Source organism: Erythrobacter neustonensis (genome assembly GCF_001663175.1).
In the GTDB taxonomy this organism is placed as follows: domain Bacteria; phylum Pseudomonadota; class Alphaproteobacteria; order Sphingomonadales; family Sphingomonadaceae; genus Erythrobacter; species Erythrobacter neustonensis.
The window spans coordinates 621,997-678,877 of sequence record NZ_CP016033.1 but is presented as its reverse complement, the minus strand read 5'-3'; the positions used below and the strand labels follow the sequence as shown (position 1 = coordinate 678,877).

Sequence of the window (56,881 nt, the reverse complement as noted above, 5' to 3'; positions counted from 1 at the left end):
CCCCGATCGAGGAGATGGGCCTGCCCCTCCGCGTCGAAACGCGTAGCGGCGATACCCCGTCCGATCGCAAGAAGCGGCAGCGTGAACGCCCCCCGCATGTCCTGCTGACCACGCCCGAAAGCCTGTCGCTGCTGCTGTCCTATCCCGAAAGCGCGGACCTGTTTGCGGGGCTGAAACGCGTCGTGATCGACGAGGTGCACGCCTTTGCCACCGACAAGCGCGGCGATCTGCTCGCGCTCAGCCTCGCCCGGCTGCACGCGCTCGCCCCGCAGGCGCAGCGGGCCGCGCTGTCGGCGACGCTCGCCAACCCGCGCGACTTTCAGGAATGGCTCGCCCCGCAAAGCGGCGAGGACGGCGAGATTTCGGCCGCCGCGCTGGTGCTGGGCGAAGAGGGTGCGGAGCCCGAGGTCGAGATCCTGCTGCCCAAGGAAGAGCGCATTCCCTGGGGCGGGCACGCGGGGCGCTGGGCGGTGCCGCAGCTGATGGAGGCTATCAAGGCGAACCGCACCACGCTGGTCTTCACCAACACGCGGTTTCTGGCCGAATTCATCTTCCAGTGCCTGTGGGAAGCCAATGACGACAATCTGCCGATCGGCATCCACCACGGCAGCCTCTCGACCGAAGCACGCCGAAAGGTCGAAGAAGCGATGGCGCGCGGCGAGTTGCGCGCGCTGGTGTGCACCGCCAGCCTCGACTTGGGGATCGACTGGGGCGATATCGACCTCGTCGTCCAGATGGGCGCGCCCAAGGGCTCATCGCGGCTGTTGCAACGCATCGGGCGCGCGGGCCACCGGCTCGATGTGTCCAGCCGTGCGGTGCTGGTGCCCGGCAACCGCTTCGAATTTCTGGAGGCGATGGCCGCCAAGGACGCGGTCGACGAGGGCCAGCGCGACGGCGAAGCGTTTCGTCCCGGCAGTCTCGATGTGCTCGCGCAGCACGTGATGGCCTGCGCCTGCGCCGCGCCCTTCCACGAGGACGCGCTGCTCGCCGAGGTGCGCAGCGCGCTGGCCTATAGCTGGGTCGACGCCGAAACCTTCGGCCGCGTGCTGAGCTTCGTGTCGAATGGCGGCTATGCGCTCAAGGCCTATGACCGGTTCCAGCGGATCGTGCGGGGGAAGGACGGCGTATGGCGCCTGTCACACCCCAATCAGGCGCAGCGCCACCGGATGAATGCGGGCATCATCATCGATGCCGAAATGCTCAATGTGCGCTTCAAGAACGGGCGCAGCCTCGGCAAGGTCGAGGAACGTTTTGCCGCGCAGCTTTCGCCGGGCGACACCTTCTTCTTTGCCGGGCTCAGCCTCGAGGTCGAAGGTGTCAAGGACATGGACCTCACCGTGCGCGCCGCGAAATCATCGGCGAGCATCCCGACCTATGGCGGGCTGCGCATGCCGCTGACCACGCATCTGTCGACCCGCGTGCAGGAAATGCTGTCCGACCGCGCGGGCTGGAGCCGCTTTCCCGACGATGTGCGCGAATGGCTGGAAATGCAGGACTATCGCAGCCGCCTGCCCGCGCCGGGCGAATTGCTGGTCGAAAGCTTCCCCCACGGCGGCAAGCATTACACCACCTATTACACCTTTGAAGGCTGGAACGCGAACCAGAGCCTCGGCATGCTGATCACGCGGCGGATGGAGGATCGTGGGCTGCTCCCCGGTGGGTTCGTCGCCAATGATTATTGCCTCGCGGTATGGGGCCTGAAACCGGTCACCAACCCTGCGCCGCTGCTGTCACCCGATATCCTCACCGGCGAATTCGTCGAATGGGTCACCGAAAGCCACCTTTTGCGCCGCGCATTCCGCGAAGTCGCGGTGATCTCGGGCCTCGTCGAACGCCAGCATCCCGGGCAGAAGAAGACCGGCAAGCAGGTCACCTTCTCGACCGACCTGATCTACGACGTGTTGCGGAAATACGAGCCCGACCATGTCCTGATCGAGGCCGCCTGGGCCGATGCGCGCGCGCGGATGACCGATGTGGGGCGGCTGGCCGATCTGCTCGAACGCTCGACCCGCGAACTGGTCCATGTCGAGCTCGAACGCGTTTCCCCGCTCGCCGTCCCGGTGATGACCATGATCGGCCGCGAGGCGGTGCCGCAGGGCGCGATGGACGACGAACTGCTGCTCGAGGCCGAGGGTCTGATCGCCGCCGCGATGCGGCCTGACGAGCCGCCTGAGGGAGACTGACGCCTCTCTCAGGGCCGCGCAAGATCAGTCGAAGTCGCGGAATTTCTCATTGCCGACGAACCGGAAACTGTCGGCGCCTTCCTCGCGGATCAGCGCGATCGTGCGGGCTGCAGTTTCGTAGCTTGCGCGCGCATCGGCTTCGAAGCGGAGCAGGGGCTGGACGCGAAGGGCGCTTGCCGCGGCGATCTGGGCGCGCAGTTCGGAGGTCGACACACGCTGCCCATTCCACGCGATCCGGTCGTTGCCATCAATCGTCAATGCGTTGGTTTCAAGCACGGGGTAGCGCGGCGTGCTGGTCCCGCCGATGTCGACTTCGGTGACGTTTACCGGCGCGGGGATGGCAAGGATCAGCATGATTAGCAGCACGAGCAGGACATCGATGAACGGGGTCACGTTGATCGTGCCGATCGGCTGCGGGCGGCGGGCGTAGAGATTGGGGCGGCGCACGGCATAGGGCATCGGCTCTCTCCTCTTGCAGCAGCGCGGCCCTCACCCGAACAGGCCCGATGGTGGCCGCTCTGACGGGGTAAAGAATATCAGGAAAAGAAGAGGTTGCCTAACGCGTACCGGTATTGTCGCTGAAACCGATTGGGGGGGGCCTTGCCGGGCCCACGAAAAAGGGCGCCGCGATTGCTCGCAGCGCCCCTTTTTGCGTTAGCCGTCTGATCGACAGCTTACTTGCTGAAGTCGCGGTACTTGTCGTTGCCGACGAAGCCGAAGCGCGTGACGCCCGAGTTCTTGATGATCTGCAGAACCTTGGCCGAGAGATCGTAGCTGGCCTGAGCCTCGGGCTCGAACTGCAGTTCGGGCTCGGGGTTCATCTGCGTCGATGCCTGAAGGGCAGCAACCAGCTGGCCTTCGTCGATCGGATTGCCGTTCCACAGGATCTGGTCCTGCGGGGTCAGCACCAGCTTGTTCTTGGTCGGTTCGACCAGCGGCGGCGGCGCATTGGTCGGCTGCGGCAGGTCGATATCGACCGAGTGCGTGGCAACCGGGATGGTGATGATGAACATGATCAGCAGAACGAGCAGAACGTCGATCAGCGGAGTCATGTTCATGTCCATCATCGGCTCGCCGTCAAGCTTGCCTCCAGACATACCCATCGTGTTTTCTCCTTAAGTTAGCTTGGAGCGATCAGGCGCCCGGATCGACCGGGTTCGAGATGAACCCGACAATCGGATAGCCTGCCAGCTGGACACGGAAGATCGCGCCGGCCACGCACTTCCACGGCGCATTGACGTCGCCGCGAATGTGGACCTGCGGGATCTCGTCGGGGTTTTCCATCAGGGCTTCGGCACCGCCGGCACGCTTGACGATGGCGTCAAGCCGCTCGAACGCCTGGTCCTGAAGTTCCTGCGAATCGACCGGGGTGAGGTTGTTGAAGTAGATCCGGCATTCGCCATTGCGCGAGGCACCGGCATAGCCGGGCTCGCCCGCTGCACGGCCGGCATCGTCGGTCGCGCTGACGGTCAGCAGCAGGTTTTCAACCTTGTCCTTCGATTCGACCGATTCGAAGACCGGAATTTCCAGCTTTTCGATGGTCTGGATCGCCACCGGAACCGCGATGAGGAAGATGATCAGGAGCACCAGCATCACGTCCACCAGCGGCGTGGTGTTGATGTCGGACATGGGGGTATCGACCCCGCCTCCCGTAGAAATCGCCATTGTGAATTCCTAGCCTGTCAAAACTTTGACGTGAAATACCTGCCCTTGGTGCCATTCCCGAAAGATGGCCTGCCGGGCAGTTGGCAGGAGCGGGACAGCCCGCTCCTGCCATCATGCGGCAATGACGATCAGACCTTCGGGGCCGGAGCGGCCGGGGTCGCAACCGGCTTGGCAGCGGGCTTGGCTGCAACCGGAGCACCGGTGGTCACTGCGGGCTTCACTGCGCCGTTCGAGTTCATGTAGGCGAGCAGATCGGTCGAGAAGGTGTTGAGCATCGCGGCGATCTTGCGGTTGCGGCCCTGGAGCCAGTTGAACGCGAACACCGCAGGCACAGCGACGAGCAGACCGATCGCGGTCATGATCAGCGCTTCACCGACGGGGCCGGCGACCTTGTCGATCGAGGCGTTGCCGGCGATGCCGATGTTGATCAGCGCGCGGTAGATCCCGATCACGGTGCCGAGCAGACCCACGAACGGTGCGGTCGCACCGACGGTGGCGAGGAACGGCAGACCGCCCGCGAGCACGGCGTTGATCGAATCTTCCGAACGCTGCAGCGAACCGTGCATGTAGTCATGCGATTCGAGGCTGTCGGTCATCTTGCCGTGGTCTTCCTGCGCCTTGACCGCGTCGTCGGCGAGCTGGCGCCACGGGCTGTCCTTGTCGAGCTTGGTCGCGCCTTCACGCAGGCTCGAGGTGCGCCAGAACTGGGTCTGCACGGTCTTGTACTGCTTCATGACCTTGTTCTGTTCGAACAGCTTGGTGAACATGATGTAGAACGAACCGACCGACATGATGATCATGATGGCAAGGATCGACCAGGCGACGGGGCCGCCTTCTTTCATGGCCTGCACAAAGCCGAACTGGCTTTCGGGCGCTGCTTCACCAGCGGCTGCGGCGAGAAGATAGAGGTTCATTGCGTGTAGTCCTTTTGAAAAGTTGTTCCGTGACAGGGCGGTACGCCGGCTGCCCGCTAGATCAGTTCAGCTTGTAGGTAATGCGGGTCGACCAGCTGGCGCTGATGGGTTCACCAGCATCGTTCAGCGCGGGGTCGAAACGGGCATACCGTTCGACGGCCTTGGTGGCGGCATCATCGAGAATGCCCGAACCGCTGGAGGCGGTGACCGAACAACCCGTGGCGCGGCCATCGGCGGTGACGGTGCAGCGAACGCCCACGGTCCCTTCGATTTCTTCCTGCGCGGCGCGGCGGGGGTAATCCTCCTGAATGCGCGCAGACCAGCTACGTTCGTTCTTGGTCTTGACACCGCGGGCCCTCGACGGAGGCTTCGGCGCAGGCGGCGTCGGCGGTCCGGGGTTGGCGGTCGGAACGGTCGTCGGACGCGTATCCGTCGGCACGGCCGGCGGAATGTCCTGACGGGTCTCGACCGGCGGAGGGTTGGGCGCGATGTTGAGCTGCTGCGGCGGCGTGACGGGCGGCGGAGGCGAGGTGGTCTCCGGCACTTCTTCAGGCGGCGGCGGCGGCTCTTCCGGCGGCGGCGGCGGTTCTGTGACGTCGACGGTCGTCACACGTTCGACCATCTCCTTCACGGCATCGACTGTAAGGAACAGCACCATGCCCGTGCCCACGAGGCCGACGATCGACATGGCGATGATCAGCGACACGAGCTTGGGCCCGGTTAGTCCTTGTTGTTGGCTAGCGTAGGACATCCAGCGCTTTCTCTCCAAATACTCGCCGATCGCAAAGGATCGGCACACTCCCCACTCGCTGACTTAGGGTGCCAGCGGGCAGATCCCGGTCATTTCACGTTCCTCCCAACCCGGAACAAAATTTCGGGCCCGCGCAACACGCAAGGCCCAATCTTTCCCCGGATGGCAGGTGCTGCGTAACAAACGTTGTCCGCATGCAGCCTTCACTGAATTTGCGGCAATGTCCCCAATCCCGCGCAATCAGTCGTTAGGGCTTTAACGGCCAACCCCTGGCCGATCAAACGCTTTTGCGGTTCAGCGCGGATTCACTGCGAGTCATGTGCAATTAAGGGTGCTAGAAGGGCCATCGGCCGCATCGCTGAAAAAGTCCGGTGATCGTCAAAGGTAAAGGGAATATTAATGGCGTTTTTCAAGAGTCTGGCCCTTTCCGGCGCAGCGCTTGCCGGGGTTGCGGCAGGCACCATCGGCGCGCAGGCGCAGACGCCTGCGGCAGCCCCGGTCACCGCCAGCGCGGCGGCAAATGATCCGACGTATGCCGATCTTGCGACGCTTTCGGACGCCGCAGATGCGGTCGTGCATGTGCGGATTCGAAAGGCAACCGCCCTCAAACCCGACCGCGCGCCGGGGGTGGCACCGGGATTCGTGCGCTTTTACGTTGAGGCCAATACGCTGTCGGTGATTGCCGGACGCAGCGCCGTGGCGCCTGCGGTGACCTATCTGGTCGACATGCCGCTCGACGCGCGCGGCAAGGCGCCCAAGCTGAAAAAGCGCGAATTTCTGCTGTTTGCGCGGCCGGTGCCCAGCCGTCCGGGCGAATTGCAACTGGTCGCACCCGCTGCGCAACTGGCCTATAGCCCGATGCTCGAAGAACGCGTGCGCCCGGTCCTCACCGAGCTTTACGCTGCCGATGTCAAGCCGCGGATTACCGGGGTAAGCGATGCGCTGGCGGTGCCCGGCACATTGACGGGCGAATCCGAAACGCAGATCTTCCTGGCAACCGAAAAGCGCAGCCCGGCGTCGATCACGGTGCTGCGCCGACCCGGACGCGCGCCCGAATGGGGCGTGTCGTGGGGGGAAATCATCGATTCTTCGGCCCGCCCGCCGGCGCGCGACACGCTGGCATGGTACAGGCTGGCCTGCGGATTGCCCGCACAGCTGCCCACCAACGCCAACCTTTCGCGCGATTCCGAGGAGCGGCGTCTGGCGGCGAGCGATTATGCCTTCGTGCGTCAGGCGATCGGCACCTGCGAACGGCGCATTACCGCGCGCTGACAGGGCACGGGGCCGGATATTTTCCCCGCTTGACCGCAGGCCTGCGCCGGTTAAGCGCGGGCCTGCCGTTTCAAGGGAGGCCCGCTTGACCACCACCGCACCCGAACCATCGCGGACCGCCCCGCTGCGCATCGCCATCGCCGGGCTTGGCACGGTGGGGGCGGGCGTGATCCGCCTGCTCGACACCAACGCGCAGCTGATCGCGATGCGCGCGGGGCGGCCGATCGAAGTCGTCGCGGTCAGCGCGCGCGACCGCGGCAAGGATCGCGGGGTCGATATCGCCCGCTTCGCATGGGAAGACGACATGACCGCGCTGGCCAGGCGCGATGATGTGGATGTGGTGGTCGAACTGGTCGGCGGCTCGGACGGCCCTGCGCTGGCGTTGTCGCGCGCGTCGCTGGGGGCGGGCAAGGGGCTGGTCACCGCGAACAAGGCGATGATTGCGCATCACGGGCTGGAACTGGCAAAGCTGGCCGAAGCGGCCAATGCCGCGCTCAAGTTCGAAGCCGCGGTCGGCGGCGGTATCCCGGTCATCAAGGGCCTGCGCGAAGGCACCAGCGCCAACGCGCTGACCAAGGTTTACGGCATCCTCAACGGCACCTGCAATTACATCCTCTCGACGATGGAGCGCACCGGCGCCGATTTCGCCGATGTCCTCGCCGAAGCGCAGCGCCTGGGCTTTGCCGAGGCTGACCCTGCCTTCGACATCGAGGGCGTGGACGCCGCGCACAAGCTCGCGATCCTTGCCGCGATCGGGTTCGGCACGCAGGTCGATTTCGCCAATGTCCGCGTGTCGGGGATCACCGAGGTGCGCAGCGCCGACATCGCGCAGGCCGCTGCGCTGGGCTTCGTGATCCGGCTGATCGGGGAGGCCGATGTCGAGGACACCCCCGAAGGCCCGCGCCTGCTCCAGCGCGTGCGCCCCTGCCTGGTCGCGCGCGGCCACCCCTTGAGCGCGGTCGAAGGCGCAACCAACGCGGTCGTGGCCGAAGGTAATTTCTCAGGCCGCCTGCTGTTCCAGGGCGCGGGCGCGGGCGATGGCCCCACCGCCAGCGCGGTCGCGGCCGATCTGATCGACATCGCGCGCGATGAAGTCGGCGCGCCGTTCTCGATCCCCGGCGACCATCTCTCCGCGCTGCCGCCCGCCGAACCCGGCCACCGCCCGGCGCGCACCTATATCCGCTTCATGGTCAAGGATCGTCCCGGCGTGCTTGCCGAATTGACTGCGGCGCTGCGCGACGGAGACGTGTCGATCGAAAGCCTGATCCAGCAGGGCCGCTCGCAAAGCGGGGGCGAGGTAATGGTGGCGATGGTCACGCACGAAGGGCCCGAACGCTGCGTCACGCAGGCGCTGGCGCTGCTCGAAGGGTCGGACAGCCTGATGGCCAAGCCGCTGGTGCTGCCGATCCTGCCGCTTTAGGCGCTATTGCCGCGTCGCCGGCGGCAGACCCAGCTCTGCCTCGATCCGGCGGCGATCCGCGTCCGACAGCGGTGCGTCGTCCGTTTGCGTGGGGGCAAGGCCCTGCGCCACGCGCGCCGCGTCCGAGCCTGCGGGTGGCGGCGGGATCGCTTCGACATCGACGATCAGCGCCTTGTCCTTGGGACAAGGGCCGATCACACACAGCCCGCTGACCGTTGGCGCTCCGCGGAAGATGCCCGGTCCCGCGACATCGGGCGGCGGCAGCGTGCCCTTGTTCTGCGTGCGCTGCGCATAATCCTTCTGCCAGGCCTCGTGCGTGCCCGAATAGATCTGCGAGGTATCGGCGGGCAGTTGGCGGCAGACCACGATTTCGCCCGCGACCACGCCGCGCTCGGCCTCGTCGGTGCATTCCTTCAATTCGGCGGCGGTGGCGGCCGCGGATGTGGGCTGCGGCGCAAGGATATCGATTTGCTGCGGCTTTTCGGCGACCGGCGCATCGGGGCCGAGATCGATCGGCACGCGGGCGGGATCGGGTTTGACCGGCTTTTCGGGCGCGCCCGCAACACTGGCTTGCGGAAATTGCAGGATCGGCGGGGGAAATTCGACCTGCGGCCCGACCTGTGCGGAGGCGGCCACCAAGGCGGTGCCGGCAAGGATGAGGGGAAGCACCGGGCCGGCCCCTACCCGCCCTTCTTTCGCGGTCGTTCGGGCACGGTGGTCCTGATCCCCGCCGCCTCGCGCCGCGCGCGTTCCTGTTCCTCGGTCAGCTCGCCATCCTGCCCCAAAGGGGCGAGCCCGCGTCCAACGCGGTCTGCGTCCGAACCTGCGGGGGCGGGCGGCAACGCGGCGAAATCGACTTCGATCGCAACCGGCGGCGGCTTGCCGAAACCGATGCCCTTGCCATTGTCGGGAATGCCGAAAGCCTCGGGCGCGCGCGGGGCGCCTTTCAATGCGGTTTCCTCGGCATAGCGTTTGCGCGCAGCCTCGCGGTCGGCGCTGTAGGCATTGGCGCCATTATCGCCCACTTCGCGGCAGACCACGATCTCGCCGCTGATCGTGCCCGCATCGGCATCATCGCGGCATTCTTGCAATTGTGCTTCGTTGACATCCCCGCGCGGCACGGTGACCATCAGGTTCATCCGCGGCGGCACCCCGCCTTCGTCGGCGGTCGCGCCGGGGGGAGGGGTGGGGGCCGCGGCCTGGGCCGGGGGCGGTGTCGCCGCGGTGTCATCCTGCGCGGCCAGAGGCATCGCGGGCAGGATCGCAAGGACAAGCGCAGCGCCCGTCAGGCGTCTGCAAAAACCGGGCAGGGCAGGCGTTGCATTGCTCGACAAACCCATCTCCATCCGCCTATGCGCCGATGGGATACCCGGCGCGCCGGCACACAAGCGAAGAAGGGCTGAATTGCACATGAACTCCGCCAACAATACCGACCTTGCCCAGACCTCGCAAGCTCATGGGCAAGGCACAGGGGACAATGCAATCCAGCGCGTGCTGGTGCTCGAAATGGTGCGCGTGACCGAAGCGGCCGCGGTGGCGGCAGCGCAATTGATCGGCCGCGGCGATGAAAAGGCCGCTGATGCCGCCGCCGTCGAAGCGATGCGGCGCGCGTTCGACACGCTCTACATGGATGGCACCGTGGTGATCGGCGAGGGTGAGCGCGACGAGGCGCCGATGCTGTTCATCGGCGAAAAGGTCGGCATCGGCAAAGGCCCCAAGATCGACATCGCCCTGGACCCGCTCGAAGGCACCACGATCACCGCCAAGGCGGGGCCCAACGCGCTTGCCGTGCTGGCCGCAGCCGAAGAAGGCTGCCTGCTCAACGCGCCCGATGTCTATATGGACAAGCTCGCGGTCGGCCCGGGCTATCCCGAAGGTATCATCGATCTGGCGAAAAGCGCATCGGACAATGTCCGCGCGGTCGCCGAAGCCAAGGGGGTCAAGCCGTCGGACATCAACGTCTGCGTGCTCGACCGCCCGCGCCATGCCGACCTGATCGCCGAACTGCGTGCGCTCGGCTGCGGGGTGGTGCTGATCGGCGATGGCGATGTCGCGGGCGTGATCGCGGTGACCGACGAAGAAACCACGGTCGACATGTACATGGGCCAGGGCGGCGCGCCCGAGGGCGTGCTGGCGGCGGCTGCGCTGCGGTGTGTCGGCGGGCAGTTCAATGGTCGCCTCGTGTTCCGCAACGACGATGAAAAGGCCCGCGCGCGCAAGTGGGGGATCGAGGATCTGAACCGGATCTACAAGCTCGAAGACCTCGCCAAGGGCGACTGCATCTTCGCGGCAACCGGCGTGACCGACGGCTCGCTGCTGCGCGGGGTGAAGCGCCGCCGCAAGCCGACCGGCGAAACGATCCTGACCACCGAAAGCGTGGTGATGCGCGCTTCGAGTGGCACGGTGCGGTGGATCAGGGGTGAACACCGGATCGGTTGAGAAGTTAAAACGAACAAGGGCCGCCCCAAACGCGGCGGTCCTCCGCACCGTCCGCAACACACACGCGGTGGATCAGGGGTGAGCACCGGATCGGTTGAGAAGTTAAAACGAACAACGGCTGCCGCAAACGCGGCGGTCCTCCGCACTGTCAGAAAAGAATGCGTGCGGTGGATCAGGGGCGAGCATCGCATCTGCCGAAGCCGCCATCCCGCTAGGCCGCGACCTTGCTCCCGCGCGAGGTCGCAAACAGCGCCGCGATGGCCTGCGCGTCGAGCGGGCGGCTGAACCGGTAGCCCTGCATGTGCGAACACCCGTGGTCGACGATGAACTGGCGCTGCGGCTCGGTCTCGATCCCCTCGGCAGCGATCTTGAGGCCCAAGCTGGTACCCAGATCGCAGATTGCGCGCACGATCGAGGCGCTGCCCGTGTCGTGCGGCAGGCGGGTGACGAAGCTGCGGTCGATCTTGATGCAGTCGATTGGGAAGCGGTGCAGGTAACTCAGCGACGAGTAGCCGGTACCGAAATCGTCGAGCGCGATGCTCAGCCCGCTGGCCCGCAGCGCTTCGAGCGTCTGCAGCACCAGCGTATCATCGGCCAGCAGCGCGCTTTCGGTGATTTCGATCTGCAGGCGGTGCGGGGCAAGGCCGGTGCGCTGCAGCGTCGAGGCGATCGTCGCGAGCAGCGTGCCGCCGCCGAATTGCAGCGGCGAGACATTGATCGAGACGCCCAGATGATCGGGCCATGATGCGGCCGCCGCACAAGCGCGTTCCAGCACCATTTCGCCGATGGTGCCGATCAGGCCCAGTTCCTCGATAACCGGGACGAAGACATTGGGCGGCACCTCGCCGCGGGTCTCGCAGGTCCAGCGCAGCAGCGCCTCGGCCCCCGTGAAACGGCCGGTGCGCGCATCAAGGATCGGTTGATAGGCAACCTCGATCGCCTGATTGGCGCAGGCGCGGCGCAGATCGGTTTCGAGCGCGATGCGATCGAGCAGCGTTGCCGCAAGCTCGGGATTGAACAGGCACGTGCGACCGCGCCCGTCGTGCTTGGCGCGGTAGAGCGCAAGGTCGGCCTGCTGGGTCAGGGTTTCGGGATCGTCGCTGAAATGCGGTGCCAGTGTCGCGCCCACACTGCCGCCGATTTCGGCCAAGTGGCCGTCGAGCATGAAGGGTTCCGACAACACCGAGACGATGCGTTCTGCCAACGCCTGCGCACTTGCCTCGTCCACCGCGCTCAGCGCGATCACGGCAAATTCGTCCCCGCCGATCCGCGCGATGAAATCCCGGCCGCGCACCGCCTCGCGCAACCGTTCGGCCACCGCCACCAGCAACAGGTCGCCGACCGGATGGCCCAAGGTGTCGTTGATCGCCTTGAAGCGGTCGAGATCGACCATCAGCAGCGCAAAGGGCTTGCCGCGCGTGTGCAGCCGCAGACAGTTGTTGGCCATCCGCGTGACAAAGCTCAACCGGTTACCAAGCCCGGTCAGCGCATCGGTCATCGCCATCTTGCGCAGTTCTTCCTGCGATTGCGCGCGGGTTTCCTCGAACAGGTGGGTCGAGATCCCCGTCCCCACGATCAGCACCGCAGCCAGCGCGATTGCGCCCGCCATCGCGGTAAAGACATCACTGTCCGCCCCGCGCGATACCCCCGCAATCGGGGCGACTTCGAAGCCCGCCATGCCGAGGAAGTGCAAGGTGATGATCGCAAGCATCGTCATCACCGTGGGAAGCAGCGTGCGATCGCCGCCCGGATTGGCGCGGATCAGGGCGATCGCGCCCGCCGCCAGACAGATCGCGAAACCGATCGAGGCGGCGATGAATTCGGGCCGCCAGCTGACGATGCCATCGGGGCGATAGGCAAACATGCCGACATAATGCATCGCGCTGATGGTAAGGCCGATCGTGCCGCCGCCGCACAGTGCCGCCAGCGTGCGATGCCTGAGGCGGCACAAGGTTAGCCCGATCGCGGTGCCGCCGATCGCGATCAGCGCCGAGACGATCGTCAGGGTGGCATCGAATTCGACCGGAACACCGGGCCGATATCCCAGCATCGCAATGAAATGCGTCGCCCAGATCGAGGATCCCGCCGAAACCGATGCCAGAAACCACCAGTGCAGCCACGTGCGCCCGCGCGCGTGGATCGTGCGATGCGCGAGCTGCACCGTGACGAACGAACCCAGCAGGCACAATAGCGCCGCCAGTGCGACCAGCATCGCGTTATGATCGTTCACAAGGCAGGTCAGGACGCGCACGGAAGACCCTCTGCTGCTACGAATGCTCCCCAGGTCTTGGTATGTGGCCAAGGCTTAGGAATAATTGTTCGTAACTGGGGCCGATTACCTAGGGCCTGCGATGGCGTTGGCCGGGGCAGGGCAGGCGCGGGGCACGCAAAAAACCCCGGCGGATCGCTCCGCCGGGGTGTTCTTGTTGCTTGTGGCTGGGTCGACCCGGGCGAAGCCCGGGTCGTCAGACGGGGCGCGGGCGCCCCGCCGGCCGGCCTGCGGCGTGGACGGGTCAGCTTGCGCTGGCCCGCCCGCCTTAGGCTTAGAAGCCCATGCCGCCCATGTCGGGCATCGCGGGTGCGGCGGGCTTGTCGTCCGGGCGTTCCACGATCGCAGCTTCGGTGGTGATCAGCAGGCCGGCCACCGAGGCAGCGTCCTGCAGCGCGGTGCGCACGACCTTGGTCGGGTCGATCACGCCGGCCTTGACCAGGTTTTCATAGGTGTCGGTCGACGCGTTGAAGCCCTGCGTTTCGTCATTCTCGCGCAGCAGGTTGCCTGCAACGACCGCGCCATCGTGGCCGGCGTTCTGGGCGATCTGCTTGATCGGGGCGGTGATCGCCTTGCGGATGATGTCGATGCCGCGGGTCTGGTCTTCGTTCGCGCCCTTGAGGCCGTCGAGAGCCTTGGTGGCGTAGAGCAGCGCCGTGCCGCCGCCGGGGACGATGCCTTCTTCGACAGCCGCGCGGGTTGCGTGAAGCGCGTCGTCGACGCGGTCCTTGCGCTCCTTCACTTCGACTTCGGTCGCGCCGCCGACCTTGATCACGGCAACCCCGCCGGCGAGCTTCGCCAGACGTTCCTGCAGCTTTTCACGGTCGTAATCCGACGAGGTGTTGTCGATCTGCGTGCGGATTTCGGCCACGCGCGCCTTGATGTCGTCGGCCGAACCGGCGCCATCGACGATCGTGGTGTTGTCCTTGTCGATCGAGACCTTCTTGGCCTGGCCGAGCATGCCCACGGTGACGTTTTCGAGCTTGATGCCGAGGTCTTCGGAAATCATCTCGCCCTGCGTCAGGATCGCGATGTCCTGCAGCATCGCCTTGCGGCGATCGCCGAAGCCCGGTGCCTTGACCGCTGCAACCTTGAGGCCGCCGCGCAGCTTGTTGACCACGAGGGTCGCCAGCGCTTCGCCTTCGATGTCTTCGGCGATGATGAGGAGCGGACGGCCCGACTGCACCACGGCTTCGAGGATCGGCAGCATCGCCTGCAGGTTCGACAGCTTCTTCTCGTGGATCAGGATATAGGGGTTATCCAGTTCCACGGTCATCTTGTCGGGGTTGGTGATGAAGTAGGGCGACAGGTAGCCGCGGTCGAACTGCATGCCTTCGACGACATCGAGTTCGAACTCGAGGCCCTTGGCTTCCTCGACGGTGATGACGCCTTCCTTGCCGACCTTTTCCATGGCTTCAGCGATCTTTTCGCCGACTTCACGGTCGCCGTTGGCCGAGATGATCCCGACCTGTGCGATTTCTTCCGAGCCCGAAACGTCCTTCGAACGCGACTTCAGGTTCTCGACCACGGCATTGACCGCCTGATCGATGCCGCGCTTCAGGTCCATCGGGTTCATGCCGGCGGCAACCGACTTCATGCCTTCGTTGACGATCGCCTGGGCGAGCACGGTGGCGGTGGTGGTGCCATCGCCGGCGCTGTCATTCGCCTTGCTGGCGACTTCGCGCAGCATCTGCGCGCCCATGTTCTCGTACTTGTCCTTGAGCTCGATTTCCTTGGCGACGGTGACGCCGTCCTTGGTGATGCGGGGCGCACCGAAGCTCTTGTCGATGACGACGTTGCGGCCCTTGGGACCCAGCGTCACCTTGACGGCGTTGGCGAGGATATCGACGCCGCGCAGAATACCTTCGCGGGCTTCGCGGCCGAACTTGACGTCCTTGGCTGCCATGATTGTTTCTCCTGAAAAATTGTTCTTGGTCGAAAGGAACGGTGGGTGTCAGGCGATCAGCCGACGATCCCCATGATGTCGCTTTCCTTCATGATCAGCAGGTCTTCGCCGCCGATCTTGACTTCGGTGCCCGACCACTTGCCGAACAGCACGCGGTCGCCGACCTTGACGTCGAGCGTGATGCGGTTGCCGGCATCGTCACGCGCGCCTTCGCCCACGGCGATGACTTCGCCTTCGCTGGGCTTTTCCTGCGCGCTGTCGGGGATGATGATGCCGCCAGCGGTCTTCTGGTCGGCTTCGATGCGACGGACCACGACGCGGTCGTGCAACGGACGAAATGCCATGATGATGACCTTTCCTTGAATTGATGAGGTGTCTTGGCACTCTCCTCTCGAGAGTGCCAACGCAGGCGCATTTGGTCGTGGGGGATGATTGAATCAACCCCCGCACACCCAAAAAATTTCCACCCCCCTGCCACTTTTTGCGCTGGCGGTGGTTTGTGCCGCCTTGGTCGGCTATCGCGCGGCCACGCATGAACCCAAGGACTGCCTTTCCCATGACCACCGCCAAGATCCCCGCCGTGATCACCGCCAACCTCGGCGACGAGCTCGACATGGCCTCGCAGGCGTGGCTGTGGCTGCGCGAAAGCATTCCGCATCTGGTGGGCGCGCTGGTGGTCTTGGTGATCGGCGTGATCCTTGCCCGGCTCTTGTCCAAGGGCGCCGACCGCGCCTTGAGCCGCGCGACGCATATCGAGCCCACGGTCGCCAAGTTTCTGAGCAACATCATCAAGTATATGCTGTGGGTGGTGGTGGCGGTCACCGTGCTCACGCAGTTCGGGGTGCAGACCACGTCGATCATCGCCGCGCTGGGCGGTCTGGCGCTGGCGGTGGGCCTCGCGTTGCAGGGCACGTTGTCGAACGTCGCGGCAGGCGTGATGATCCTGATCCAGCGCCCGTTCCGCGTGGGCGAGGCGATCACCGCCGGGATCGTGACCGGCGTGGTGCGCGGCATCGGCCTGTTCACCACCGAGATCGTGCAGCACGACGGGCTTTACGTGATGGTCCCCAATAACGAGCTCTGGAACAAGCCGATCATCAATTACACGCGCATGCCCACGCGCCGGTTCGAACTGCTGGTCGGGATCGGTTACGACGACAGCATCGAGGCTGCGCGCCGGGAACTGCTCGACCTTGCCGATTCAGAACAGCGCGTGCTCGCCGAACCCGCGCCGCAGGTGTTCGTCGCGGCGCTGGCCGACAGTGCGGTGACGATGGGGATGCGGGTGTGGTGCAAGACGGAGGATTTCCTCGGGCTCAGCTGGGCGCTGACCGAGGCGGCAAAGCTTCGGTTCGACGACAAGGGGATTTCGATTCCCTTCCCGCAGCAGGAAGTCCACCACATCACCGAAGTGGTCGACAAGCGGGCGGTCAAGCCCGAAGCGCTTCCGGCCCCCACTCCGGCCCCCGCGTCAGGCCCAGCGCCCCGCGGCGGTGCCAGCGCCACATGAGCAGCACCGCGGCAAAGAACAGCCCCGTCGCCAGCCCGATCCACACGCCGGTCCCCTGAAGCGGGGTGAAGAAGCCGAGCCCGATCGACAGGCCGATGCCGGGCACCCAGTAGCTGAAGATCGCGATCCACATCGGAACGCGCGTGTCCTGCAATCCGCGCAAGGAACCTGCGGCGACCGCCTGCACGCCGTCGGCCAGCTGGAAGATCGCAGCCAGCACCAGATATTGCAGCGCGAAGGCGACCAGCGCGGCATTGGCGGGCGCATCGGGATCGACATAGATCCGCAGCAATGTCTCGGGGAACAATACCATCGCCCCCGCGGTCAGCGTCATGAAGCCTGCACCGATGGCGATGGCGACCCAGCCTGCGCGCCCCACGCCCACTGCATCGCGCGCGCCGTAATGGTAGCCCACCCGGATCGCGGCCGCCTGACCCACGCCGAACGGCACCTGGAAGGCAAGGCTTGCGAGTTGCAGCGCGACCGTGTGCCCGGCCAGTTCCGCCGCGCCGAACCGGCCCATCAGGAATGCGGCGGTGCCGAAAATCCCCGCCTCGGCGGTGATGGTGAGCGCAATCGGCGCGCCGATCGCGAACAGCTGGCGCATCCGCAGCCAGTCGGGCGCCCACAGCCTTCCGAAGATGTGGTAGCGGTGCAGCCGCCGGTCCATCCGGATCGCGAGGACATAGCAGCCGAGCGTGAAGAAGGCGGTGATGATCGTCGCCACCGCCGCACCGCGCAGACCCATTGCGGGCGCACCCAGCTCGCCGAAGATGAAGGCGTAATTGGCGATCCCGTTGACGAAGATGCCAAGCCCGGTGATCGCGGTGGCGAACAGCGGGCGGCCCAGCGCCGAGACGAAATTGCGCAGCACGCCCGCCAGCAGCATCGGCACCATCGAGAACACAATGACGCCGTTATATTCGTTGGCAAAGCCGATGATTTCGGGCTGCTGGCCCGACAATCGCATGATCGGGTCGAGCAGCAGGCACACGCCGGTGCCGAAAATTCCCGCCGCCACCGCCAGCCACAGGGCCATCCGCACCGTGCGGCGCACCGGGCGCAGCGCGGGCGCGCGCGCGCCAACCGCCTCGGCGATCAGCGGCGCGACCGATCCGGTCAACCCGGTCAGCGCCCACAGCACCAGCCCGAACAGCGATACCGCCAGCGCCGAACCGGCAAGCTGGTCCTCGCCCAGCCGCGCGATGAAGATCACGTCGACCGCATAGGTCAGCATCTGCAACAGGTTCGCAGCCGCCAGCGGCCCCGCGATGCCCAGCGTCGCGCGCAGTTCCTGCCCCCAGCCGGGCGTCGAGAGAGAGGTCGCTTGTGTCATGCTCGGATCATCTGCCCGCAGGTCAAGCGAGCCGGTCCGGATAGGCGCGATGCGCGGGCTTGGGAAGGGGGAAAGGCCGGGGCCACCGGATCGCGGGGTATTGGGGCGCTGCGCAAATGTTGGAAAGGGGGCGGTGCGGGCTGACAACCGCGAAACCGGGTTTGCCCCCGTCCAGGGCCGGTTCAGGCCCCCCTTAGCCCCGTTTCGCGGCGCTTTCGGCCTGTCCCGGAACGCAGTCCGCGCCTGTTGGAAAGCACGGGGCGGTGGAGGGGCTGGAGACTGGGTCGCGCAGATGCTTCAACGCGTTGTTCTGTTGAAATAAATACGCGGCGTCACGACTGACCGTGTGCGGCTGGCTTCGATCCGTCCTCCAACATCTTCCGATGGGGGCGCGGCAATCTTTCACCATTTGGCAGCTTCAATGTTTCACGTGAAACATTCCATGAACACGGCCCCGGTGGCGGCGCGCGGACAACACGAAAAAAGGGCGGCAACATTGCTGGCACCGCCCTTGCTCGTATTCGCTTCTTGGCCCGGCTTAGTTGGCCGGCGCTTCAAGCCCGGCCAGTTCCGCACCGATGGTCTTGGCGACGTCGAGGCGAACCTTGGCGTTGTGCTCTTCGACGGTCATGAGGTCCTTGCCTTCCTTGTCGAGCAGCATCGCCTTCTTGCCCGAACCGACGGGTGCAAGGCGAACCTTGAGCGGGCGGGGATAAAGCGTGTTGCTCGCGCCGTTATTGCCATCGACCACACCGCCGATGATCCCGCCGGCGAGGATGTTGCCGAAGGTCGAGCCGGCAAGACGCGACTGGACGAGAACGAAGGTGGGTTCATACCCCGGCTTCTTGATGTCTACCCGCGTGTCCGAGCCGCGCTTGAGTTCAAGCGTGCAGGGCGAGGTGCACTTGAGACCGTTGAGGAAGACGATGTCCGCTCCGCTCGGATCGGTTTCGGTCATGTAATCGATATTGGTACCGTTCATGACGGTGGCACAGCCGGTCAGCGAGGCGCCCGCCGCGATGGCGAGAACCAGAGTTTTGAGCTTCATGTATTGACGTCCCCTGTATGCGGACCCCGTCTTCGGGGTCTGCTGGTGAATTACCGGGAAATCGTCAGCAGTAAACGAAAAAAGGGCGGTGCCATCGCTGGCACCGCCCTTTCCTGAATCGGTCAAAGACCGCGGTTTCGAGCTTACTTGAGCTCGACGGTGCCGCCGGCTTCTTCGATCTTCTTCTTGATGTCTTCGGCTTCCGCCTTAGCAACGCCTTCCTTGATCGCCTTGGGCGCGCCTTCGACGAGCGCCTTGGCTTCGGTCAGGCCGAGGCCGGTGATCGCGCGGACTTCCTTGATGACCTGGATCTTCTTGCCACCGTCGCCGGTGAGGATCACGTCGAATTCGGTCTGCTCTTCAACGGCTTCGGCAGCAGCGGCCGGGCCAGCGGCGACAGCGACAGCAGCAGCGGCGCTGACGCCCCATGCTTCTTCGAGGGCCTTGGCGAGATCGGCTGCTTCGAGCACGGTCAGCTTCGAGAGTTCTTCAACAAGCTTGGCAATATCGGCCATGATGGTTCTCTTTCAAATTGTGGCGGGGCGTAAAACTGCCCCAGCAGATTGTTTCGTTTGGCGAAAAACGTCTCTTAGGCTGCCTTGTCCGCGTAAGCGGCGAAAACACGGGCGACCTTGGCCGCGGGTGCGGTAACGACCTGGGCGATCTTCGTCGCAGGTGCGTTGACCAGACCGATAAGCTTGGCGCGCAGCTCGTCGAGGCTGGGCATCGAGGCAAGCGCCTTGATGCCGGCTTCGTCGAGGACGACCGAACCCATCGACCCGCCGACGATTTCGAGCTTGTCATTCGTCTTGGCGAATTCGACAGCGGCCTTGGCAGCCGCGACCGGGTCGGTCGACCAGGCCAGCCCGACCGGACCGGTGAGCATGTCACCAAGCCCGACATAGTCGGTGTTTTCGAGGGCGAGATTGGCGAGACGGTTCTTCGCAACCTTGTAGGTCGCACCAGCATCGCGCATCTTCAGACGCAGGGCGGTGGACTGAGCCACCGTCATGCCGAGGTTACGGGTGACAACCACCACGGAAACCTCGTTGAAGACTGCATTGAGCTGGGCAACCGCGTCGGCTTTCTGCGAACGATCCATGCCATACTCCTTCACAAATGACCGCAACGGGATGGCTCCCGAAGGGTCGGCTACGTTTGTCCGGGCAAGGGGCCGCGAAGGCACCGAACACGGGCGAGTCCGTCGAAAGGGAAGGAGGGTGCGCCACATGGCCTTGGCCGGCGCGGGCAGGGCGGACGCTTGCGCGGTGCCCTGCGAAATCTCTTTTCCCCGTCTAGGCTGGAGATTAAGACCGGCATATCCCGGTCACCAACTGTCTCGGACGGATGACCGCCGGAGCGGTCGAGCGGCCCATTAGCCGATTGGCCCGGCGAGTCAAGCACGGCGGGGGCGTTGCGCACTGCGGATTGACATTGCCGGGGCACGATCCTACATCGCGCGCTCTCGATCGCTTCGAGCAAGACCGATTCATGCGCGGGAATCGGCCTCCGGATGGAAGCGACGGCCAAGCCATTTCGCGACGCATGATGACAAGGCTGCTGCCGGCACCGCTCTTCCAGGCGCGCTGGGCATGCGGCTTTTGCGCGTTGGAAATGGCCCGATCTTTCGCGTGGACACGACCGCGATTTTTCCCGTCCGCACGACGATCCTTCGTGCGGCCCAATTGAAGAGGCAAGACCCCTCCATGGCAACCAAGGCGAAGCCGCCCGTCACCCGCAGCCGCAAGGCGCAAGGGACCGCCAAGAAGCGCATCCGCAAGATCTTCGGCGACATCCACGAAGTGGTGCAGATGCCGAACCTGATCGAGGTTCAGCGCGAATCGTATGAGCAGTTCCTGCGTTCGGACAAGGCCACGGGCTATGTCTCGGGCCTTGAAAAGACCCTGCGTTCGGTCTTCCCGATCCGCGATTTCGCCGGCACCGCCGAGCTCGATTTTGTGCATTACGAACTCGAAGAGCCCAAGTACGACACCACCGAGTGCCGTCAGCGCGGGATCACCTATGCCGCGCCGATGAAGGTCACGCTGCGCCTGATCGTGTTCGAGGTCGACAGCGAAACCGAAACCCGCTCGGTGCTCGATATCAAGGAGCAGGACGTCTACATGGGCGACATGCCCTTGATGACGGACAACGGCACCTTCATCATCAACGGCACCGAACGCGTGATCGTGTCGCAGATGCACCGTTCGCCGGGCGTCTTGTTCGATCACGACCGCGGCAAGACGCACTCGTCGGGCAAGCTGCTGTTCGCCGCCCGCGTCATCCCCTACCGCGGCTCGTGGCTCGACTTCGAATTCGACGCTAAGGACATTGTCAACGTGCGTATCGACCGCAAGCGCAAGCTGCCGGTCACCGCGCTGCTCTATTCGCTCGGCCTCGATGCCGAGGATATCCTCAGCCACTTCTACAACACCGTGACGTGGGAGCGCGCCAAGGACGGCTGGAAGATCCCGTTCCACGCCGAAGCCTGGCGCAATGCCAAGCCGACCTTCGCACTGGTCGATGCCGCGACGGGCGAGGAAATCTTCCCCGCCGGTCAGAAGATCAGCCCGCGTGCCGCGAACAAGGCGGCCAAGGACGGTCTCACCGAACTGCTGCTCCCGGTCGAGGAAGTCGTCAGCCGCTATGCCGCGGTCGACATGATCGACGAGAGCACGGGCCGCATCTATGTCGAAGCCGGTGACGAGCTGACGCTCGAGCATGTCGACATTCTCGACAAGGCCGGGATCGACCAGCTGCCGCTGCTCGACATCGACGAGATCAACACCGGTCCCTGGATCCGCAACACGCTCAAGGCCGACAAGGCCGAGAACCGCGACGAGGGTCTGGAAGCAATCTACAAGGTTATGCGTCCGGGCGAACCGCCGACGAAGGAAACCGCCGAGGCATTGTTCGAAGGCCTGTTCTTCGATGCCGAACGCTATGACCTGTCGGCCGTGGGCCGCGTGAAGCTCAACATGCGTCTGGGCCTCGAGTGCGAGGACACCGTCACCACGCTGCGCAAGGAAGACATCCTTGCGGTGGTGAAGGAACTGGTCGGCCTCAAGGACGGCAAGGGCGAAGTCGACGACATCGACAACCTCGGCAACCGCCGCGTGCGTTCGGTGGGCGAGCTGCTGGAGAACCAGTACCGCGTCGGCCTGCTGCGCATGGAGCGCGCGGTGAAGGAGCGCATGAGCAGCGTCGACGTGTCGACCGTGATGCCGAACGACCTCATCAACGCCAAGCCGGCCGTTGCCGCGGTGCGTGAGTTCTTCGGTTCCTCGCAGCTGTCGCAGTTCATGGACCAGACCAACCCGCTCTCGGAAGTCACCCACAAGCGCCGCGTTTCCGCGCTCGGGCCGGGTGGTCTGACGCGCGAGCGCGCGGGCTTTGAAGTCCGCGACGTTCACCCCACGCACTATGGCCGCATCTGCCCGATCGAAACGCCCGAAGGCCCGAACATCGGTCTGATCAACAGCCTCGCAAGCTTCAGCCGCGTCAACAAGTATGGCTTCATCGAAACGCCGTACCGCAAGGTGATCGACGGCAAGGTGACCGCGGACGTGATCTATCTTTCGGCAATGGAAGAGCAGAAGCACACCGTGGCGCAGGCTTCGGCCGAGCTGACCGAAGACGGCAGCTTCGTCGAAGAGCTGGTTTCGGCGCGTCACAACGGCGACAACCTGATGGCGATGCGTGAAAACGTGACGCTGATGGACGTCAGCCCCAAGCAGCTGGTCTCGGTCGCGGCATCGCTTATCCCGTTCCTGGAAAACGATGACGCCAACCGCGCGCTGATGGGTTCGAACATGCAGCGTCAGGCCGTGCCGCTGGTCAAGGCGGAAGCGCCCTGGGTCGGCACCGGCATGGAAGAAACCGTTGCGCGCGATTCGGGTGCAGCGATCGCGGCAAAGCGTGGCGGGATCGTCGACCAGGTCGATGCGACCCGTATCGTGATCCGCGCCATCGGCGATGTCGAACCAGGCCAGTCGGGCGTCGACATCTACACGCTCCAGAAGTTCCAGCGTTCGAACCAGAACACCTGCATCAACCAGCGTCCGCTGGTGAAGGTGGGTGATGTGATCGAACAGGGCGACATCATTGCCGACGGTCCCTCGACCGATCTGGGTGAGCTGGCGCTGGGCAAGAACAGCCTCGTCGCGTTCATGCCCTGGAATGGCTACAACTACGAAGACTCGATCCTGATCAGCGAGCGCATCGTGAAGGACGACGTCTTCACCTCGATCCACATCGAGGAGTTCGAAGTCATGGCGCGTGACACCAAGCTCGGGCCGGAAGACATCACCCGCGACATTCCCAACGTCGGCGAGGAAGCGCTGCGCAACCTCGACGAGGCGGGCATCGTCTATATCGGTGCGGAAGTTCACCCCGGTGACATTCTCGTCGGCAAGATCACGCCCAAGGGCGAATCCCCGATGACGCCGGAAGAAAAGCTGCTGCGCGCGATCTTCGGCGAAAAGGCGAGCGATGTGCGTGACACCTCGCTGCGTCTGCCGCCGGGCGTTGCGGGCACGATCGTCGAGGTCCGGGTGTTCAACCGCCACGGGATCGAGATCGACGACCGTACCCGCGCGATCCAGAACGAGGAAATCGAACGCCTCCGCAAGGACGCGGCTGACGAACGCAACATCCTCAACCGTGCGACCTACAACCGTCTCAAGGACATGCTGATGGGGCAGACCGCCTCGGCAGCGCCCAAGGGCGTGAAGAAGGGCGAGGAAATCACCGACGCGATGCTCGAAGGCATCGAACGCCACGAATGGTTCAAGTTCGCGGTGGCCGAAGATGGCCGTCAGGCGCAGATCGAGGCGGTGAAGAGCCAGTACGACGAAGCCGTCGCGCTGATCGATGCCAAGTTCCACGACCGCAAGGAAAAGCTGGAGCGCGGCGATGAACTCGCTCCGGGCGTGCTCAAGATGGTCAAGGTCTTCGTGGCGGTGAAGCGCAAGCTGCAGCCGGGCGACAAGATGGCCGGCCGTCACGGGAACAAGGGCGTGATCAGCCGCATCCTGCCGATCGAGGACATGCCGTTCCTCGCCGACGGGACGCATGTCGACCTCGTGCTGAACCCGCTGGGCGTGCCTTCGCGCATGAACGTCGGACAGATCTTCGAAACGCACCTCGGCTTTGCGGCACGTGCGCTGGGTCACGAAATCAAGGACATGCTGGACGATTGGCGCGCTGCCAATCCGAACGCGGCCCGCGATTTTGCCGACGTGGCACCGCCCGCTGCGGTCGTGGACCGGTTGAAGGATATCTACGGCGACCAGTATTTCGAGGATCTCGAAAGCCGCTCGACCGCCGATATCGTCGAACTGGCGGGCAACCTTGCGGCCGGCGTGCCGATGGGGACCCCGGTGTTCGACGGCGCGCGTGAAGCCGACGTTTCGGACATGCTGGTCAAGGCGGGGATCGATTCCTCGGGCCAGAGCGTCCTTTACGACGGCCGCACCGGCGAGGCGTTCGACCGCAAGGTGACCGTGGGCATCATTTACATGCTCAAGCTGCACCACCTGGTCGACGACAAGATCCACGCCCGTTCGATCGGCCCCTACAGCCTCGTCACCCAGCAGCCGCTGGGCGGCAAGGCGCAGTTCGGCGGCCAGCGCTTCGGGGAAATGGAGGTTTGGGCGCTCCAGGCTTACGGCGCAGCCTACACCTTGCAGGAAATGCTGACGGTGAAGTCCGACGACGTGGTCGGCCGCACCAAGGTCTACGAAGCGATCGTCAAGGGCGACGACACCTTCGAGGCCGGCATTCCCGAGAGCTTCAACGTTCTCGTCAAGGAAATGCGCAGCCTCGGCCTCAATGTCGAACTGAAGTCGGTCCTCGACGAGGACGACGACGGCGAGATGCTGGAGGCAGCGGAATAAGCGGCGCGGGGGCCGCGAGGACGATCGGGGCCCCCCGCCACCGCCGCAAATGAAATTCATCCCCCTAAGGGAACACAGTCATGAACGACCTGACCAAATTCACCAACCAGCTGGCGAAGCCCGAAACCTTCGACCAGATCCAGATCGGCATCGCCTCGCCGGAGCGCATCCGCTCGTGGTCCTATGGCGAGATCAAGAAGCCCGAGACGATCAATTACCGCACGTTCAAGCCCGAGCGTGACGGGTTGTTCTGCGCGCGCATCTTCGGCCCCGTGAAAGACTACGAGTGCCTGTGCGGCAAGTACAAGCGCATGAAGTACAAGGGCGTCGTCTGCGAAAAGTGCGGCGTCGAAGTCACCGTGACCAAGGTGCGCCGCGAGCGCATGGGCCACATCGAACTGGCCGCGCCCGTCGCGCACATCTGGTTCCTGAAGTCGCTGCCTTCGCGCATCGGCCTGCTGCTCGACATGCAGCTCAAGCAGCTCGAGCGCGTGCTGTATTTCGAAAGCTACATCGTCACCGAGCCGGGCCTGACCCCGCTCGAGAAGTTCCAGCTGATGACCGAGGACGAGCTCCTCGAAGCGCAGGACGAATATGGCGAAGACGCCTTCACCGCCGATATCGGCGCGGAAGCCGTGCGCACCATGTTGATGCAGCTTGACCTCGAAGCCGAGCGCGATGCCCTGCTCGAGGAACTGGCGACCACCAAGTCGACCCTCAAGCCCAAGAAGATCATCAAGCGTCTGAAGGTCGTCGAAAGCTTCATCGATTCGGGCAACCGCCCCGAATGGATGATCCTCGAAGTGATCCCGGTGATCCCGCCCGAACTGCGCCCGCTGGTGCCGCTCGATGGTGGCCGTTTCGCGACGTCGGACCTCAACGACCTTTACCGCCGCGTGATCAACCGCAACAACCGTCTGAAGCGCCTGATCGAACTGCGCGCGCCGGACATCATCGTGCGCAACGAAAAGCGCATGTTGCAGGAGGCGGTCGACGCCCTGTTCGACAACGGCCGCCGTGGCCGTGTCATCACCGGCGCCAACAAGCGTCCGCTGAAGTCGCTGTCCGACATGCTCAAGGGCAAGCAGGGCCGCTTCCGTCAGAACCTGCTCGGCAAGCGCGTCGACTATTCGGGCCGTTCGGTGATCGTGACCGGGCCTGAGCTGAAGCTGCACCAGTGCGGCCTGCCCAAGAAGATGGCGCTCGAACTGTTCAAGCCGTTCATCTACGCACGGCTTGACGCCAAGGGTCTGTCGATGACCCTGAAGCAGGCCAAGAAGTGGGTCGAAAAGGAGCGCAAGGAAGTCTGGGACATCCTCGACGAGGTAATCCGCGAACACCCCGTGCTGCTCAACCGCGCGCCGACGCTGCACCGTCTGGGCATCCAGGCGTTCGAGCCCGTGCTGATCGAAGGCAAGGCAATCCAGCTGCACCCGCTCGTCTGCTCGGCGTTCAACGCCGACTTCGACGGTGACCAGATGGCGGTCCACGTGCCGCTGTCGCTGGAAGCCCAGCTCGAAGCGCGCGTGCTGATGATGTCGACCAACAACATCCTCTCGCCCGCGAACGGCAAGCCGATCATCGTGCCTTCGCAGGACATGGTGCTGGGGATCTACTACCTGTCGATGGAACGTCAGGAGAAGCACCCCGAGTTCATCGAGGACAAGGACGGCAGCAAGATCGAGAAGCTGCCGCGCTTTGCCGACATGGCCGAAGTGCACCAGGCGCTCGAAGCCAAGGCGGTCACGCTTCACACCCGCATCATCGCCCGCGTTCCGCAGGCCGATGAAAGCGGCGTGGTGGCGATGAAGCGCTTCGTCACGACTCCGGGCCGGATGCTGATCGGTGAATGCCTGCCGAAGAACCACAAGGTTCCCTTCGACATCATCAACCGTCTGCTGACCAAGCGCGAGATCGGTGACGTGATCGACCAGGTCTATCGTCACACCGGGCAGAAGGACACTGTGCTTTTTGCCGACGCCATCATGGCGCTGGGCTTCCGCCACGCGTTCAAGGCCGGGATCAGCTTCGGCAAGGACGACATGATCATCCCCGATGCCAAGGACAAGCTGGTCGACGAGACCAAGGAACTGGTTGCCGGGTACGAGCAGCAGTATCAGGACGGTCTGATCACGCAGCAGGAAAAGTACAACAAGGTGATCGACGCCTGGTCGAAGTGCGGTGACATGGTCGCCGACGCGATGATGGCCGAGATCAAGGCGCAGCCGATCGACGGCGAGACGGGCAAGGAAGCCCAGATCAACTCGATCTACATGATGAGCCACTCGGGCGCACGTGGTAGCCCGGCGCAGATGAAGCAGCTCGCCGGGATGCGCGGTCTGATGGCCAAGCCGTCGGGCGAAATCATCGAGACCCCGATTATCTCGAACTTCAAGGAAGGTCTGACCGTTCTTGAATACTTCAACTCGACCCACGGCGCCCGTAAGGGCCTTGCGGACACCGCGTTGAAGACCGCGAACTCGGGTTACCTCACCCGTCGTCTGGTCGACGTGTCGCAGGATTGCGTCATCGTCGAGGATGATTGCGGCACCGAGAACTTCCTCGAAATGCGCGCCATCATCCAGGGCGGCAGCGTGATCGCTTCGCTGGGTGAGCGCATCCTTGGCCGCACGACGATGGAAGACATCGTCAACGCGACCACGGGCGAGGTGATCGTGCCCAAGCTGACCTTGATCGACGAAGCGATGGTCAAGGCGATCGAGGCGGCAGAAGTGCAGTCGGCGAAGATCCGCAGCCCGCTGGTCTGCGAAGCCGAGATGGGCGTGTGCGGCACCTGCTACGGCCGCGATCTTGCTCGCGGGACGCCGGTCAATATCGGTGAAGCTGTCGGCGTTATCGCCGCGCAGTCGATCGGTGAGCCCGGTACCCAGCTGACGATGCGGACCTTCCACATCGGCGGCGCGGCGCAGCTCAACGAAACTTCGCACCTCGAGGCAATTTCGGACGGCAAGGTCGAGTATCGCGAGATGCAGACCATCACCGACAAGATGGGCCGCATCCTGAGCCTGTCGCGCAGCGGCGAAATCGCCGTGATCGACGCCGAAGGGCGCGAGCGCGAAATGCACAAGGTGCCCTATGGTACGGTGATCAAGATCAAGGACGGCGCGCAGGTCAAGATCGGCGACCGTCTGGCAGAGTGGGATCCCTTCACCCTGCCGATCATCACCGAACAGTCGGGTGTGGTGAAGTACCAGGATCTGGCCGAGGGCATCACGCTCGAGGAACAGATGGACGACGCCACCGGCATCGCCCAGCGCGTGGTGACCGAAAACCGTGCCACCGGCCGCAAGAAGAAGGAAGACCTGCGTCCGCGGCTCACCCTTCTGGCCGAAGGCAGCGGCGAAATCGAAGCGGCACGTTACATGCTCGCTCCGGGTACGACGCTGTCGGTCAGCGATGGCGACACGGTGCAGGCGGGTGACATTCTCGCCCGTGCCAGCCGTGAAGCTGCCAAGACCCGCGACATCACCGGCGGTCTGCCGCGCGTTGCCGAACTCTTCGAGGCGCGTATGCCCAAGGACGTTTCGGTGATCGCCAAGATCTCCGGCCGGATCGAATTCGTCCGCGAATACAAGGCCAAGCGCAAGATCGCGATTATCCCTGAGGAAGGGGATCCGGTGGAATACCTGATCGCCAAGACCAAGGTGATCGACGTGCAGGAAGGCGATTACGTGAAGAAGGGTGACACCCTTGTTTCCGGCTCGCCCAACCCGCACGACATCCTCGAGGTCATGGGTGTCGAAGCGCTGGCCGAGTATCTCGTCGATGAGATTCAGGAAGTCTATCGCTTGCAGGGCGTGAAGATCAACGACAAGCACATCGAGGTGATCGTTCGCCAGATGCTGCAAAAGGTCGAGATCACCGATGGCGGGGACACCACCCTGCTGCCGGGCGAACAGGTCGATCTGGCAGAGATGCTGGAGGTCAACGGCAAGCTGGCCAAGGGCAAGCAGGGCGCATCGGGCAACCCCGTGCTGCTCGGCATCACCAAGGCGTCGCTGCAGACCCGCTCGTTCATCTCGGCAGCGTCGTTCCAGGAAACCACCCGCGTGCTGACGCAGGCGGCGGTCGAAGGAAAGAAGGACACGCTGATCGGTCTGAAGGAAAACGTGATCGTCGGTCGTCTCATCCCCGCCGGTACCGGCGCGGGCATGAACCGCCTGCGGGTCACCGCCAACAGCCGCGATGCGGCGCTGAAGGCGGCGTGGAAGAAGCAGCAGGAAGCCCTGTCCGCTTCGGGGCAGCGCGAAGTCGAACCGGCGGCCGATGCCATCGGTTCGGAAGAGAAGATGAAGGCAGCGATGGCTGCGATGGCCGCCGCCGCCCCGGCAGCGGATGTCGAGGATGCGGGTGAAGAATAAGCCCGCCGCTATCTTTTCTTAAGAAATTGGCCCCGCCCGAGCGCAAGCTTCGGCGGGGCTTTTCTTTGCCCCCGCAAATTTGCGCTATTGCAAATCAGTCGCAACAAGGTAGGGTCGTCCGGCGCTCAACAAGCAAAGCGAATTGCCATGTCTTACCGCCACACACCCACCGCCGCGACGCGCGCAATCATCGCCCGACTGGCGGAACCACCGCGAGCGTCCATCTTGGGCCCGGTAGGTGCGCGGTTCATTCATACCTTGCGGCTTGTTGCGCTGCACGAACGGCTTGGCCGTGATCCGGTGCCGGAATTGGCCACCCGGCTCGGTTCGGTCGATGTCGCGGCAAAGGCTCTCGTACTCGTGCAGGACATTGCAGCGCACTGGCCGGAAAACATCGCGGTGTCGCGCTTCTGCTGCCGCCTGCTCAGTCATGACGAGGCGACGATCGGCGCGATTGTCGATGCGGCGGCGCAAGGCGATCGCCGTGCGTTCGAAGCCGCACTCGACGGGTTCATCCGGCCCGAACGCGCGCACCGACTGTGGGATAGCGCGCTCGCCCTCGCCGCTGCGGAGATCCGCGCACTCTGACCGCTTGCGGGGGGCGAGCCGGCGCTCTACCGCAGGCCGCATGACCACCACCCGTTTTGCCCCGTCGCCCACCGGCCGCCTGCACGTCGGCAACATCCGCACCGCGCTCCATAACTGGATGCTCGCGCGCAAGGCCGGCGGAACCTTCATTCTGCGGATCGACGACACCGACGCTGCGCGCAGCCGTGAGGAATATGTGGAGGCGATCCGCGCGGACCTGACCTGGCTCGGGTTCGACTGGGACCGCGAAGAGCGCCAGTCGGGGCGCCTCGACCGCTATCAGGCCGCCTTCGACGCGCTGCAGGCGGCGGGGCGGATATACCCATGCTTCGAAACCGCGCAGGAGCTCGACGTCAAGCGCAAGATCCAGCTGTCGCGCGGACTGCCGCCGATCTACGATCGCGGCGCGCTCAACCTGACCGAGGCCGAACAGGCCGCAAAACGCGCCGAAGGGATCGCACCGCACTGGCGGTTCAAGCTAGACCAAGCCGAGCCGATCATGTGGGATGATGGCATCCGCGGGCCGCAGAAGTTCGATGCGGCACAGCTGTCCGACCCGGTCATCCGCCGGGCCGACGGGTCGTGGCTCTACATGATGCCGAGCGCGGTCGACGATATCGACATGGGGGTGACGCAGGTCCTGCGCGGCGAGGATCATGTCTCCAATACTGCAGTGCAGATCCAGATATTCACCGCGCTTCACGCTTCGGGTTTCGGTGGGGAGGGCGCCGAGGCCGGCACGCTCCCTGCTTTCGCGCACGAGGCTTTGCTGGTGGGCCGCGAAGGCAAGCTCTCGAAGCGGCTCGGATCGCTGGGATGCGATGCGTTCCGTGAGCGCGGAATCGAGCCTGCGGCCATCATTGCGCTGCTCGCGCGGCTTGGCACCTCGCTGCCGATCGAGCCGATCGCCGACCGCAGCGTGCTGATCGACAGCTTCGAACTTGCCACATTCGGCCGTGCACCCGCCAAATTCGACGAGGCTGATCTTGAGCGGCTGAATGCAGGCATCGTCCACCAGTTGCCTTACGCGGCGGTGGCAGGACGGTTGCCCGCCGGCATGGATGCGGCCGGCTGGCACGCGGTTCGCCCGAACCTTGCGCATGTCGCCGAGGCGGCAGAGTGGTGGCGCCTGGTCACCGGCCCGATCGAAGCGCGTGAGTTTCAGAGCGAGGACAAGGCTTTCCTCGAAGCTGCCGCGACCGCGCTGGTGTGGTGCAACAATCCATGGGAACAGCTGACCACCGCTTTGAAGGAGAGCACCGGCCGCAAGGGACGTGCGCTGTTCCTCCCGCTGCGACAGGCGCTGACAGGAATGGACCACGGCCCCGACATGAGCGAACTGCTCCTCCTGATCGGAGAGACAGAAGCCCGCGCGCGTCTGCGCCAATCCGCACTCTAAGGCACGACGCCAGCGCGCGCGGGCGCCCAGGCGGAGTGCAGGATAAGTTGGGTGGGCGATTCTCGTTTCCAAAGTAGGGGGCGTGTTGAGGTGCGATTGCCTGTTCTGCGCAGGATTAATCCGCAGCGGTTGATGGCTGGCCTTAGCCAGACGAGAATCTTCCGCTCCTGAAGACAAAAGCCTCATACACCCCCCGCATCACCCTAAGATGGTGCGTGAGGGAGTTTCCTCGTCATTTTCACGGTAGTGTTTGGTGCCCAGAAGAGGACTCGAACCTCCACGCCCTTGCGAGCGCCGCCACCTGAAGACGGTGCGTCTACCAATTCCGCCATCTGGGCACGGATGCTTCCGGTCGTCGTCGCCGGAGGCTGGGTAGGGGCGGGCGATTAGCCGGGGGTTGGGGGGCTGTCAATGCTTACCTCGATAATCTTTGCAAACAGCGTGTTTCACGTGAAACATTGGCGGTTTTGCAGGGCTAACGGGTGGCAAAAGCGCGCAAGAGTTGGGCAAGCGGGGGGCAAGAACGGGCAAGGCGGGGTCTGAAAGGGTGCTGGGGCCGGTGAGGAATCAGGAATTCATCACCCCAGGTCGCGCGGCGGCCGCACCATCCTTGTCACGCCGCCGTTACCGCCGCGAAAAATCACGCGGCCGCGAACGAGCGACCATGCCGCAAGCATGCCGCCCGCAGCCGCGGCGCCGACAACACCGCCTTTTGCCGTCCGCCCTGCGCGCGCGCAGACCATGCGCCGCGACATCCGTGCCCCCGCGCCTGTTCGCGCCCGCGCGCGTCAGCCCATCGCCCCCTTGCCTCTGCGGCCCGCATGTCGCAAAGCGCGTGCGACCAGAACCCGCAGCCACCACCAGCGAGCCCTTTGCCGATGTCTTCCGCTCTTTCCGCGTCCCCTTCTTCGTCCGCAACGCTTACCGGCGAGCTTGTCACGATCTTCGGCGGCACCGGCTATCTCGGCAATTATGTCGCGCAGAGCCTGCTGGCCCGCGGCGCGCGGGTGCGGCTGGCGAGCCGCGCGCCCTCCAAGGCACAGGGCCTCAAGCCGCTCGCCAATCTGGGCCAGCTACAGCTGATGCCCTGCGACATCACGCGCGAAGAACATGTCGCCGCTGCGCTCGACGGGGCGGACCGGGTGGTCAATTTGGTTGGCGCGTTCGGCGGCGACCTGATCAAGCTGACGGGCGAGGCGCCGGGCACGATCGCGCAGGAAGCGGCCACACGCGGGATCAAGGCGCTGGTGCAGATCAGCGCGATCGGCGCCGATGCCAATTCCCCTACCGATTACGCGCGCGGCAAGGCGATGGGCGAGGCCAATGCCCGCGCCGCTTTTCCGCATGCGACGATCCTGCGGCCGTCGATCATTTTCGGCAAGGACGACCAGTTCATCAACATGTTCGCCGGGCTGATCGAGATGCTGCCGGCGATCCCGGTCTTCGCGCCTGAGGCCAAGCTCCAGATCGTCTATGCCGACGATGTCGCCGAAGCGGTTGCGACCGCGCTCGAACATCCCGAGCTTCACGGCGGGCGCACCTATGAACTGGGCGGCCCCGAACAGATCGGCATGCTGGAACTGCATGAACGCATCGCCGCCGCGCAAGGCAGGAAGCGCATGTTCCTGCCCATGCCCGACGGCATCAGCGCCGCCTTTGCCGCGCTGCCGCTGACCCCGATGAGCCGCGACCAGTGGACGCTGCTCAAACCCGGCAGCACGGTCGCACCCGGCGCGCTGACGCTGGCCGACATGGGGATCGAGGCCAAGCCGCTGGGCCTGTTCCTCGACAAGTGGATGCTGCGTTATCGCAAGCATGGCCGTTTCGGCGCACAGAACGAACGCGCCAAGCTTTACAAGCGCTGAGCGCACACCAGCGATGGCGGGAATATTCCGCCGCTGCGCCATAATGTGACTTTGCAGCACGGTTCGGGCGAATACCGTCCGCAGTCCTTTTGCGCCGCTTGCACCACTTTTTAACCCTAGATAAGAAGCGCCTGAGTTCCAACGGGGGTTGGTCGAAGGAAGGCGCGATGCGTATCGTGAGGAATAATCTTGTCCTGAACGAGGACCACAAAACCGTGGGACTTAAACTCGGGCGGATCGGAATGATCATCATCGATTATGCGGAAAACGTCGCGGTCCCCGATGCGCTGGCTGCGGAAATTTTCGGGCTTGATGCGGACGAAGTGATCGCGCGCGACACGTTCCACGGGCGGATCCATCCCGACGATCAGGACGGAATCATCGCGCTGGTCGACGATCTGATCGCAGCCGACAACCGCGATGTGATCGAATTCACCCACCGGATCGTTGCTGCCGATGGCGAAATTCGCTGGGTCCATGCGCGCAAGCAGTTGTACCGCGAGCAGGGTGCGTCCGATGGCCCGCCAGCGGCCGCGGTGGCCGCGGTGCAGGACATCACCGAACGCAAGCGCGCCGAAGAGGCATCGCGATACCTGATGCGCGAATTGCAGCACCGCACGCTCAATGTAACCGCGATCACTTCGTCGCTGGCGCGCATGGTGTATCACGCCGGATCGCCCGAAACCTTCCTCGAACGGTTCGAACCGCGCATCCGCAATCTGGTTGAGAACATGCGGATCGAATCGCGCGGCGAGGGTATGGATCTGCGTCGCGCGCTCGACATTGCGCTGTCGCCCTATTTCGATGCCGCGCGGCACAATGTCGCGATCGAAGGCGAACCGATCGCGCTTGACGGACAGCAATCGCAGACGCTGGCCATGGTCTTCCACGAATTGGCGACCAATTCGGTGAAATACGGGGCCTTGGGGCAATCCGGACTGCGCCTTTCGGTCAAATGGGCGCGAGATCATGAAGGCATGGTCGCGCTGTCATGGACAGAAACGCGGCAGGAAGCTGCAACGGGAACGCGGCGCGCAGGGTTTGGCACTCAGATCCTCGAAGATTTTGCGTCTATGGCGCTGAACGGGCATCCGCAACAAACCTTCGATGATCTCTCCTATTGCTACACCTTGCGTTTTGCGGTGCGCGAAACCGCAGGCAAGGCCGACGAGGCCGGATGTCAGGTTGAGCGCGTCGGCTGACGACCGCGGCGATCATCCCGGCGGCGACCGGGATGATCGCATGGGTCAGGCAAGCCGGCGGCGATAGAGCGCGAGCAGTTCGGCCTCGCCCCGCGCGGCGGCGGCGGCATCATAGGCCGGGCTGTCGGGCACCATCCAGCCGTGATCGGCGGGATAGACCTCGACCTTCGCATCGACCCCTGCGGCTTTTGCGGCGTCGGCAAAGGTGGTCTTGTCGGCGGGCGCCTTGGCATCGTCGTCCTGCGCGACCGCGATCAGCAGACCGGCTTTCACCTTTTGCAGCAGCTTGTGCGGGCTCATCGGCGCATCGGGACGGACCAGGCCGCCGCCGTGGAAGTTGGCCGCCACCTTGACGCGGGCGGGCACGGCCGCCGCGCTCCAGACGGTGAAGGGGCCGCCCATGCAATAGCCCTGCGTGCCGATCCCGCGCGCGGTATCGACGCCCGGCTGCCGGTCGAGCCAGTCAGTGATCGCGATGGTGTCGCGCGTGATCGCCTCGGCGGTGAGCTTGCCGCGCCACGGGCCGACCTTCTGGAACCCGCCGCCGGCGGCAAAGGTGGCGAAGTCGGCGAATTGTTCGCCCGCGACATCGCGGTAATAGGGGTTCACGACGAGCACGGCGTAGCCTGCGCCTGCCAGCGTGCGCGCGATGTTGCGCTTGGCTTCGCGCAGGCCGGCGATGTCGGGCCACAGGATCACCGCCGGATGCCTGCCCGTGGCGGGGCGCACGAAGAAGCCGTCGATCGTGCCATCGGGGGCGGCAAAGGTGACGCGGTCCTCGGTCAGCCTCAACGATCCGGCCGATCCGGCAGGCTCTCCCATGCCGGGGCCGGTGCAGGCGCCAAGCGCGGCAACGCTTCCCAATACGCCGAATTGCCGGCGGCTGAGCGCGCCCTTTGCCCACTCGGCAAGCTTGCTTTCATCGCACATCGATTGTCTCTCCTTCACGCCCGTCCCTGCCTATCAGTTCTGGCGCCCGGGCCTGCGATCAACACGTGGCAATGGACAACCGTTCCAACGCGCGGCAACATGATCGCAAAATTACAGAACCCGGGGAGAGGGATCGATGACCATGAAGCGGTGGGCCGCGGGCGCGGCGGTGTTGCTGTCGGCTGCGATGCTGGCGGGTTGCAACGAGATGTTCCCGGGCAGCGAGGCGGGCGCTGCGGCTGGGGGCGAGGGCATCACCACCGCGCGGCTGGTGGGCGCGGACGGCGACGGCGCCAACTGGATCAGCCACGGGCGCACCTATTCCGAACAGCGGTTCTCCCCGCTCGATGGGGTCAACCGCGAGAATGTGGGGCAGTTGGGGCTGGCGTGGTTTGCCGACATGGACACCGCGCGCGGGCAGGAAGCGACCCCGCTGGTGATCGATGGCAAGCTCTATCTCACCACCGCGTGGAGCAAGGTGAAGGCCTTCGACGCGACCACCGGCAAGCCCTTGTGGGAGTTCGATCCCAAGGTGCCCGGCGAAACCGCGGTCAAGGCGTGCTGCGACGTGGTGAACCGGGGGCTGGCGGCTTACGGGGACAAGCTGTTCTTCGGCGCGCTCGACGGGCGGCTGATCGCGCTTGACCGCAACACCGGGGCGGTGGCGTGGGAGAAGGTCACGGTCGACCAGTCGAAAAGCTACACCATCACCGGCGCGCCGCGGGTGATCGATGGCAAGGTGATCATCGGCAATGGCGGGGCGGAGTTCGGGGTGCGCGGCTTTGTCGCCGCCTACGACGCAGGCAGCGGCGAACAACTCTGGAAATTCTACACCGTCCCCGAGGGCGGGCAGGGCGAGGATGCGCCCGCGCATCTCCAGAAGGCTGCGGCGACGTGGAACATGGATGTGCTGGGCGCCAGCGACGCGATCGGCGGCGGGGGCACGGTGTGGGATTCGATGGCCTACGACCCCGATCTCGACCTGCTCTATATCGGGGTAGGCAACGGCTCCCCGTGGAACCGCGCCTATCGCAGCCCGGCCAAGGACGGCAGCGGCGGAGAGGGGGACAACCTCTACCTCTCCAGCATCGTCGCGATCCGGCCCAAGACGGGCGAATATGTCTGGCACTACCAGACCACGCCGGGCGAGACCTGGGACTTCACCGCGACGCAGCACATCATGCTCGCCGACATGGAAATCGACGGCAAGGCGCGAAAGGTGCTGATGCAGGCGCCCAAGAACGGGTTCTTCTACGTCATCGACCGCGAGACGGGGCAGTTCATCTCCGCCAAGCCCTATGTCAGCGTCAATTGGGCGAGCGGGATCGATCCGGTCACGGGCCGCCCGATCGAGAACCCCGAAACCCGCGTCGACCGCACCGGCAAGCCCGCGATGGTGACGCCCGGCGCGCTGGGCGGGCACAACTGGCACCCGATGGCCTACAGCCCGACCGAAAACCTCGTCTACATCCCCGCGTTCGAGGCCGGGATGATGTATGCCCCCGAAGCCGACTGGAAGCCCGACCGCGCGCGCGGGTTCAATGTCGGCTTCAACCTTGGCGCGGGCGATCTGCCGCCCGACGGGGGCTTCAGGAAGCAGGTCGCGGGCACCTTGCGCGGGATGCTGGTCGCGTGGGACCCGGTCGCGCAAAAGGCGCGCTGGACGGTCGAGCATCCGGGGCCGTGGAACGGCGGCCTTCTGGCAACCGGCGGCGGCCTCGTATTCCAGGGCACCACGGGAAGCGAATTCAACGCCTATGACGCGGCCAATGGCAAGAAGCTGTGGAGCTTTGCGGCGCAGACCGGTGTGGTTGCGCCGCCCGTCACCTATACCGTGGGCGGCGAACAATATGTCGCGGTGCTGGCGGGGTGGGGCGGGGCCTATGCGCTGTCGGTCGATGGCGATCTGATCAACCGCAAGGCGCCAGTGCGCAACATCAGCCGGCTGCTGGTCTTCAAGCTCGGCGGCACCACCAAGCTCCCGGCCGAACCGGCGCTCGCCGACATGCCGCTCGACCCGCCGCCCAGCACCGCTTCGCCGCAGGTGATCGCGGTGGGGCAAGCCAAGTATGGCCGCTATTGCGCGGTGTGCCATGCGCCGGGCGCGGTGGGTTCGACCGTGCTCCCCGATCTGCGGCGTTCGGGCGCGCTCGAAAGCGCAGCCGCCTGGAGCGCGGTGGTGCATGATGGCGCGCTGAAGGACAACGGGATGGCCAGCTTTGCCGGATCGCTGTCGAAGGACGAGATCGAGGCGATCCGCGCCTATGTCATCAAGCGCGCCAACGATGATAAAGCGCTGGAGACGAGCAAGAAGGTCGCCCGGCGCTGATGCAGCCGGGCGATCCCGCCGACATCCGTAATTGGCAGCGGCGGGCGGACGGGATCACGACTTCGGGCAGGCTTGAGGCGCATGACCCGGCGCGGCTGGCGGCGATCGGCGTGCGCCATGTGATCAACCTTGCGCTCGACTCTCATCCCGAGGCGCTTCGCGATGAGGCCGCGTTGATGGCGGCGGCGGGGATTGCCTATACGCATATCCCGGTGCCGTTCGATGCGCCCCGCCTCGATCACGTCGCAGAGTTGCAAGCCGCGCTCGCCGCGCACCCCGGCCCCGCCCACGTCCACTGCATCATGAACTGGCGGGTGAGCGCGTTCTTCTATCTGATCGACCGCGCTGGCGGCGTTCCCGAGCCCGAGGCGCGCGCACGCATGGCGCGGGTCTGGAACCCGCTGGAGGATGACGGCGCGCCCGCAGTGTGGCGCGCGCTGCTGGCCTAGCCGCGGAAAACCACCGTCCGGTTGCCATTCATCAGCACGCGTTCGGCGGCAAACAGCCGCACGGCCTCGGCCAGCACGCGGCGTTCGATATCGCGGCCCTTGCGCACCAGATCCTCGGGGCTGTCGGCATGGGTGATGCGTTCGACATCCTGATGGATGATCGGCCCTTCGTCGAGATCGGCGGTGACGAAATGCGCGGTCGCGCCGATGATCTTCACGCCCCTCGCATGCGCCTGATGATAGGGCTTGGCCCCTTTGAACCCGGGGAGGAAGGAATGGTGGATGTTGATGCAGCGGCCCGCGAAATGCGCGGATTGTTCGTCCGAGAAGACCTGCATGTAACGCGCAAGCACCACCAGTTCGGCATCGGTTTCATCGGCCAGCGCGCGGAACGCGGCTTCGGCCTGCGGCTTGGTTTCGGGGGTGACGGGGATGTGATGAAACGGAATGGCGCCGATATCCACCCGGATCGCGGCCTCGCGCGGGTGGTTCGACACGATCCCCACGATCTCGATCGGCAATTCGCCCGTGCGGTAGCGATAGAGCAGATCGACCAGGCAATGATCGAACTTGCTGACGAGGATCAGCGTGCGGCGCGGGCGATCCTCGCGCGCCATCTTCCATTCCATGCCGAAGCTGTCGGCAAGACCAGCAAAACCGGCGCGCAGATCGTCCGCCGCCGCGCTGCCCGGATCGAACACCACGCGCATGAAGAAGCGGTCCTCGCCCCCGTTCGCCGCGCGGTCGTTGAACTGCTGCGCGTCGAGGATATTCGCGCCCCGCTCGAACAGAAAGCCCGTCACCTGCGCGGTGATGCCGGGCCGGTCGGCGCAGGCGAGCGTCAGGACGAGCGGCTGCGTCATGCCTAGCGGGCGAGCGCGCTCTCGCACTGGGCCATCAGTTCGGCGATGATATCGGCGGCGGGTTCTTCCTTCGTCACCATGCCGACCGATTGGCCCGCCATCACGCTGCCGTTTTCGACATCGCCTTCGATCACCGCGCGGCGCAGCGCGCCTGCCCAGTAATGCTCGATCTGGAGCTGCGCCTCCATCATGTCGACGTTGCCGGCATCAAGCTGTGCGGCGACTTCGCGCTGCTTGGCGGTGAATTCCTCGGTGCCCTTGTTCTTCAGCGCACGCACGGGGATCACCGGCAGGCGCGGGTCGACCTGTACGCTGGCCACCGCCTCGCGCGCGCTGGCGCGGAAGAACGCCTTCTTGAAATCGGGATGCGCGATGCTTTCGGTCGCGCAGGCGAAGCGGGTGCCCAATTGCACGCCCGCCGCGCCCATTTCGAGATAGGAGGCGATCGCCTCGCCCCGGCCGATGCCGCCGGCGACGAAGATCAGGTGCTCATCGGCCAGCGCGGGCAGGATTTCCTGCGCCAGCACGCTGGTCGAGACCGGGCCGATATGCCCGCCCGCTTCCATGCCTTCAATCACCAGCGCATCCGCGCCCGAACGCAGCAGCTTCTTGGCCAGCGCGAGGGTGGGGGCAAAGCAGATCACCTTGGCGCCGGCGTCCTTGATCGCCTCGACCGAGCCTTTGGGCGGGATGCCGCCCGCCAGCACCACGTGGGTCACGCCATGCCTCGCGCACACCGCGATCAGGTCGAACAATGCGGGGTGCATCGTGATGAGGTTGACGCCGAAGGGCTTGGCTGTGAGCGCCTTGGTCGCGGCGATTTCGGTGTCGAGGAGGTCGGGGGTCATCGCCCCGCAGGCGATCACGCCGAAGCCGCCAGCGTTGCTGATCGCGGCGACGAGGTTGCGCTCGCTCACCCAGCTCATCGCGCCGCACAGGATCGCGGTTTCGCAGCCGAGGAAGTCGCTGCCGCGCTTCATCATCGCGGCGGTGTGGGGATAGGTTTGCATGGCGCGCGCCCTAGTCCGAACCGGAGGAATAGACAATCCGAACCGCTTGCGCGGCCTGCTTGGCAAGCTCCACTGCCGCTGGTGCATCGCCCGCGCGCGCGAGCGCCACGCCCATCCGGCGGTAGGGCCGGGTGACGGGCTTGCCGAAGATCCGCACATCGGTGTCGCCCAGCGCCAGCGCGTCGCCGAGGCCGTCGAAGGCGAAGCTGTCGCTCTCGCGGTCGGCAAGGATTACCGCCGAGGCGGCCGGGCGCGCAGCGATCTCGGCAGGCACGGGCAGGCCAAGGATCGCGCGGGCGTGCAGATCGAATTCGGTCAGGTCCTGGCTCGCCAGCGTCACCATGCCCGTATCATGCGGGCGGGGCGATAGCTCGGAGAAGATCACCTCCTCGCCGCGCACGAAGAACTCGACCCCGTAAAGCCCCCAGCCGCGCCCTTCGCCTTGCAGCGCCGTCACGACCTTGGCGGCCATGTCCTGCGCAGCGGCAAGCGCGGCGGGCGACATCGCGGCAGGCTGCCAGCTTTCGCGGTAATCGCCGCGTTCCTGCCGGTGGCCGATCGGCGGGCAGAACGAGATGCCGCCGGCATGGCGCACGGTCAGCAGCGTGATTTCATAGTCGAAGGCGATGAACTGTTCGGCGATCACCCGCGCCCGGTCACCGCGCATGTTGGCAACCGCATAGTCCCACGCCGTCTCCAGCGCCTCCGGCTTGTCGACCTTGCTCTGACCCTTGCCCGAAGAGGACATGACGGGCTTCATCACGAGGGGATAGCCGATCCGCGCGGCGATCGCCTCACACTCGGCGAAACTTTCCGCATAGCCATAGCGCGAGGTCACCAGCCCCAGCTCGCCCGCAGCCAGATCGCGGATCGCATCGCGGTTCATGGTCAGCTGCGCCGCGCGCGCGGACGGGACGATTGCGAAGCCCTCGGCCTCGAGATCGCCCAGCACCTCGGTGCGGATCGCTTCGATCTCGGGGACGATCAGATCGGGGCGGTGCTTTTCGGCGGCGGCGCGCAATGCCGCGCCGTCGAGCATGGAGAACACCTCGCGTCCGTCCGCGAGTTGCATCGCAGGCGCATCGTCATAGCTGTCGCAGGCAATCACGCGCGCGCCGAGACGCTTGGCGGCAATCACGAATTCGCGGCCCAGCTCGCCCGAACCGAGCAGCAGGATGGTGGCAATATGGCTCATGGGGCAAGGGGTTTAACCGCCTCGCGCGCCAAGTCCAGCGTCAGGCGGCCTTGCGGTTGCCTGCCAGCGCGACCTTGCGCCCGCCGCCTGCGCGCGCAAGCACAAGGCCGAGTTCCGCTTCGCGCAAGGTCCAGTCGACAGTGCATTCGACCCGCGCCAGCCCCGCGCTCGCCGTCAGCCGCGGCGTCTTGGTGCAGGCCGAGGCAGCCAGCCCCGTGAACGTGCGCACCACATCTTCGGCCCATTCGCGCGCCTCCTGCGCCGTCACATCGGGCAGCAGCACCGCAAAGCGTTCGCCATCGAGCACCGCGGGTTCGTGCCCGGGCAGCGCCATCGTTTCGAGAAACTTCGCAAAGCCCCACAACACTTCGTCCGCGGTCCGCTGGCCATAGCGCAAGCGCAGCGCGCGCATCGCATCGATCGCAAACACCGCGACCATCTGCCCTCCGCCGCGGGCGAGGTGGCGGCGCAGGCTGGCGCAAAAGGCCTGACGGTTGGCAAGCCCGGTCAGGGGATCGGTGACCGCGCGGGCGTGCAATTCGCCTTCGAGGCTGCGCAGGTGCTGGACCGAACGCATCAGGCACATGGCGCCATCGGGGGTGCCATCGGGGGTGCACATCGGCTTGAGGCTGAGCGCATACCAGCGCTCGCATCCGATCTCGCGGCAGGCCCGGTCCTGGCAGACCGCGCGCTCGGGGCAGGCCGCGACCGGGAATTCGGCCCATCCGGCCTTGGTGCAGCCCTTCAGCGCGCGTTCGACATGGGCGGCAAGAAATGCCGCATGATCGCGCTGCGCCAGATCGGTGATATGCGGCAGCAGCAATGCGGCAGAGACATCCAGCCCGAGTTCGGCGATCCCGGCGGAGGCGTGAATGATAAAGCCTCTGGCATCGAGCCGGATGACGATATCGCCCGAAGTCTCTTCCAACAGACCATGCAGAACATGGCCTTCAACGTCGCTTAGCCCGATTTTCATGCCGACAGTGCCCCAGCGGTCCAACGATTGATTCGCCAACTCGCTCCTAGTCAGAATTACTTGGTAACTAACGCAAAGTAGCCGTAAGAAAAAAGTCCCCTGTTTTTCCGACTACAATGCGTATTATCGTTAGCGAAGTGAATTCACCCGACTAAAATACGAATCGCCTCCGGATTTCGTTTACCATAATTTGCGATCGGGTCAGTCTATCCAATACGTATTTGGCGCATAGGTAGGCAGGACTAGGGCCGGGAACCCGACGCGGTGAAGTCTTCAGACTTCGATCATGATCCGCACGGCTTCGGGCGCAGTGCCGCAGGCTTCGGCGATGCGCGCGCGGCATTCGTTGATCACTGCATCGATTTCGCGTGACGCGGGCGCTGCGGCGAGCATTTCGGGGGTGACGCCGAGCGCCGCTGCAATCGCATCGAGCCGCTCGGGAAGGGGCCGTGCCTTGCCCTTTTCCCATGCCCACACTGTCGGCTTGCTGACGCCGAGCGCAGTGCCGACATCCGACAGCGTCAGCCCGGCTTCGCGGCGCAGGCGGTTGAGCCGCGCGCCAAGCGCTTCGTTGCCGGTGGCTGCTGCCTGACGGGCGCCGGGCAGGGGGTGGCTTTGATATGCCGCAGCTGCCCCGGCCTTCGGTCCGCCCGCGGCGAGGCCCTGCAACTGCGCTGCAGCGAGCGCAGCCGGGCCAAGCGGCTGAGCAAAGGCGCAGCCATAGAGCTGGCCGCTGCGCCACGCGACGGTGGCAACTACGCTGCCGGCATGCGGCAGATCGAGCGCCAGTTCTTCGCCTTCGACAAGAGTGACGCCGGTTTCAAGCAAGAGGCCGTCGGCCGAGATATTGTGCACCGTCACATTCGCCGCGATCGTTTCGCCGTCGTTTGCGCCGAAAAAGCCGCTGGTTTCCAGCCACAAGGCCCGGCGCGGCGCGCCGCGCGGGGTTTGGCCGGGAACGGTCGATACCGCAGCCGTCTGATCGAGGTGGGCCTTGATGGCCATGAATGGTCAACTCCTTGCTCGGGAATGAGCGAGCAAACATTCGATGTGAAGTTTTTAAGATGTGGTTACCCGATTGCGTTAATCCGGGCAGACTGCGTCTCCAGTAAGCTAACTTGCAAAAAGCGGAAGTGTCGCGCGGCAGGCCGTGGCTGCAGAACGATGCTTGCTTAGAGCGGGGGCTTCGATATTCTCGCCGCCGGCGCCTCTTCATCGGCGAACCGTCAGGCGCGAGGGGCACGGATGGGCGGAAATCAGCGCAATATCGGGGATGAGGAGTGGCTGATGGTCTATGCCCTGTTCTTTTCGACCGCGGTGATCACGATTGCGCAGCACACGGCGATCTTTCCGCTGTCCGGGGCGCCGGCGGTCAGGATTGCCCTCGACGACGTGCGCGTCGGCCCCATGGCGGCAACCGAAGGCCGCGTGCCCGTCAACGCGCGGTCACCCGGCAATCAGGCGGCAATCACCCCGGCACAGCGCGGCACAGCAGACGCGCAAGACATGCAGGCAGGCCCCGGCGTGCCGGGCACTGGCAACGATTTTCGTTCGGGGGCGGGTTACTATCTGGCCGATGCGGAAGCTGCACAGGCTCCGGCAGCAGATCCCGCGATCCAGACGGATGCGGCGGCGGCTGCGCCAGTCCGGATTGCAAAGGATGTTTATGTGCAGGGCGAGCGGGCGGGAAAGCTCGATATCATCGTCGCACAGGACGGCGCGCTGCTGGTCGATGGGCGCGCGCTGAAGCTGCTGCTGGCCCGCGCGGCGCCGCAGAGTGCTGGCGGAGTTGCCGCAGGTCTAGGCGACGGGCCGATAAGCCTGCAGGCCCTGCGCGCGGTGGGGATCGACCTGCGCTATTCGCGCAGTGACGACGCCTTCAGGCTGGCCGGGTGACTGTCTGTCGGGACGCGGGGGGCAGGATCATGGTTTGAGCGCACGGCACGACCGCGCGGTCATGGTCGCGTCGAGCGGCACCAGCGGTGTGATCGGCGTGAAAACGTAAGACGCGGTAACCACGCGTCCGCAATCGGCATCGGTCACGTCGAACACGGAAGCGGTGACCGGCGCGCCCATTGCCGCGTCCGCAGCAAAGGTCTTGGTCGCGGCAAAGGTGGTGCATTGGGCGCTGTTCAACGCGGAACACCGGGCCGCCTTCTCCACCGCGGTTTGCAGGCTGCTCCGGATCCACATGAAGCGGCCAAGTTCGATCGATCCGAACACCATCGTCACCATCACCGAAAACACCAGCGCAAATTCAGCCGCGGTCGCGCCTGACGTGTTGCGCGCGGCGGCTGCGAGATTGCGCCCGATCGCGCGCTTCATGGGATCCGCACCACGGCGGTCGAGACCACGTTGACGGGGTTGGACAGGCCCGGCCAGGAATAGATCAGCGTATAACTCGTGGCTGCGCTGACGGTCACGTAATTGCCCGCCAGGCCGCCCGCCGGACAGGTCGCTCCGCATTCGGCGGCGGTAATGCCGGTCGCGGCGTTCGGGCAGCCGCAGGTTTCGATCGGCGTTGCTGCGGTGACCGCGATCGATGCGCCTCCGGTGATGGCAGTGGTGATCGCATCCTCGTCGAACCCTTGCGCTGCGGCATAGCTGGCGCCCGCGTGGGTGGCCGATGCGACCTGCAGACGGGTGAAGATCAGGCCGCCGAAATCGATCGCTGCGGTGATCAACAGCGCCAGCAGCGGCACAATCAGCGCGAATTCGGCAGCACTGGCGCCCGAACGGTCGGAACGCAATCGCCGGATGAAGGAGGGGAAGATCATGGCCATCATTCGACCAGCGCTATCGTGCCGGATCCGAAGTCCTGGATACCCGAGCCCGGACAATTGGCTTTCATGGCGCCGTTGTTCTCCAGCAACACCCGCCATGCCACCAGCTGGGTGCACTTGGTTGCCGTCAGGTTGTTGTTCATTTCCAGCACTGCGTTGGGGAAATAGAACGCGCCTTGCACCGCGATCGTGTTGCCGTTTCCGAAAGTGAATTTCGACGATGTCGTCCGGTTGCCGCGCGTGCTCATGAAGGCCACACCGCTGTATGTGCCGGATGTGGGCGCGGTGATATTGAAGGTGTTGAAATTCTGGATCGAAACCGCGCTTGGAGCCATGTTGAAGATCAGCGTGACACCACCCGATGGGCTGTTGAAGGTGAAGTTGCTGGCAACGCTGAACTGCGTCTCGATGTAATAGACGCCGGGATTGAAATTGATGGTCTTGTTGACAGCGCTGCTGCCCAGGGTGAACCCGCGGCAATACTTGCCCGGATTGAGGGTCCCGCCATTCCTTACCGGCTGGGTGCCGATGCAAGCCCCGCTCGTCGGCGTGGTTCCGGTCAAGTCCTCGTAAGGATTGTTGAGCCCGCCGCTCGGCAGCGGCTGCTGGGTTCCCGTCACTGTGGCATTAGGGCGTGTGGTCACCGCGCCTGCCGAATAGAGGGAACTGGTGACCTGCACGTTGTTCAGCAGGCTGATGCCCGAGGCCGAATAGAGGTTGCACTGGGCCTGATTGAAGATCGTGTTGTTGGAAAAGGTGATCGCCGGCCCTACCGTGTCGAGGCCCACCACGCAGGAACCGCCTCCGCCGGTGCCGGCCACCGCACGGGCGACGACGGTCGGCGCGCCGGCGGCGAATACAGCCGCAAGTCCGAGGCTTTGCGGCTGGCGGATCGTGACCTGCCAATAGGTCGGGACGCCGGAATAGACCCCGGATGAAGGCGGGTTGTCGACGGTCACCGTTACGCCATCGGCGCCATCGACAAAGCCCATGCTGGCCGCAATCGCGCGCGCTTCGGTTGCCGCGTTGGTGCCTGCGGCACTGGCGATCGCGGCCGAATAGGCTGCCTGATCGGCGGCGCCCTGTGCCTGCCGGCTGTTGATCGACCACACGCCGGCATCGATCGCGAGCGCGCCAAACCCGATCAGGACCGGAAGCATGATCGCAAAGGTCGCCGCCGCTGCGCCGCCCTGCTCGCGCATCAGCCGCGTTATCCGGTTGGCGAAGGTGCCCTGTGGGGCTTGCGCAGACACGTTCGGATCATCGGTCATGCTATCGGTTTCCTAGCTTCCGGTCGAAACGAAATAGGTCAGCCAGCCCCCGGCCGCGATCGCCATGCCGTAGGGAAGCTTCATGAAATCGGCCGCGCGGGCCGGGGTCGGGGCCATCGCCGCGATCCGCGCTCGCAAGGGAAACCACATCAGCAGCAGCACCACACCCAGTGCCGCGACCGCAACCAGCATCAGGAACGCCGATTTCAGGGGCACCCAGACGGCAACGGCAGCGTAGAACTTCGCATCGCCGCCGCCGATCACCGAGGTGGCAAACAGCGCCATCCCCACCAGCAAGGCGATCAGCGCATGGGCAAGTCCCATCGCGACCCATCCAAGATCATGCGTCACCGCGCCTGCCGCGACGCCGGTGACAATCACCGACAGGCACAAAAGGTTGGGGATCACGCGGTGGCGAAAATCCATATAGGCCGCGACGGCGCACTGCGCTGCCAGCACAGCCACCGCGAGTGCCGGGGCGAGCGCAGGATCCATCAGGGCCGCTCGACCGCCATGGCCGGGCCCGCAGTCGCCCCCGCGAGCGGGTTGTCGATCATCCGCGTCTGCGCGGCGGCGGGCGCGGCTGTAGGCTTGGCCGCCGGCGTGGCGGGGTTGCTTGGCACCGCCTTGTCATCTGATTTCCGCGCGAGGTAACCGACGGTCGCGGTCGGCGCGGTGGTGGCGGTGGCCGTCACAAGGAACACCTCGCCGCGCGAACGCCGTTCGATATTGCCGGCCTGCCGCGCGGGTTGGACGGGGGCGGCTGGATTTTCGGTCACGAAGCCGCGGGTGTCGCTCCCCGAGGCACCCTGCTGCACGGCAAGACGGGCGGCATCCGAACTGGCCTTGCGCGCCAGAACGGCGTGTTGAAGCCGGAGCAGGTTGGCGACGAAGCGTTCGTCGGCCGGATCGGCGGCGATCGCGGATTTGAAGAACTGCTCGGCAAGATCCTCGCGGCCGAGCTGGGCATAGGCGACCCCGAGCGCATTGCTCGCCGGTGCGCGGGTGGCCTGATCCATCAGTGCCATCCGGAGCGGGCCGATAGCCGCTGCAACCCGGCCGGCCTGCAATGCCGCGCGGCCCTCGGCCAACGACGCGCTGCCGCTGTCAGGCACCATCTGCGCAGCGCGGGGTTCCCCACGTTTGAACATCCAGCTGGTCAAGGGGAAGGATTGGCAAGCCGACAACGCCAGCATCGCCGTCGTAAGCGTCAGCATTCGGGCAAGAGACCGCATTGGACAGACACCTTCTACAGGAAGTTTCGGACGATGCGCACGATGCCTGGCAGCATCACCACGCTGATCATCGTGGGCAGCATGAAGACAACGAGCGGAATGGAAATCAGCACGGGCAGCCGGTGGGCCTTCTCCTCGGCGCGCATCTTGCGCTTTTCGCGCATCTCGGCCGAATAGATGCGCAGCGAATCGCCGAGGCTGGTGCCCATCTTGTCCGACTGGATCAGCAGCGCGGAAAAGCTGCGGACATTGTCGACCCCGCTCATCACCCCCATCATGCGCAGCGCTTCGTCGCGCGGCGCACCGGCACGCATCTGCAACGTCGCGGTCGAGAGCAATTCGGCGATCTGCGGGTGCGAACGCATCATTTCGCGCCCCACGCGGTTCATCGCGGCTTCGAGCCCGAGCCCTGCCTCGACGCACACCAGCATCAGATCGAGGCAATCGGGAAAGCCGAGTTCGATCGCCTCCTGCCGCCGGTCGATCCGCGCCTGGATGAGCAGGTTGGGCATGTAGAGCCCGAGCGCCGCAAGCCCCGTGCTGTAGGCATAAAGCTTCAGCACCGATGTCTCCTCGCCCGAAAAGGCGGAAAGCAGCAGGTAGCTGCCGGGCAGCAGGATCACCAGCGCCAGCCGGACCATGGTGAAGATCTTCGGCGCGGACGGCTCGCGGAACCCGGCGGCGATCATCCGCTGGCGCAGTTTGTCGCCCTTGGTGTCGACAAGGTTGAGCCCCGCCTTTTCAAGCGCATGCGCCAGTTGCGCCCATGCGGATTCGTCGCGGTTCTGGATCGAGCCGCCGCCTGTCTGGATCGCGATACCCGAGCTGCCGATGCTTTGCACGCGGCGGCGCAGTTCCATCCGGTCGATGATGAACTGCAAAAGCCGGGAAAACGCAAAGGTCGAGCCTGCGAACAGGATCACCAGCACGGCGATCCGGACAACCGGGTTGAGAGATATCAGATCGACCATCTCACACCTTCACTCTGATCATCACGCGGATCATCGCGAGGCCGATCAGATACCACACGAAGGTCAGCGGGAAGCCGATGTAGAAGATCGGATCATCGGCAACGTCGAAGTAGAACTTCGGGCTCGAAAGAAGGATCGAGCCCAGCGAGAACAGGGGCAGGATCGTGAGCATCAGGCCCGTCATGCGGCCTTCCGATGACAGCGCGCGAACCTTCATCATCAAGCTAGCCCTTTCGCGGATCACCTTGGCCAGATTGTCGAGCACTTCGGCAAGATTGCCCCCGGTATCGGCCTGGATCGAAAGCGTGACGACGAACAGGCGCAGATCCTCGTCGTCCCAGCGTTCGGCCATGTCGTGCATCGCCTGACGCAGTTCGGCGCCGTAGGATATCTCGTCGGACACCAGACCGAATTCGGAGCCGATCGGATCTTCCATCTCCCGCGTCAGCAATTCCAGCGCGCCGGCGACCGGGTGCCCTGCCCGCAAGGAGCGCACGAACACATCCAGCGCCTGCGGAAACTGGCTCTGGATCTTCTTGCGGCGGCGTTCGGCAAAGACGTTGATCACCGCCAGCGGAAGCCCGACCGACAACGCCAGCGAGGACACCAGAGCGATCATCCAAATTCCCGCACCGAGCGCAAATCCGTTCGATACGGCCGCGGCAATGATGAGTGCCAGCAGCACCACGAAGGCGACCGCGATGCCGATGCACATGCGCGAAAAGCGGATGTCGAGACCCGAGATGATCACCTGACGCCGCACCGCCATCAGCATCCGGTCAAGCAACCCGCCGCTTTGCCCGGCATTGAGCCAGTCGTTGCGGCGCAGGATATTGTAGACATCCTCGCGCGCGGTGCCGCTGGCGATCATCGCAATCCGTTTGTTGACCGCGCGGGCGTGGGCCTGCCTGTTCGCAGTCACCTTGAGCACGATGTAGCCGCCAAGCACGACCGACAGGAACACGGTCGTCAGCGACAGGATGCGGATGAGTTCGGGCGAAAGCATCAGGACTGACCCATCGCCGCGCCGGGACGGAAATAGTCGGACGGCAATTCGATCCCCGCTTCGCCGGCCGCACGCAGGAATCTGGGCCGGACGCCGGTCGCCTCGAACTGGCCCAGCACTTCGCCGCCTTCGCCGCGCCCCGTCACCTTGAAGCGGAAGATTTCCTGCATCGTGATCAGCGGGCCTTCCATGCCGACCACTTCGCTGAGGCTCAACAGCCGGCGGCGCCCGTCTGCCTGACGGCCGATCTGGACAACCACGTGGATTGCCGATGCGATCTGCGCCCGGGCCGAGGTTGCCGAAATCTCGACCCCGCTCATCCCGATCATCTGTTCGACGCGCGCCAGCGCATCGCGCGGCGTGTTGGCGTGAACCGTGGTCATCGATCCGTCGTGACCGGTGTTCATCGCCTGCAGCATATCGAACGCCTCGCCGGCGCGGACTTCGCCGATGATGATCCGGTCGGGGCGCATGCGCAGCGCATTCTTCACCAGATCGCGCTGCGACACCTCGCCGCGCCCTTCGAGGTTCGCGGGCCGCGTTTCCAGCCGGGCGACATGGTCCTGCTGAAGCTGCAATTCGGCCGAATCCTCGATCGTGACGATCCGTTCGCGCCCGTCGATAAAGGCCGACATCGCATTGAGCAGCGTCGTCTTGCCCGATCCGGTGCCGCCCGAAATCAGGACATTGCGCCGCGAGGCGACGATCGCGCTGAGTACCTCGGCGACTTCGGCAGGCATGCTGCCCAATTCGACCAGCCGTTCGATCCCGATCCGCTTGCGCGAGAACTTGCGGACCGATAGCAGCGATCCGTCGATCGCCAGCGGGGCGACGATGGCGTTGACGCGCGATCCGTCCGCCAGGCGGGCATCGACGAATGGCGAGGATTCGTCGACCCGCCGGCCCACCGCGCTGACGATTTTCTGGATGATGCGCAGCAAGTGCCGCTCATCCTGAAACCGGGTGGGCACGCGCTCGAGCAGACCGCGCCGTTCGACGAACACCGTGTTGAACCCGTTCACCAGAATATCGGTGATGGTGTCATCGGCGAGCAGCGGTTCGAGCGGTCCGAGGCCCAGAAGTTCGTCGAGAACTTCGTCGACCAACTGGTTGCGCTCTTTGGCGTTCAGCGCCTCGTCCTCCTGCGCCAACAGCCCGAGCACGATCTCGCCGACTTCCGCCTCGATCTGCGCGCGCGAGAGCTTGTCGAGCATGGCAAGATTGATGCGGTCGAGCAGCTTGCGGTGGATCGACGATTTCAGCGCCAGGAACTGGGCGGTCTTGGGATCGGCCAGATTGTTGCCCGAAACGGGTTCGAGCGACAGCAGGGCCTTGCTGTCCAATGCCTCCCGCTGCGAGGACCTGGGCTCGATCTGCCAGCGCATCATGACGGCGATGTCCCGATACGATTGCATACTTTCTGCACGAGCGCGGCAACATCGGCGCAATAGCCGCTCTTGCCGCTGGTTTCGTGCAGCAGCAGGCCTTGATCCTGGGCCACCGCGATGGCGTTCTTTTCAGGCCTGAGCACGCCGAGGATGTTCTTGCCGAGCGCCTGTTCGACATCCGAGACGTTGATCGCGCCGAACAGCTTGTTCTGGACGCGGTTGACCACGACCGATACCCGCGCATCATCGATCCCGACCGCCTCGAACAGGCCGAGCAGGCGCTTGGCTTGGCGAAGGCTCGACAGGCCCTGTTCGGTCAGCAGCAGGATTTCATCGGCCTGCGCAAGCAGCGACAGGCTCCAGTTGGTGAGGCTTGCGGGCAGATCGACGAACACGAAATCATACTGACCGCGCACCAGAGCAAGCACCCGGCCCAGCTGATCGCGGTTGACCGCTTCGATCGGGAAGATGTCCGAAGGCGCGGAAATTACGCCGACACCGCTGGCATGGCGCTGGATGACCGCGTCGAGCAGCGTCGCGTCGATCGCGGTTCCCGCTTCGAGGAGATCGGTGATCGTCCGCCGCGGTGCCATCCCCATGACTTCGCTGGCGCGCCCCAGCTGCAGGTCGAGATCGATCAGGCAGCAACTGTGGCCGGCCGCGGCAAAGCCGGCGGCCAGATGCGTCACCAGCGTCGTCGCGCCGCCGCCGCCAAGCGGGCGGACCACCGCAACCAGCGGGGCAAGCCGGGTTTCGTCACTGGCCTGTTCGGCAACCGCGAGCACCGCCTGAAGCAGTTCCTCTTCGGCAAACGGCAGGGAAATCGCGTCCACCACGCCGCCCCGGATGAGCGTGCGCACCAGTCGCAGGTCGGTCTGCTCCAGCGCGACGATAACCGACAGTTCGGGGTTGCGCGAGCGCAGCGTTTCGACGCGCCGCATGCTGGCAGGAACGGTCGGATCGACATGCACCACCACCACGCCGCTGTGCGGGACCTGCGCGAGCGCAAGGTCCTCGGCCAGTTCGAGCGGGATCAGGCGCGCATCGGCCAGAAGGCCGGTCGCGGCAGCCGAAGCGGTCGCATCGAGGAACCGGCTTGCAGCGATCACCGTCAGCTCGCGGCGGATCCCGGTCGGCGCTGTGCCTGCCTTCTGGCGTAACCGATCACCCATTTCGATGCTCATGTCCTCGTCTTTCAAAAATCGTCGGTCTAGTTTGCCTGAGGTTGCGAAACCTTGCTGTCGGTGGTGCGGATTGTGTCGGGCTGTTTGACCTTGTCGGTACGGTAACGTTCGACCGCATCGGATGCGTGAGCGCCGTTACCGAGCGCAGGTTCGGTGTAGACCGGATCGGGATCGATCACCTGCGCCATCATGGTCTGACGGTTGGCATCGCCGAATTTCAGATCGCCCGGCTTTTCGGTAATCGCATTGGTCGAACACGCGCAAAGCATCAGCGCGGTCGCCGCCGCAGTGGCCGCAAGAACGCGATCAGAATTCATATTGCGTCTCCGGTGCGGCCGTGCCGCTGGCTGCGGGATAGGCGGGGAGGGGATCATAGGCCTCGCCCGTGATGGTGGTCGTCGCCGGATCGGGATCGGCGACCCGATCGGTCGGCAGGCGCACCTGATCGGGGCGGATCGGACGGACCAGGCGCGGCGTGACGATGATAAGAAGCTCGGTTTCGCCCTTCTGGAACTCGGTCGAGCGGAACAGCGCGCCGATGATCGGGATATTGCCCAGCAGCGGCACCTGTTTCACGGTCGATGCGAAATCGCGCTGCAACAGGCCGGCAATCGCGAAGCTCTCCCCGTCGCGCAGTTCCAGCGTGGTGCTGGCGCGGCGGGTCTGCAGACCGGGGATGACGATGCCGTTCAACTGGATCGACGCCTGCCGGTCGATCGAGCTGACTTCGGGTTCGACCTTCAAATTGATCGTGCGATCGCTGAGCACGGTCGGGGTAAAGCCGAGGCTGACACCGAAGGGCTTGAATTCGACCGTGATGCTGCCGCCCGGGCCGTTCCCGCCGCCCAGAACGCCGCCGTTCTGGACCACCGGGATCGGGAATTCGCCCCCTGCAAGGAAACTTGCCTTTTCGCCCGACAGCGCAACCAGCGTCGGTTCGGCGAGCCGCTTGGCATAGCCTTTCTGCTCGAGCGCGTTGAGATAGGCTTCGATATCCGCGCCCAGCACCCGGAAGGTCGCGCCCAGCACCCCGAAGGTGTCGGTCACACTGCCGATCCCGATCTGCGAGGCGCCGGTCACCGGATCGGGCGTGATGCTGGCGCCGTTGCCAAGCCCGCCGAACACGCTGGAGCCGTTGTAGAAGCCGCTGACGCCGATGTTCTGGCCGACATCGCGCTTCACTTCGGAGAAGCGGACTTCGAGCATCACCTGCTGGCTCGCCCCGAGCGAGACGAGGTTGACGACATTTTCGCCCGCATAGGTCTTCGCCAATTGGACCGCGCGGTTGATTGCGCCGGGGTTGTTCGAAATTCCCGACAGCACGATCGAACTGCCCGAGATGCTGGCTTCGATCCCCGATCCGGGAACCAGCCGGACCAGCTGGTCGCGCAGGCCCTGAACATCGGGTCCGACGGCAATGTCCACCACCGACAAGACGCGCCCGCCATAACCATAAAACGTCAGGCTGGTCGTGCCCATCGCCTTGCCCAGCACATAGACCGATCGTTCGGTCACCGGGACGATATCGGCGATTTCGGGGTTGCCGACCATCACCCGGACGATCTGCTGATCGGTGGAGACGATCTGGCTCTTGTTGACCGGAACTTCGATCGTCCCGCCATGCAATGCAGCGTTTGCGCCTTGCTGTGCCAGCAAGGGCGCAGGCACGGCCAGTGCGGCTGCCGCGGCTGATGCGCAGATGGCCAGAGGCAAGGCGGAGCGCGCCAGGCGGGACGTCCGGTTGCGGCGGTGCCGTGGGGGCTTCACGTCAATAGCCATTGGACATCACACTTTCGACAGATTCCTGGGTACCGCGCAGCACCGCCATGGTCGGGCGATAGATTTGCGGAGCGGCCACGGGTTCGGGCGCGCTGCGACGCGGGGCGGGCGCACGCCGGGCGGCGACCGGCCGCGGCGCTGCGGCGGGAGCGGCGGCGAGTGCGGCAGTGGCAGAGGCCGGCCGGATCATGCCGCTGCCAAGATCACGCGGCAGCACCGTGGCCAGCACCGATGGCGTGCGATCATTGGCGTTGCGCAGCACCAGCGTCAGCTTGCCGACCTCGGCGGCCAGCGCCAGTTTCTGCGCGCCGAGCGGATCGACCATCAAGGTTGCTGCCGTAAATTCGGGAACCTTGCCGCGCCGCGAGCGGCTCTCGTCCACCTCGGCGGGCTTGTCCGTCGCGCTGGTGTCGATTGCGAGCACCGACACGTTCTGGAGCAGCAGGGTGGCCATCTGTTCGTCGGCCGTGGCGTTCGATCCGGGGACCGCACGCGTCAGCACGACATCGACGATATCGCCCGGTTTGACGAAGCCGGAGACGCCGCTCACGAAATCGATGGGAATCGAAACGGCGCGCTGGTCGGCGGGCAGGGTTGCCGACAGCATGGCGCGGTTCGAAGTGCGCGATTGCAGAATGGGTTCGCCGGTGACCAGTGCGCGCACGGCCGAATTGGCCTTGGCGAGGAACGCCTGCGATTCCTGCGCGGTCACGGCGCCTTGCGGGACCGACGAAGCGGGCCAGTCGACGAGCTGCGCGCTTTCCGGCGTGATCGCTTCGCCAAAGGCGATATCCTGCTTCGCGACAAGGATTCTGACGGTTTGCTGGGCTACTCCATTCCCGCCCCCTGCCTGACCGGCAACGGCGCCGAAATAGGTGTTGGCCAGCCAAACGGCGGCCAGCCCGAACAACACGGCAATGCCCAGAACCAGTATGTTACGTCTTTGCAAGACACCCCCCCTTGGGTCTCAGCAGAAATATGCCCCCGCTCCCGAAGGAGCGGGGTGCACAATGGTTCATCAGTTCACTTCGTCGGCTGCGGCCTGAATCTTGGTTTCCACGGCGGTGCCAAGGTTGCCAGCAGCAAGCGCGATACCGGCCACGACGACCGCGAGGATCAGCGCATATTCGGCAGCCGAAGCGCCCGACTGGTCAGCGACGAAATTCTTGAGAAAAGCCTTCATGACATTCACCTTTGCAATTGAACAGAACACGAACTGCGGACTGCAGCCATACGTCTCCCTCGGCGCCGAAACGCGCTTTCGGTTCAGTTTGTTATGCAACCCCCCGCTGCGGCGTTAGCTGCCGTCAGACAGCCTCCCTGTCCCCCGACATCCATGGCTTAGTCAACACCAAGTTAATTCAGGTAAGGAATTTTGCCATTCTGACACATTTGTCGACGCGGCAGTTACCACTAACTTTCTTGCATTTTCGCTCGACAAAAGGCGTGTAATGTTACGCTAATTCAATGCTGTCGGCATCGGGCCATATGCCGTATCACCGCATGGGCATGTCAAAATCTGCCGAAAACCAGCCTGCAAGTTTTTGAAGATGTCATCGGGCTATCTTCCCGAATGGGCCATCTTGCAGTTAGCGAATCGGTTACCAGAGGCGCGGGCTAATGCGGGCTTACCGCCGCGCCGACAGCGCTTTTGGCTCGGCGCCCCGCAGAATCTGGGCGCTTCGACGTTTTTTAGCCGCGTAAGGCAAACTTTAATCCTTCATCGCCACTTGTCGCTGGCATGGGCACGCTTGCGACATATCTGCTGGAGATCGGGCTGAAGTTCGGTGCCGTGCTGGTTGTCGCCAACGAGGTGCGCGGGATCATCCTGACCGCACCGGTGTTCTACGGCATCTATCAGGCGGGCGGCACGATGGCCGCGATCTGGCTTGGCCTGTGCAGCCTTGGCGGAATCGCCTTGTCGGTGATCGTGCCGGTGTTTGCAGCGCGCAAGCTGAAAGCGGCGATTGCCCGCAAACAGGCAAGACCTGCCGGCTGACCGGGTCAATCAGTCTGAACCCGCAGCTTCGTCGGGGGGATCGCGATAGGCCCGCTCGGCTCGCGCCAGGAGCCGGACCGTGTCCCGCCGCGTCCGCATCGTCTCGATCGCGTGATCGACACCGGCGATGGTGATCGCCCAGGTGCCGTCCTCGACGATCTGGATGAAGCCCTTTTCCTTCAGATACCACGTGTGGAACGCGAGATTCTTGTCCGAGCACCCGAGCAGATCGAGCAGCTGCCATTCGCCTGCACCGATCCTCTCCGCGCCTTGGCGGCGCAGGTTGTAAAGGTGCATCAGGATGGTTTCGTGAACCAGCGCATCGTTGCTCACGGTAGCCTGATCGAAACCGTCGAACCGGGATCCGGCCTGCCCCGGGGCCGCGGACAGGTGAAGGTTCGCCTCGTCATATTCGAGACGCTTCAAGGGGTCGCGCAGGATCCGGTATGCGGCGGTGATCCGCGTGAACCGATCGAGGTCGGCCGTCTCCGAATGATCGGGATGATATTGCTTGGCGAGCGCCTTGTAGGCGAATTCCAATTCCTTCGGATCGCACTCGGGGCGCACGCCGAGAACGCTGTAGTGGTCCTGTTCTTCAGATGAACCCTTCACGATGGACTCCCCGGCGTGGTCGCGGCGGGGCGGGGTTCGCCGGTCGCAGCGGGCCGAGGATATTCATGGTTGCCCCCGGATTGCAAGCCGCGCGCACGGCCTAACCCGGGCGGCAGGCCTCAATCCTTCGCGTCGAGCCCGTAAGCGGTGTGCAGCACGCGCACCGCAAGTTCGGTTTCGTCCTCGTCGATCATCACGCTGACCTTGATCTCGCTGGTCGAGATCGCCTGAATGTTGATCCCGCGATCCGACAGCGCGCGGAACATCGAGGAGGCAACTCCGGCGTGGCTTTTCATGCCGACGCCGACGACGCTGATCTTGGCGATCTTGCTGTCGGTGATGATGCGGTTGAAGCCGATTTCGCTGCGGCGATCCTCGAGCAGCGCTTGCGCGCGGGCGAGGTCGGATTGCGGCACGGTGAAGGTCACGTCGGTCTCACCCTTGTCGCGGCCGACGTTCTGGATGATCATGTCGACATTGATCGAAGCCGCGGCGAGCGGTTCGAAGATGTTGGCCACCGCACCCGGACGGTCGGGCACGCGGGTGAGGATCACCTTGGCTTCGTTCTTGTCATGCGCGATGCCGGTTACAAGCTGGCGTTCCATCAGGCCCTTCTCCACCAATTCGTCCATTTCTTCATCCGAGACGATCATTGTCCCGGGCAGATCATCGGCAGGCGGGGCGCCTTCGCCGATGAAGCTCGATAGCACCTGCACCCGCACGCCTTCCTTCATCGCAAGGCCGACCGAGCGGGTCTGGAGCACCTTGGCCCCAACGCTGGCGAGTTCGAGCATTTCTTCGTAGGTCACCGCCTTCTGCTTCTTCGCCTTGGCGACGATGCGCGGGTCGGTGGTG

Annotated in this window: 50 protein-coding genes and 1 tRNA gene (2 of these 51 running past the window's edge); 15 read left to right on the top strand and 36 right to left on the bottom strand. The window is 64.8% G+C overall.

Annotated elements, in window-relative coordinates; translation table 11 throughout:
- A protein-coding gene (locus A9D12_RS03240; RefSeq protein WP_418251571.1) for a ligase-associated DNA damage response DEXH box helicase crosses the window boundary here: on the top strand, window positions 1-2,183 show its 3' portion. The gene continues 286 nt to the left of window position 1, outside the view; only the last 2,183 of its 2,469 coding nucleotides appear in the window; the start codon falls outside the window, past its left edge; the stop codon is at window positions 2,181-2,183.
- 24 nt (window positions 2,184-2,207) lie between these two features.
- Here the strand turns inward: A9D12_RS03240 and A9D12_RS03235 are convergent, their stop codons facing one another.
- The 5 genes from A9D12_RS03235 to A9D12_RS03215 form a co-directional block, all read right to left on the bottom strand.
- The gene (locus A9D12_RS03235; RefSeq protein ID WP_231889684.1) at window positions 2,208-2,642 is read right to left on the bottom strand and encodes an ExbD/TolR family protein; all 435 of its coding nucleotides are present in this window, start codon (window positions 2,640-2,642) and stop codon (window positions 2,208-2,210) included.
- A 215-nt stretch (window positions 2,643-2,857) separates the two neighbouring features.
- On the bottom strand, window positions 2,858-3,286 hold the full coding sequence (locus tag A9D12_RS03230) for an ExbD/TolR family protein (protein ID WP_068349745.1): 429 nt from the start codon (window positions 3,284-3,286) through the stop codon (window positions 2,858-2,860).
- Between the two features lie 31 nt (window positions 3,287-3,317).
- Window positions 3,318-3,848 carry an ExbD/TolR family protein gene (locus A9D12_RS03225; RefSeq protein ID WP_197489869.1) on the bottom strand — a complete coding sequence of 177 codons (531 nt, stop codon included), beginning with the start codon at window positions 3,846-3,848 and terminating at the stop codon, window positions 3,318-3,320.
- A 128-nt stretch (window positions 3,849-3,976) separates the two neighbouring features.
- Window positions 3,977-4,762, bottom strand: coding sequence for a MotA/TolQ/ExbB proton channel family protein (locus A9D12_RS03220; RefSeq protein ID WP_068349742.1), 786 nt, complete (start codon window positions 4,760-4,762; stop codon window positions 3,977-3,979).
- A gap of 61 nt (window positions 4,763-4,823) precedes the next feature.
- Entirely contained in the window at window positions 4,824-5,468 is a 645-nt protein-coding gene (locus A9D12_RS03215) for an energy transducer TonB (protein ID WP_082925365.1), read from the bottom strand.
- A 444-nt stretch (window positions 5,469-5,912) separates the two neighbouring features.
- Between A9D12_RS03215 and A9D12_RS03210 the strand changes: the two genes are divergently transcribed.
- Window positions 5,913-6,785: a hypothetical protein gene (locus A9D12_RS03210; protein WP_068349738.1), complete on the top strand. Its 873-nt coding sequence runs from the start codon at window positions 5,913-5,915 to the stop codon at window positions 6,783-6,785.
- An 85-nt stretch (window positions 6,786-6,870) separates the two neighbouring features.
- On the top strand, window positions 6,871-8,205 hold the full coding sequence (locus tag A9D12_RS03205) for a homoserine dehydrogenase (protein ID WP_068349736.1): 1,335 nt from the start codon (window positions 6,871-6,873) through the stop codon (window positions 8,203-8,205).
- Between the two features lie 3 nt (window positions 8,206-8,208).
- Here the strand turns inward: A9D12_RS03205 and A9D12_RS03200 are convergent, their stop codons facing one another.
- Window positions 8,209-8,874: a hypothetical protein gene (locus tag A9D12_RS03200; RefSeq protein WP_156522782.1), complete on the bottom strand. Its 666-nt coding sequence runs from the start codon at window positions 8,872-8,874 to the stop codon at window positions 8,209-8,211.
- An 11-nt stretch (window positions 8,875-8,885) separates the two neighbouring features.
- Window positions 8,886-9,539, bottom strand: a complete 654-nt coding sequence (locus A9D12_RS03195) for a hypothetical protein (protein ID WP_197489868.1) — start codon at window positions 9,537-9,539, stop codon at window positions 8,886-8,888.
- Between the two features lie 172 nt (window positions 9,540-9,711).
- On the opposite strand from A9D12_RS03195, the gene glpX reads away from it, so the two are divergent.
- Complete coding sequence (glpX, locus tag A9D12_RS03190) at window positions 9,712-10,644, top strand: class II fructose-bisphosphatase (RefSeq protein ID WP_231889734.1); 933 nt, start codon at window positions 9,712-9,714, stop codon at window positions 10,642-10,644.
- 211 nt (window positions 10,645-10,855) lie between these two features.
- On the opposite strand, the gene A9D12_RS03185 is transcribed toward glpX, so the two are convergent.
- From A9D12_RS03185 to groES, 3 genes are all read right to left on the bottom strand, one after another.
- The gene (locus A9D12_RS03185) at window positions 10,856-12,874 is read right to left on the bottom strand and encodes a putative bifunctional diguanylate cyclase/phosphodiesterase (protein ID WP_197489867.1); all 2,019 of its coding nucleotides are present in this window, start codon (window positions 12,872-12,874) and stop codon (window positions 10,856-10,858) included.
- 313 nt (window positions 12,875-13,187) lie between these two features.
- On the bottom strand, window positions 13,188-14,819 hold the full coding sequence (groL, locus tag A9D12_RS03180) for a chaperonin GroEL (RefSeq protein WP_068349726.1): 1,632 nt from the start codon (window positions 14,817-14,819) through the stop codon (window positions 13,188-13,190).
- 56 nt (window positions 14,820-14,875) lie between these two features.
- Window positions 14,876-15,163 carry a co-chaperone GroES gene (gene groES, locus A9D12_RS03175; RefSeq protein WP_068349724.1) on the bottom strand — a complete coding sequence of 96 codons (288 nt, stop codon included), beginning with the start codon at window positions 15,161-15,163 and terminating at the stop codon, window positions 14,876-14,878.
- Between the two features lie 212 nt (window positions 15,164-15,375).
- Here groES and A9D12_RS03170 point away from each other — a divergent pair, with 212 nt between their 5' ends.
- Window positions 15,376-16,329 (top strand): mechanosensitive ion channel family protein, encoded by a 954-nt coding sequence (locus A9D12_RS03170; RefSeq protein WP_068349722.1) that lies wholly within the window; start codon window positions 15,376-15,378, stop codon window positions 16,327-16,329.
- On the opposite strand, the gene A9D12_RS03165 is transcribed toward A9D12_RS03170, so the two are convergent.
- The 4 genes from A9D12_RS03165 to rplJ form a co-directional block, all read right to left on the bottom strand.
- Complete coding sequence (locus A9D12_RS03165; protein ID WP_068349720.1) at window positions 16,250-17,665, bottom strand: MATE family efflux transporter; 1,416 nt, start codon at window positions 17,663-17,665, stop codon at window positions 16,250-16,252. The genes A9D12_RS03170 and A9D12_RS03165 overlap by 80 nt on opposite strands.
- A gap of 538 nt (window positions 17,666-18,203) precedes the next feature.
- Window positions 18,204-18,713, bottom strand: a complete 510-nt coding sequence (locus A9D12_RS03160) for a PEGA domain-containing protein (protein WP_068349718.1) — start codon at window positions 18,711-18,713, stop codon at window positions 18,204-18,206.
- Window positions 18,714-18,856: 143 nt separating this feature from the next.
- On the bottom strand, window positions 18,857-19,228 hold the full coding sequence (gene rplL, locus A9D12_RS03155) for a 50S ribosomal protein L7/L12 (protein WP_068349716.1): 372 nt from the start codon (window positions 19,226-19,228) through the stop codon (window positions 18,857-18,859).
- A gap of 74 nt (window positions 19,229-19,302) precedes the next feature.
- Entirely contained in the window at window positions 19,303-19,815 is a 513-nt protein-coding gene (rplJ, locus tag A9D12_RS03150) for a 50S ribosomal protein L10 (RefSeq protein ID WP_068349714.1), read from the bottom strand.
- A 604-nt stretch (window positions 19,816-20,419) separates the two neighbouring features.
- On the opposite strand from rplJ, the gene rpoB reads away from it, so the two are divergent.
- The 4 genes from rpoB (at window position 20,420) to gltX (ending at window position 30,979) form a co-directional block, all read left to right on the top strand.
- Window positions 20,420-24,610 carry a DNA-directed RNA polymerase subunit beta gene (gene rpoB, locus A9D12_RS03145; protein ID WP_068349712.1) on the top strand — a complete coding sequence of 1,397 codons (4,191 nt, stop codon included), beginning with the start codon at window positions 20,420-20,422 and terminating at the stop codon, window positions 24,608-24,610.
- 80 nt (window positions 24,611-24,690) lie between these two features.
- Window positions 24,691-28,992, top strand: a complete 4,302-nt coding sequence (gene rpoC / locus A9D12_RS03140; protein WP_068349710.1) for a DNA-directed RNA polymerase subunit beta' — start codon at window positions 24,691-24,693, stop codon at window positions 28,990-28,992.
- 225 nt (window positions 28,993-29,217) lie between these two features.
- Window positions 29,218-29,580 (top strand): DNA-directed RNA polymerase subunit beta', encoded by a 363-nt coding sequence (locus A9D12_RS03135; protein WP_231889683.1) that lies wholly within the window; start codon window positions 29,218-29,220, stop codon window positions 29,578-29,580.
- Window positions 29,581-29,620: 40 nt separating this feature from the next.
- Window positions 29,621-30,979, top strand: coding sequence for a glutamate--tRNA ligase (gltX, locus tag A9D12_RS03130; protein WP_068349706.1), 1,359 nt, complete (start codon window positions 29,621-29,623; stop codon window positions 30,977-30,979).
- A 251-nt stretch (window positions 30,980-31,230) separates the two neighbouring features.
- Here the strand turns inward: gltX and A9D12_RS03125 are convergent.
- A tRNA-Leu gene (locus A9D12_RS03125) sits at window positions 31,231-31,317 on the bottom strand.
- A gap of 540 nt (window positions 31,318-31,857) precedes the next feature.
- Between A9D12_RS03125 and A9D12_RS03120 the strand changes: the two genes are divergently transcribed.
- Complete coding sequence (locus A9D12_RS03120; RefSeq protein WP_068349704.1) at window positions 31,858-32,844, top strand: complex I NDUFA9 subunit family protein; 987 nt, start codon at window positions 31,858-31,860, stop codon at window positions 32,842-32,844.
- 167 nt (window positions 32,845-33,011) lie between these two features.
- On the top strand, window positions 33,012-34,046 hold the full coding sequence (locus tag A9D12_RS03115) for a sensor histidine kinase (RefSeq protein WP_082925363.1): 1,035 nt from the start codon (window positions 33,012-33,014) through the stop codon (window positions 34,044-34,046).
- 45 nt (window positions 34,047-34,091) lie between these two features.
- On the opposite strand, the gene A9D12_RS03110 is transcribed toward A9D12_RS03115, so the two are convergent.
- Entirely contained in the window at window positions 34,092-34,976 is an 885-nt protein-coding gene (locus A9D12_RS03110; protein ID WP_068349700.1) for a dienelactone hydrolase family protein, read from the bottom strand.
- A gap of 142 nt (window positions 34,977-35,118) precedes the next feature.
- Between A9D12_RS03110 and A9D12_RS03105 the strand changes: the two genes are divergently transcribed.
- Both A9D12_RS03105 and A9D12_RS03100 read left to right on the top strand, forming a co-directional pair.
- Window positions 35,119-37,305 carry a PQQ-dependent dehydrogenase, methanol/ethanol family gene (locus A9D12_RS03105; protein ID WP_068353542.1) on the top strand — a complete coding sequence of 729 codons (2,187 nt, stop codon included), beginning with the start codon at window positions 35,119-35,121 and terminating at the stop codon, window positions 37,303-37,305.
- Window positions 37,305-37,754: a beta-lactamase hydrolase domain-containing protein gene (locus A9D12_RS03100; protein WP_068349698.1), complete on the top strand. Its 450-nt coding sequence runs from the start codon at window positions 37,305-37,307 to the stop codon at window positions 37,752-37,754. The genes A9D12_RS03105 and A9D12_RS03100 overlap by 1 nt, the downstream gene beginning before the upstream one ends.
- Here the strand turns inward: A9D12_RS03100 and purU are convergent.
- From purU to A9D12_RS03075, 5 genes are all read right to left on the bottom strand, one after another.
- Window positions 37,751-38,617, bottom strand: coding sequence for a formyltetrahydrofolate deformylase (gene purU / locus A9D12_RS03095; protein ID WP_068349696.1), 867 nt, complete (start codon window positions 38,615-38,617; stop codon window positions 37,751-37,753). The genes A9D12_RS03100 and purU overlap by 4 nt on opposite strands.
- Window positions 38,618-38,619: 2 nt before the next feature.
- Window positions 38,620-39,627, bottom strand: coding sequence for an NAD(P)H-dependent flavin oxidoreductase (locus A9D12_RS03090; protein WP_068349694.1), 1,008 nt, complete (start codon window positions 39,625-39,627; stop codon window positions 38,620-38,622).
- A gap of 10 nt (window positions 39,628-39,637) precedes the next feature.
- Window positions 39,638-40,822 carry a formate-dependent phosphoribosylglycinamide formyltransferase gene (purT, locus tag A9D12_RS03085; RefSeq protein ID WP_068349692.1) on the bottom strand — a complete coding sequence of 395 codons (1,185 nt, stop codon included), beginning with the start codon at window positions 40,820-40,822 and terminating at the stop codon, window positions 39,638-39,640.
- A gap of 40 nt (window positions 40,823-40,862) precedes the next feature.
- The gene (locus tag A9D12_RS03080; RefSeq protein WP_068349690.1) at window positions 40,863-41,798 is read right to left on the bottom strand and encodes a sensor domain-containing diguanylate cyclase; all 936 of its coding nucleotides are present in this window, start codon (window positions 41,796-41,798) and stop codon (window positions 40,863-40,865) included.
- Window positions 41,799-42,071: 273 nt separating this feature from the next.
- Window positions 42,072-42,803 (bottom strand): helix-turn-helix domain-containing protein, encoded by a 732-nt coding sequence (locus A9D12_RS03075; protein ID WP_068349688.1) that lies wholly within the window; start codon window positions 42,801-42,803, stop codon window positions 42,072-42,074.
- Window positions 42,804-43,043: 240 nt separating this feature from the next.
- Here A9D12_RS03075 and A9D12_RS03070 point away from each other — a divergent pair, with 240 nt between their 5' ends.
- Complete coding sequence (locus A9D12_RS03070) at window positions 43,044-43,694, top strand: hypothetical protein (RefSeq protein WP_068349686.1); 651 nt, start codon at window positions 43,044-43,046, stop codon at window positions 43,692-43,694.
- Between the two features lie 27 nt (window positions 43,695-43,721).
- Here A9D12_RS03070 and A9D12_RS03065 read toward each other — a convergent pair whose 3' ends face one another.
- The 13 genes from A9D12_RS03065 to A9D12_RS14400 all read right to left on the bottom strand — a co-directional run bounded on the left by A9D12_RS03065 (window position 43,722) and on the right by A9D12_RS14400 (window position 54,598).
- On the bottom strand, window positions 43,722-44,123 hold the full coding sequence (locus A9D12_RS03065; protein WP_068349684.1) for a TadE/TadG family type IV pilus assembly protein: 402 nt from the start codon (window positions 44,121-44,123) through the stop codon (window positions 43,722-43,724).
- The gene (locus A9D12_RS03060) at window positions 44,120-44,575 is read right to left on the bottom strand and encodes a TadE/TadG family type IV pilus assembly protein (RefSeq protein ID WP_197489866.1); all 456 of its coding nucleotides are present in this window, start codon (window positions 44,573-44,575) and stop codon (window positions 44,120-44,122) included. Before A9D12_RS03060 ends, A9D12_RS03065 begins: the two co-directional genes overlap by 4 nt.
- A gap of 5 nt (window positions 44,576-44,580) precedes the next feature.
- Window positions 44,581-45,852, bottom strand: a complete 1,272-nt coding sequence (locus tag A9D12_RS03055) for a TadE/TadG family type IV pilus assembly protein (RefSeq protein WP_068349680.1) — start codon at window positions 45,850-45,852, stop codon at window positions 44,581-44,583.
- Between the two features lie 12 nt (window positions 45,853-45,864).
- A complete protein-coding gene (locus A9D12_RS03050) occupies window positions 45,865-46,347 on the bottom strand; it encodes an A24 family peptidase (protein WP_068349678.1) in 483 nt (160 codons plus the stop codon).
- Complete coding sequence (locus tag A9D12_RS03045; RefSeq protein WP_197489865.1) at window positions 46,347-47,003, bottom strand: hypothetical protein; 657 nt, start codon at window positions 47,001-47,003, stop codon at window positions 46,347-46,349. Before A9D12_RS03045 ends, A9D12_RS03050 begins: the two co-directional genes overlap by 1 nt.
- A gap of 98 nt (window positions 47,004-47,101) precedes the next feature.
- On the bottom strand, window positions 47,102-48,058 hold the full coding sequence (locus A9D12_RS03040) for a type II secretion system F family protein (protein WP_068349673.1): 957 nt from the start codon (window positions 48,056-48,058) through the stop codon (window positions 47,102-47,104).
- 1 nt (window position 48,059) lies between these two features.
- Complete coding sequence (locus A9D12_RS03035; RefSeq protein ID WP_068349670.1) at window positions 48,060-49,064, bottom strand: type II secretion system F family protein; 1,005 nt, start codon at window positions 49,062-49,064, stop codon at window positions 48,060-48,062.
- Window positions 49,064-50,479: a CpaF family protein gene (locus A9D12_RS03030; protein ID WP_418251570.1), complete on the bottom strand. Its 1,416-nt coding sequence runs from the start codon at window positions 50,477-50,479 to the stop codon at window positions 49,064-49,066. Before A9D12_RS03030 ends, A9D12_RS03035 begins: the two co-directional genes overlap by 1 nt.
- Window positions 50,449-51,636: a CpaE/TadZ family protein gene (locus tag A9D12_RS03025; protein ID WP_082925361.1), complete on the bottom strand. Its 1,188-nt coding sequence runs from the start codon at window positions 51,634-51,636 to the stop codon at window positions 50,449-50,451. The genes A9D12_RS03030 and A9D12_RS03025 overlap by 31 nt, the downstream gene beginning before the upstream one ends.
- A 26-nt stretch (window positions 51,637-51,662) precedes the next feature.
- Window positions 51,663-51,953, bottom strand: coding sequence for a hypothetical protein (locus A9D12_RS03020; RefSeq protein WP_068349668.1), 291 nt, complete (start codon window positions 51,951-51,953; stop codon window positions 51,663-51,665).
- Window positions 51,943-53,349: a type II and III secretion system protein family protein gene (locus A9D12_RS03015; RefSeq protein ID WP_231889682.1), complete on the bottom strand. Its 1,407-nt coding sequence runs from the start codon at window positions 53,347-53,349 to the stop codon at window positions 51,943-51,945. The genes A9D12_RS03020 and A9D12_RS03015 overlap by 11 nt, the downstream gene beginning before the upstream one ends.
- Window positions 53,350-53,404: 55 nt before the next feature.
- Window positions 53,405-54,364, bottom strand: a complete 960-nt coding sequence (gene cpaB / locus A9D12_RS03010; protein ID WP_082925360.1) for a Flp pilus assembly protein CpaB — start codon at window positions 54,362-54,364, stop codon at window positions 53,405-53,407.
- A 69-nt stretch (window positions 54,365-54,433) separates the two neighbouring features.
- Window positions 54,434-54,598 carry a Flp family type IVb pilin gene (locus A9D12_RS14400; protein ID WP_082925359.1) on the bottom strand — a complete coding sequence of 55 codons (165 nt, stop codon included), beginning with the start codon at window positions 54,596-54,598 and terminating at the stop codon, window positions 54,434-54,436.
- A gap of 558 nt (window positions 54,599-55,156) precedes the next feature.
- On the opposite strand from A9D12_RS14400, the gene A9D12_RS03005 reads away from it, so the two are divergent.
- The gene (locus A9D12_RS03005; RefSeq protein WP_068349663.1) at window positions 55,157-55,414 is read left to right on the top strand and encodes a hypothetical protein; all 258 of its coding nucleotides are present in this window, start codon (window positions 55,157-55,159) and stop codon (window positions 55,412-55,414) included.
- A gap of 9 nt (window positions 55,415-55,423) precedes the next feature.
- Here the strand turns inward: A9D12_RS03005 and A9D12_RS03000 are convergent, their stop codons facing one another.
- Both A9D12_RS03000 and A9D12_RS02995 read right to left on the bottom strand, forming a co-directional pair.
- Window positions 55,424-56,026, bottom strand: a complete 603-nt coding sequence (locus A9D12_RS03000; RefSeq protein WP_068349661.1) for a J domain-containing protein — start codon at window positions 56,024-56,026, stop codon at window positions 55,424-55,426.
- A gap of 119 nt (window positions 56,027-56,145) precedes the next feature.
- Window positions 56,146-56,881: the 3' portion of an aspartate kinase gene (locus A9D12_RS02995; RefSeq protein WP_068349658.1), read on the bottom strand. It continues 551 nt past the right edge of the window; the window shows 736 of its 1,287 coding nt (coding positions 552-1,287); the start codon falls outside the window, past its right edge; the stop codon is at window positions 56,146-56,148.

What these genes read in the sequence shown, in the direction of transcription:
- rplJ (WP_068349714.1), bottom strand. Translation starts at nt 19,815, where the DNA reads ATGGATCGTTCGCAGAAAGCCGACGCGGTTGCCCAGCTCAATGCAGTC.
- A9D12_RS03235 (WP_231889684.1), bottom strand. Translation starts at nt 2,642, where the DNA reads ATGCCCTATGCCGTGCGCCGCCCCAATCTCTACGCCCGCCGCCCGCAG.
- A9D12_RS03080 (WP_068349690.1), bottom strand. Translation starts at nt 41,798, where the DNA reads ATGAAAATCGGGCTAAGCGACGTTGAAGGCCATGTTCTGCATGGTCTG.
- groES (WP_068349724.1), bottom strand. Translation starts at nt 15,163, where the DNA reads ATGGCATTTCGTCCGTTGCACGACCGCGTCGTGGTCCGTCGCATCGAA.
- A9D12_RS03065 (WP_068349684.1), bottom strand. Translation starts at nt 44,123, where the DNA reads ATGAAGCGCGCGATCGGGCGCAATCTCGCAGCCGCCGCGCGCAACACG.
- purU (WP_068349696.1), bottom strand. Translation starts at nt 38,617, where the DNA reads ATGACGCAGCCGCTCGTCCTGACGCTCGCCTGCGCCGACCGGCCCGGC.
- A9D12_RS03170 (WP_068349722.1), top strand. Translation starts at nt 15,376, where the DNA reads ATGACCACCGCCAAGATCCCCGCCGTGATCACCGCCAACCTCGGCGAC.
- A9D12_RS03060 (WP_197489866.1), bottom strand. Translation starts at nt 44,575, where the DNA reads ATGATCTTCCCCTCCTTCATCCGGCGATTGCGTTCCGACCGTTCGGGC.
- A9D12_RS03160 (WP_068349718.1), bottom strand. Translation starts at nt 18,713, where the DNA reads ATGAAGCTCAAAACTCTGGTTCTCGCCATCGCGGCGGGCGCCTCGCTG.
- A9D12_RS03110 (WP_068349700.1), bottom strand. Translation starts at nt 34,976, where the DNA reads ATGTGCGATGAAAGCAAGCTTGCCGAGTGGGCAAAGGGCGCGCTCAGC.
- A9D12_RS03005 (WP_068349663.1), top strand. Translation starts at nt 55,157, where the DNA reads ATGGGCACGCTTGCGACATATCTGCTGGAGATCGGGCTGAAGTTCGGT.
- A9D12_RS03220 (WP_068349742.1), bottom strand. Translation starts at nt 4,762, where the DNA reads ATGAACCTCTATCTTCTCGCCGCAGCCGCTGGTGAAGCAGCGCCCGAA.
- A9D12_RS03115 (WP_082925363.1), top strand. Translation starts at nt 33,012, where the DNA reads ATGCGTATCGTGAGGAATAATCTTGTCCTGAACGAGGACCACAAAACC.
- rplL (WP_068349716.1), bottom strand. Translation starts at nt 19,228, where the DNA reads ATGGCCGATATTGCCAAGCTTGTTGAAGAACTCTCGAAGCTGACCGTG.
- A9D12_RS14400 (WP_082925359.1), bottom strand. Translation starts at nt 54,598, where the DNA reads ATGAAGGCTTTTCTCAAGAATTTCGTCGCTGACCAGTCGGGCGCTTCG.
- A9D12_RS03045 (WP_197489865.1), bottom strand. Translation starts at nt 47,003, where the DNA reads ATGTTCAAACGTGGGGAACCCCGCGCTGCGCAGATGGTGCCTGACAGC.
- purT (WP_068349692.1), bottom strand. Translation starts at nt 40,822, where the DNA reads ATGAGCCATATTGCCACCATCCTGCTGCTCGGTTCGGGCGAGCTGGGC.
- groL (WP_068349726.1), bottom strand. Translation starts at nt 14,819, where the DNA reads ATGGCAGCCAAGGACGTCAAGTTCGGCCGCGAAGCCCGCGAAGGTATT.
- A9D12_RS03050 (WP_068349678.1), bottom strand. Translation starts at nt 46,347, where the DNA reads ATGGATCCTGCGCTCGCCCCGGCACTCGCGGTGGCTGTGCTGGCAGCG.
- A9D12_RS03165 (WP_068349720.1), bottom strand. Translation starts at nt 17,665, where the DNA reads ATGACACAAGCGACCTCTCTCTCGACGCCCGGCTGGGGGCAGGAACTG.
- A9D12_RS03030 (WP_418251570.1), bottom strand. Translation starts at nt 50,479, where the DNA reads ATGCAATCGTATCGGGACATCGCCGTCATGATGCGCTGGCAGATCGAG.
- glpX (WP_231889734.1), top strand. Translation starts at nt 9,712, where the DNA reads ATGGTGCGCGTGACCGAAGCGGCCGCGGTGGCGGCAGCGCAATTGATC.
- gltX (WP_068349706.1), top strand. Translation starts at nt 29,621, where the DNA reads ATGACCACCACCCGTTTTGCCCCGTCGCCCACCGGCCGCCTGCACGTC.
- A9D12_RS03040 (WP_068349673.1), bottom strand. Translation starts at nt 48,058, where the DNA reads ATGGTCGATCTGATATCTCTCAACCCGGTTGTCCGGATCGCCGTGCTG.
- rpoB (WP_068349712.1), top strand. Translation starts at nt 20,420, where the DNA reads ATGGCAACCAAGGCGAAGCCGCCCGTCACCCGCAGCCGCAAGGCGCAA.
- A9D12_RS03055 (WP_068349680.1), bottom strand. Translation starts at nt 45,852, where the DNA reads ATGACCGATGATCCGAACGTGTCTGCGCAAGCCCCACAGGGCACCTTC.
- A9D12_RS03070 (WP_068349686.1), top strand. Translation starts at nt 43,044, where the DNA reads ATGGGCGGAAATCAGCGCAATATCGGGGATGAGGAGTGGCTGATGGTC.
- A9D12_RS03025 (WP_082925361.1), bottom strand. Translation starts at nt 51,636, where the DNA reads ATGAGCATCGAAATGGGTGATCGGTTACGCCAGAAGGCAGGCACAGCG.
- A9D12_RS03225 (WP_197489869.1), bottom strand. Translation starts at nt 3,848, where the DNA reads ATGGCGATTTCTACGGGAGGCGGGGTCGATACCCCCATGTCCGACATC.
- A9D12_RS03210 (WP_068349738.1), top strand. Translation starts at nt 5,913, where the DNA reads ATGGCGTTTTTCAAGAGTCTGGCCCTTTCCGGCGCAGCGCTTGCCGGG.
- A9D12_RS03105 (WP_068353542.1), top strand. Translation starts at nt 35,119, where the DNA reads ATGAAGCGGTGGGCCGCGGGCGCGGCGGTGTTGCTGTCGGCTGCGATG.
- A9D12_RS03090 (WP_068349694.1), bottom strand. Translation starts at nt 39,627, where the DNA reads ATGCAAACCTATCCCCACACCGCCGCGATGATGAAGCGCGGCAGCGAC.
- A9D12_RS03120 (WP_068349704.1), top strand. Translation starts at nt 31,858, where the DNA reads ATGTCTTCCGCTCTTTCCGCGTCCCCTTCTTCGTCCGCAACGCTTACC.
- A9D12_RS03075 (WP_068349688.1), bottom strand. Translation starts at nt 42,803, where the DNA reads ATGGCCATCAAGGCCCACCTCGATCAGACGGCTGCGGTATCGACCGTT.
- A9D12_RS03035 (WP_068349670.1), bottom strand. Translation starts at nt 49,064, where the DNA reads ATGCTTTCGCCCGAACTCATCCGCATCCTGTCGCTGACGACCGTGTTC.
- rpoC (WP_068349710.1), top strand. Translation starts at nt 24,691, where the DNA reads ATGAACGACCTGACCAAATTCACCAACCAGCTGGCGAAGCCCGAAACC.
- A9D12_RS03230 (WP_068349745.1), bottom strand. Translation starts at nt 3,286, where the DNA reads ATGGGTATGTCTGGAGGCAAGCTTGACGGCGAGCCGATGATGGACATG.
- A9D12_RS03020 (WP_068349668.1), bottom strand. Translation starts at nt 51,953, where the DNA reads ATGAATTCTGATCGCGTTCTTGCGGCCACTGCGGCGGCGACCGCGCTG.
- A9D12_RS03100 (WP_068349698.1), top strand. Translation starts at nt 37,305, where the DNA reads ATGCAGCCGGGCGATCCCGCCGACATCCGTAATTGGCAGCGGCGGGCG.